Source organism: Vibrio sp. Vb1755 (assembly GCF_033338635.1).
GTDB lineage: Bacteria > Pseudomonadota > Gammaproteobacteria > Enterobacterales > Vibrionaceae > Vibrio > Vibrio alginolyticus.
This window is the reverse complement of record NZ_JAWOTA010000008.1, coordinates 114,301-171,224: the sequence shown is the minus strand read 5'-3', so window position 1 is coordinate 171,224 and position 56,924 is coordinate 114,301. Positions and strand designations below refer to the sequence as shown.

Below are 56,924 nucleotides of genomic sequence, written 5' to 3'. Positions count from 1 at the left end.
CATAACAAGGCGTTCAAGAGGGATTCTCAACGCTTGGCGGTTTTGGTTTAAAGTTTAGCTAAAGTGTTTATGGCACAATGGTTGACGTTGGGTGGTATAGCGTTGTTCACCCCTTAACGCGGCGTTAGAAGTTTTAGGAATAAATATGGGACGCAGGAGAGAACTAGGTAGTATTGCAAGCGGCATTATTGGCTCGTTTCGGAGTAGAAACAATGATATCGATGGTTATTGGGGTATCGGTAAGCTTTACCTTTTCGTAGACCACCTTCAAAGTAAGTGTGTTTCAATAGACCTTTGTTCCCAACAGATTGCTCCATATTACCCGAACTTTGATCTCATGACTGAACGCTATTCAAAGATGTTTAAAAGGTTGCTTGTAAAACGTTCAATTCCGTTTGAATGGGTTAGCTCAGCATACGTTTACGTTGAATTTGAAGTAGATTATGAGGATCGTCATCATAATTGGCGGAGTGCATTGGGAAATCCGTGCAATCTAGTTTGTGTCGTCGTAGATGATAATGGCAAAAGTCATGTCGCTCGTGCGTATACAAACTGTTTCCCACATGACGCGAAAAGGGAAAGTCGGAGCACTAGGTGAGCAAACTTCTAACAAATTGTTCAAGAGTGATTCGCAACGCGTGGCATTTTCACTTTGCGTTGGTTTATGTGTTTAAGGTGGTATGCGGTGGCTTCAGTATTGCGTTGCTCACACCTTAACAAGGCGTTATGGCGCAGGGATAGAATCAGCTAAGGGAAACTATATGAGCGAGAAAGTAAAAGTAGCCTTGAACTGGTTCAAAGGTCTTTTGGAATCGGAGAATATCGAGTATCAAATAGTCGGTGGGTTGGCGGCAACGATTCATGGTAGCAGTCGTGAAGTCGCAGACATCGACCTCTATATCCACAATTCAGATGCAAAAAAAGTATTAGCTCACGTTTCACAGTATGTTTCTAAGCCACTTACTCGTTACTCGGAATATGGCTGGGACTTAGAGTATTTTCAGTTAATCTATCGAAATCAAAAAATTGAAATAGGTTTGGCTCAACATACCAAGATCCAATCTTCACTGGATGGTTCGTGGCACCAACTTGAAATCGACTTCTCAAAGTCAGTTGTCAAAAGCTATCAAGGTATTGAATTACGGGTCATTTCGGTTCATCAGTTGGTAGAATACAAGCGAATATTGGGTAGGGAAGTAGACCTCATAGACGTTCAGCAGTTAGCTTCAAGTTCAGCGCCATAACAAAGCATTTAAGGGTGATTCTCAACGCTTGGCATTTTTCATTCCATCGTTGAGTTCAGTGTTTACGGTGGTATGGTTAGGTTCAGTGGTCGCGTTGTTCACACCTTAATGCGGCGTTATGTTGCTTCCACTACTTATAGTTTTCAGGCAGTAGAGTGTGGCCATCTTTTTCAGCGAGATAGACGAGAGCATCAATCACTCGGACTGGCGTTAAAAGGTTCTCTTCATTACAGCTATCTAATTCAAATGAAAGGTAAATACGGTCGAATTCAACTTTAAGAAATAGGTTGCCCTGGGGAGCTCTGTCTTGGGTTAAAGCGAAGACACCAACCCCGACAAAGTGAGAGCTGTTCAGGTTTCTAGTTGCGTAGATATCACACTTTAACTTGTGGGCGAGCGTTAAAAAATCGAGAAGTAAGTTAATTTGCTCGTCTGAAACGTTATCTAATGTTTTTATATGCGGCTCTTTACAGAAACGTTCTAAATAGCTAATCATTTCGTCGATATCGTTGTTAAATAGCATTGTTGGTCGCTCGTGTTGTAAGGCCGGCGATTGTACTTTAGAACAGCAACATAACAAAGCGTTCAAGAGGGACAGTCAACGCGTGGCGAGTTTGGCTTAAATCTTGGCATTTGTGTTTACGGTGGTAAATTGAAGTTTTGTGGTATCGCGTTGCTGCCCCTTAACGCGGCGTTAGGCGACATGAGACAAACGATAGAGTAGTGGATAGTATCTTGGCGTGAATCTTAGCTTCAGTTAACAGAAAAGGAGTGGATTAATGAATGGTAAAGCATTTGATAATTGGCAAAAATCACGAAAGAAAGGATGTTTAAATTGGCTTTTCAGAACAACTTTCGTCACAGCCATTTTGTACATGATTTTTAATGTTATTTTCCTTTATCCATCTTCTGATGCGGCAAGCATTACGATTTTCTTATCGGATAATGTTCTTAATTACTCAATTTACACGATCGGGATGTTTTTCGCATTTTGGGCTATTTGGCTATACAACGAATCTTCGTATGAGAAAGAAGTTAAACGTAGAAATGTCGCCTAACAAACTGTTCAAGAGGGATTCGCAACGCGTGGCATTTTCACTATGCGTTGATTTTAGTGTTTAAGGTGGTTTGCGGCGGCTTCGGTATTGCGTTGCTCACCCCTTAACAGGGCGTTATGTTCTTGGAGGTTTATGGAAAACTTCAAAATTAGCAGAATCCACACAAAGTTAGGTATTTTCCGACTATCTGGAATCCTCAACAATGAAAGTGGTATTAAAAATATCAGCTATATTTCTGCTGAATATATGGGAACTGATGGCTGGTGCGAACTTAATTTACAGTCGGAGCATACTCAAAATTTACTGAGAGACATTCAAATTGAAGTGTGGCAGTACCTAGCGTGAGCAAGTCTGTTGCATCGACCAGACATAGTTTTGTAAATATCAGTGGCTTCAAATAGCTACGAACATAACAAAGCGTTCAAGAGGGATTCTCAACGCTTGGCAATTTTGGTTCTAAGTTTAGCTTTTGTGTTTATGGCACAGTAATTTAGGTTTGGTGGCTTGCGTTGTTCACCCCTTAACGCGGCGTTATACACTTATGAGGGTTACTGTACATGTGGTGCAAAAGTTCGTTGCTGAATGTAGTTTCAAATAGTGGTTTAGATGTCAAAGATCTAATTGATTCTGTATTCAGAACTCTGGATATTTTTGAGTATCACAAAGAGGAAGCATATTCGATTATTCAGAAAATTGAACCCGCAGATGGTGAACAAGCACTAAGGTTGGTGCTGTCTTCTAATGATGAATTATATTTTGACCAATTGTCGCTTCAAGCTCATATACAAGCTGCTATTCATAATGCTCGTTCTGTATACGATTTGTTAGCTCAACTTATTAATAAGTTGCTATTATCTGATCCCTTAAAAATACATGAGTGTGATATTAATAAGCTAATTAATCGGCTAGGTGATTCTCCGGTTAAAGACGCTATCATTGCGGCTATAAACACTGAGTCCTATGCCTATATCAATTCGTTTGTTAACGTTATCAAACATCGTAATCTAGTAGTTTTAAATCCTGAGGTTAACTTAGAAGAACTAAAAGCCGGAATCCGCTTTAGCTCATTTAAGTATAAGGCTAAAAATTATCCTTCTCTTTGGGCTGTTGATGCATTACAAGAATCCTTAAATGTTAAAAATCAAATTGTTACTATTGGTGAAATTTTAAATAATCATTTGTGTCTCCACCGTGTATAACAAAGCATTTAAGAGTGACTCACAACGCTTGGCGATTTTAGTTTAAACTTGGCTTTATTGTTTAAGGTACAATGGTTTGGATTAGGTGTTTAGCGTTGTTCGCACCTTAATGCGGCGTTATGTCACCGAAATAAGATTTAATGAAAAAGGTAATAAACTTGAGCGAACAGAAAATTAGATATTTGGTAACTCAAAGTTGTTCAAATGATAAACACAATGGAGCATTAGGTGTTGTATCTATAGCATCAAAAGATCCTCGAAGAGATGAACAGCTTTTAATTTCTCAAGTAGAGTCTTGTAATAATTGTAAGTTTCATAGCATGTTTTACCCACCGGAAGAAGTTGCGGAAATCAAAAGATCATCGATGACGCCTACGTGGGTTAAGAGAATCAATAGAATCCTAGCAAAATTGGGCTTTCTAATTAACACTTTATCTTTTTTGCTTATTATCGTTTGGGTATCTTTATCAGACAATCTCACTATTTTTGGCGAAAATTTTGAGAAATACGCAGTGACTTTTTCTATTGCTGGTTTATGTCTAGCAGCAATGTCAGATGAAAATGCAACAACTTCTACTAAATTGACTAATTTATTTGCTTTGGCTATTGCGGTCGTCTATCTCATTGTTTCATTCTCTCGCCCGGTCACATAACAAACTGTTCAAGAGGGATTCGCAACGCGTGGCATTTTTACCATGCGTTGATTTAAGCGATTAAGGTGGTCTGCGGCGGCTTCGGTATTGCGTTGCTCACCCCTTAACAGGGCGTTAGGCGACGGGCAGAAAAGTTCTTTGTTCTCATCTTCTTAGTTCTATTTGAGCATTCGTTTTTCTAAGTCGGCAATTTAGCGTTGTCGGCTCGAATTCTTGAATATCTCCAACCGTAAAACATGCAAGAGTTCGTGGGTTGCCTCATTTATTTTTGGTGCTGGTTGGTTGTGAGTTTCACTGGCTCAAAGTGTGGCAAGGGCAAGTCAATTGTAGCTTTCGAATTTGCTGTGAGTTTGCAGCTTTGGCATTTTCGGGTTCAAAACCTGCTTTGTTGCTGAAGGTCAGCATTTCGTGGTTGTTAAAATCTTGGCTGAAACATAGTGGCTTTTATGGTTCTTGAATCACAAAACGTCAGTGGGTGTTTGGTTGCTTATTGGGTTTAGGGTAATCTGCTTTCAAAACAACTTAAACACTGGTGGAAAACTTCGCCTAACAAGGCGTTTAAGGCGGATTCACAACGCTTGGCGATTTCAGTTCAAGTTGAATTTAGTGGTTAAGGTACAATGGTTTAGGTTTGGTGGTTGGCGTTGTTCACCACTTAACGCGGCGTTAGTTGCAAAGGGCAAAATATGACGATTGAGCAGCTTGATAAAGTAGATGTTATTGCACATGACAATGAAAAAGTAATTTTGGTTATATCCGATCATTTAGAGTGGGATGATCAAAATGAAAAGCTATTACTGCTGCAAGACAAATTAAATCTGTATTTATCATTTATTGAATCTGGAGAAATATTTGAACAATACCCAATAGCAAAGGGCAAGCTTTTTGAAATTAGGATTGTTTCAAAGTATCAGCCAAACCGCGAAGCTGAAAAATTCGTTTCATTGGTTTCAGAAGTAGTAAGTGATGCAGGTTTTAGTCTTACGCACGAGTTGGGGACTTACAACTAACAAGGCGTTCAAGGCGGATTCACAACGCTTGGCGATTTCAATTCAAGTCAGGTTAAGTGTCTAAGATGCAATGGTTTAGGTTTGTCGACTGGCGTTGTTCACCACTTAACGCGGCGTTAGCAGTCAAGGATGAATATGAAACAAAACTACCAAGTTCATGAAGACATGTATGTTGAAGCTCGCGAAGCTGGCTGGGAAGGTTGGGGTGGCAACGAGCGAATGTCTAAAGCAGTTTTAGTTGAGCGTTTTCTCGAGCTATTTAAACGACCGGTGCAAGGTAAACTGCTCGAACTAGGTTGCGGTGAAGGACATCATTGCAGAGCTTTCCAGAGGTTAGGCTTTGAGGTGGCAGTCCATATCGTCATGTTACCTCTGAAAGTGATCTAGTTGTTGAACTAGAGAAAGCAGGGTTCCAAGTGCTTCATGTCAGTGTCTATGAGCGTGAAACTTCAAACCACATAACGGTGTATGCGATAAAAGCATAATTTTGTGTAGAAAAAACTGCTAACAAATTGTTCAAGAGTGATTCGGCACGCGTGGCATTTTTACTATGCGTTGGTTTTAGTGGTTAAGGCGTTATGCGGAGGCTTCGGTATTGCGTGCCTCACACCTTAACAAGGCGTTAGCTGGGAGGAGGTTATATGGAAATTAATACCGACTTTGAGAAGATGAACTTTCATGATGTATCTATCAAAGATGTCTCCAGAACTGACTCCAAGATTATCATCGTTCTCAGTGGTATTTTCATCAGCAAAGAGCACCCAAGTTCAAATGGAAGCGATCTAATTGTTCAAAATGGGGTGATGACTTTATACAACGTATCCAATGAAAAAAGTCTCACCTGGTTAAATAGTGTTGCACCTGTCAGCCACGAAACGCCAGAGTGCCCAATTGATGAAATCATGAATGCGAAGTTTGATGGAAGCACATTCCACTTTGATGGCTTTAAGGAAACGATACCTTGGCATGAGTGGTTTATTCAGGCAACAAGTTTCAATTTGGTCGCTTCCGATGTTGTGGAGACAACCAGCTAACAAATTGTTCAAGAGTGATTCGGCACGCGTGGCATTTTTACTATGCGTTAATTTTAGTGGTTAAGGTGGTATGCAGAAGCTTCTGTATTGCGTGCCTCACACCTTAACAAGGCGTTATGAGCCAAGAGGATATTTAAATTGAGCAAAAAAACAAAGATACGGCTAGTTGTACTTGGTTCTGTGCCTAGAGATCTCGACTTATCATTGCTATCAAGTCGTAGCTCTGGCGTCTATGAAATCTTAAACTCAATCGAGACTTATGAAATTACCAAAGGCTCGGATGGTTACAATTGGGAGTTTTCCGATCAAATTTTAGGTGATTTGATTCCTGAAAAAGAAGGAGAAGAAATAACGATTGCACTAACAAATGTGCCGCTAGAAGAAAACTGGTATAGCAGGCGACTAACAAATAATGTTGTCATTTTTACTTTCCACGAAATTGCGGATTATCTTCGTTTTCATAATATCGGACTGGAAAATGTAGTTTTTCGGTTACTTCATGCTTATACGCTCGTATACCGAGAAAACAAAGGCAGTATTCCCACCTGCTACGAATACAGTAATTTTACTCATGATGAAACCAAAGGTTGCATTTACGATATGAATGGCATCAAGTCAGATATCATATACTCTTGCGATGAACCTACAATTTGTGATTCTTGCTCTCAGCGATTGTTAACAAACGGGGTTTCGAGAGAATTAGTTTCTAAATCAAAGGATGAGCTAAAACTTGTCAGAAAGTCACTATTTTTCAGGCTGTCAGCGTGGGTTTCTGTACATCCAATCAGGTCAATTCTTATTGCCTCTGCTTGGTCTATCGTGATTGGAGTATTTTCTTCAGTTATAGCTAGTAATATATTCGGCAATGGCTCATAACAAAGCATTTAAGAGTGATTCGCAACGCTTGGCAGTTTCGCTTCGCTCAAGTATAGCCAAGCGTCGCTCACACCTTAATGCAGCGTTAGCTTACAAATCGAAATTTTATAGGACCTTTTATGGATTGGACGGTATTTATTACAACTTTGAGTGGTCAACTAGCATGGCCAATAACAACAATTACCTTAGTTGTTTTACTCAAGAAAAACATAGAGCAGATTTTTCCTCGGATTGAATCATTTAAGCACAACAAAACAGAAATTAACTTTGCGAAAATAGTCGATGAAGTCGTCGATAAAGCCAAAAATGTAGAAGATGAAGGAAATCCTTTGCCTGTTGATCTTCAAGCTGAAGAGTCTCGTTTGCTATCAAAGATATACTTAGCTCCTCACGCTATAATGCATCAAGCATATGCGGTTTTAGATAGAGAGTTACTTGAACTATTTGATTTACACCTTCCTGAAGAAAAGCGTACTCGAATCAATGTTAGAGGCGGTAACCAATTACTTTCTTCTCTTGGATTCGATGATGAACTACTTGGAAATATCACTAAGCTCAGAAGAATTAGGCAAAATGTCATGACTAGTAATGAGCAACAGAAAGGTCAGCTTACTGAGGAACAGGTAAAATCATATATAGAGCTTGCATTAGATTGTGCCGCAAAAGCTAGAACGTTCATATCTGGTGGTGTTGCAAGCTAACAAAGCGTTCAAGACGGATTCGCAACGCTTGGCGATCTCATTTCAAATCAGTTTTAGTGTTTAAGGTACAATGGTTTAGTTTTGGTGGTAGGCGTTGCTCACCACTTAACGCGGCGTTATAAATCATGGAGGTTCAGTGGATTCAATTGAAGAATTAGAACAGCATCAAAAATCTCGGGGGTACGATTTTGGAAGCCTCGAAAATTATGAAATTTGGTGCGATGAAGTTCAGCCTCTTTTACATTTTAGTGAAAAGCATGAGCGTAGTTTTGAGCAAGCTAAAGCAGCAGCTTTGGTTACCTATAGAATAGGAAGCAAACAAGATGCAGTTAACAATATTAATAAAACGATAGGTATAGTTAACCAAGCAATCACTTTTGCCAAGACAATGAATAAGGCGGTCGAGTCTGGGACAGGTGAACAGTCGGAACAGATTGATTATCCAGACAAGATAACTCTTTCTTGGTTAGCAAAACATGTTGAAGTAAAGCATTGGTTTGCTGTTTTTATGTTTATTTTTGCTGTTTTCTGCGCCGGTATCAAAGTAGGAAGTTCCACTTTTTATCTGGATTACTTTCAACCAACATTAGGCTCAGTAGAAGCAAATACAAAATGATTTATAACAAAGCGTTTAAGGCAGATTCGCAACGCGTGGCATTTTTGGTTTTAATCGGCTTTAGTGTTTACAGTGCAATGGATTAGGTTCAGTGGCAGCGTTGCTCACTACTTAACGCGGCGTTATGCTTAATCAAATAAAATCAGTGGTTTATGGTTTTTCTTTGTTCCCTCAGCTTTTGGGTTATGTGCTCGTCGGCAAGTTGACTTCAGTGGGCGCTATTTTCCGGACACTTATTCTTTGGCGTTGGAAGTTCAGAGAATTGCCTCAATCAATTCTCAGGTAAGCGCGAGGTTAGGGCGGTTGGCACAATCAGAAATTTGATCTTAGGTTTTTGAGTTTTGATTACCATAGTTCAAAGTCGGATTTCTAAAAATTATGAGTCATTTCAGTTTTCTAGCTTTTGGCTTTTGTTTGTGAATCAAAGTCGAGTTAATCTTGTTTTCAGAAAAACGTAACTTATTGAAGCTTAAGCATAACAAGGCGTTCAAGAGGGATTCATGCCGCGTGGCATTTTTGGTTTGCAGTGAGTTTTGTGGTGAAAGTGGTCTGCTGAAAGTTGGTTTAGGCGGCATTCACCCCTTAACGCAGCGTTATAACTCTTTTGTCATTTCATCATTACTTCTCAGAAGCAAAGAGGGCTAACCTATGAAAACTAGAATATTAGTCGGTACCATTTGGGTTGCTGTTTTTAGTTTGGGACTCAACGCAAGCCCTCTAAGCACTCAAAGTGATGAACGATTGTTCAAAAATTTTGCTCTTTCATCTTGTATCGCAACCAAATACAAGGGCTCTGATGTGGCTAAAGATGCGGTCACAGCAATGCAAGGTTATCGAGAGTTCTCGGATTTGCCTTTGGAGGTATTCTTTGATCTAAGTGAGTTATTGGAAAGCGGAAATACTACAGCTTACAAATCAAAAAATGGTAGCGTGATAGAGTTAGCCTATTGTATCGATTTCTCTAATTCGGACGTCGTGCATAAGCTGTACTCAAAGGCAAAACCAGAGTTATAACAATCTGTTTAAGAGTGATTCGCAACGCGTGGCATTTTCACTATGCGTTGGTTTTAATGTTTAAGGTGGTATGCAGGGGATTCGGTATTGCGTTGCTCACACCTTAACAGGGCGTTATGTGTCCCGAAAAAAGTTAATAGAAGGTATTTTATAATGAGTTCGAATGACGAACCTAAGTTGTCTCAGTTTATTCATGTTGTATTTCCCACTGTGATTGTAATAATTTTAAGTTCAATCTCGTTATATTCTGACATTAGTACTGAAGATGGTTATTTTTGGTTTCAACGTTCGGGTGCTTTGATGGGAGCTGCAGGTATATACATAGGCTTTCACGAAGGTAACTGGAAAATGACGACGAGAAATCAGAATTTATATATCAATACTCAAATTTGGTATCAATGGTTGGCACTAGCTTTAGGTGTATTAGGAACGTTAATCTGGGCGTATGGAGATCTACCTTTTAAGTAAAACACATAACAATCTGTTTAAGAGGGATTCGCAACGCGTGGCATTTTTACAATGCGTTGGTTTAAGTGTTTAAGGTGGTATGCTGCGGCTTTTGTATTGCGTTGCTCACCCCTTAACAGGGCGTTAGCTTTCATGGCTATTACACACGAGTTTTAACTCCATCGTATATTTAATATCGACAATTAGGTCACTTGTTAGTTCGTAATTAATGTTCAGGTTTTGTTGCATCTGGAGTTAATTATGTTTCCGAAAAATTTTTACATCTTACCCGAAGAACTATTTAGGATTGGTAATAAGGAAACTCCCAAGCTATCGCATGTGAGAGCTAGGGATGTGGACACGATGCAGTTAAACGGTATAACGGTAATTATTGCTAATGGAAAGGGGATCAGTGTGTTTGACAAGACTGGGATTAACCAATCTAATATGACGGGTTGGGTTTGGAGGTTTCCACCCAACACGCGCCCTCCTCAGGGGCTAAAGCTTGTAAACGATAAGCCACATCATTACGGTATCGCACCTGTCACAAATATGCCTTTAGATAAGTATAAGGGGTTACTGGAAGAGATGGCTTTGAAAGCAACAAGGGTGTTTAAAAAAGAGGGTAAAGTAGTTTGAGACGGATAACTTTAGATTTAGCATCTTCGGATATGAAATTAGTCCTAGAAGGTTTGGAGTCATTGGAAAAGCAATGGGCACATGTTTGTGAGAACTCTGACGATGAGGATGAAATATCAGACTACGGTAACGATCTGATTGAACTGAGGTTGCTCATTAAATCACTACGAAACGATGCTATAAGTGTATTTGGAGATAATGTGGTCAATTTTTCAAGAGACCTTCTCTAAAATAAAGCTAACAAACTGTTTAAGAGTGATTCGCAACGCGTGGCATTTTTACTATGCGTTGCGTTTATCGTTTAAGGTGGTATGCGGCGGCTTTGGTATTGCGTTGCTCACACCTTAACAGGGCGTTATGTGCTTCGTCCTGATAAAAACCACGGTAGATGGATCTTATGAAGTTTTTCAATGTTAAGGTAACTGATTTATCCTCAGAAAAAGTAAAGACTAATATTACAGTTCCTTTATTTATAGTTGTATTGGCAGGGAAACATACACCTGAAGCCATCATTCGATTTCTGTTGCGAAATGCTGAATCCAATAACTGTGATAGTCGAGAGCTTAAACAAATATACAGGGTAGTTGCTGACGTATTGCAAGAAGCAGCGAAAGATGAACAATTATCGAAGTATTCTGGAATAATTGCTGATATTGAAGATAATGGTGAGCGTGTAGTTTTATCAATTAAATAAACGATGTATTAGCGTAACTGTCTAGCGCGCACATAACAAAGCATTCAAGAGGGATTCACAACGCTTGGCAGTTTTGGTTTGAATTAGCTTAAGTGTTTACGGCACAATGGTTTAGTTCGGGTGGAGTGCGTTGTTCACCCCTTAATGCGGCGTTAGGAGGGATTATTTTGAAGCGATTTTTACTAGCAGCTTTATCCATAGTGTTTTTGACAAGTGATTCAAGTTCTTGCAAAAGCAGAAACGACCCTAGTAGTCCTATAAATATCGCAATTTATCAGATGATTGAGGGAAAAAGCAGCTCGTATGCTCAACGTTTGTTGAAGAAGGGAATGGACGTTAATACAGTCAATTCATGTGGAGCGTCACTATTACTCATGGCGTCATTTCTTGGTGACCATGAACTGGTAAAAACTTTACTATCAAGTGGTGCGCTCCCCAACATACAGAATTATGAAGGGAATAGCCCAGTTTTTGCATCTGCTAACTTCTCCAATAACAAAATATTAAAGCTACTTCTTGATAATGGAGGTGATCCCAATTTACTTCTTACTCAGGAGTATGTTTACAACTCACCATTAATGATTGCTGCAATCAATGAGAATATCGAAGGTGTTAGGTTATTATTAGAGGCGGGAGCCGATTGTAATTACCGCAATCAATTGGGAAATTCAGCAAGAAAAATTGGTGAGGCTTCATTGAATTTAGAGCTGAAAGCATTGCTTATGGCGTGCGACAATCCCACCTAACAAACTGTTCAAGAGGGATTCGCAACGCGTGGCATTTTTACTATGCGTTGGTTTTAGTGTTTAGGGTGGTATGCGGCGGCTTTTGTATTGCGTTGCTCACCCCTTAACAGGGCGTTAGCTGTTTAAGGAAAAAATGAGAAAATACGATAAGCCGCTATTCTGGCTGTATATAAAAACAAGAGACTCGTTGTTGTCATCTTTCAAGGGCTTTCTGGGAATGCTTTTAGTGTTGTTCGGGGCAGCAGTGGTTTTAGGTAATGAATCCCCCGAGAATGTCTGGATTTCGGTGGGAATCATTTTACTAGTATCTAGTCTTCCAGTCTCAATGGGCCTGATGATGTTAAAGCTCAAATTTAAGAGTTCTACTGGATCAATACCTACAGCAGAACTAGCGTATTTTTTACAGCACGATGAAGGTGCAAACTTAGATAAAGCTGTGAGAGGTTTATTTTCGTTATGCCTATCTTTTATGATTTACCTTTGGTTTACGATGGTAGCTATCGCAGTACTCGGTATGCTGGGAGCAAAGCTCGTGTTGTAAAACACAGCTAACAAACTGTTTAAGAGGGATTCGCAACGCGTGGTATTTTCACTATGCGTTGGTTTTAGTGATTAAGGTGGTTTGCTTCTGCTTCGGTAATGCGTTGCTCACCCCTTAACAGAGCGTTAAGTGCTTTCGAGTAATTGTGACATTGGAGGTGAAATGCAAGATGGTAAATTAATTTGGCATGTAGCGTGTGATGAATCAGGCGTAGATGGTCAGAAATATTATGGTTTTGGTTCACTTTGGATGAAGTATCAAAGGCGCGGAGACTTTGTTCGAATTATTCGAGAGCTAAGAGAAGCACATAAATATACCAATGAAATTAAGTGGCAAAAGGCTCATAAAAAGCATTACGCTGGGTTTTATGAAGATCTAATAGAAACATTTTTCAAGCATCAATGGTTAGCTTTTCATTGTATTGTTATCCGAAAGGGCATGGTCGATAAAAAGTATCACGACGGTGACTACGACCTAGCAATGCGCAAGCATTTCACAAAATTAATTCAGACCAAAATTAGCGCAATTCACAAAGCCCATCCTCAACGACAATGTGAGTTTCGTATCGAAGTAGATCCTTTGCCTTCGCGCTACAAGAAAGCAGATGAAGCATTTCATAAAATCGCTAATAGCATGCTTAAAAATCAATTTGGTGGTGAAGTGCCAATTCGCTCGGTTGTAACTAAAGACTCAAAGGAGTCAGAGCAAATTCAAATTGCCGACTTTTTACTAGGAGCGGTAATGAGTGCGTTCCAAGGTAAGGCTAGCTCTCCCGCCAAGCTGAAAGTGGCTGAAAATATTGCAAGTTATCTAGGTTGGGATACTTTATTGTATGATACTAAACCACATGAACGTAAGTTTAATATTTGGTATTTCCATGACCCTACTAAAGGACCTCGTGAAGTTGAAACAAAAGAAGTTAAGTTAAAGTACCCGCTTCCAAAGCGCACTTAACAAACTGTTTAAGAGTGATTCGCAACGCGTGGCATTTTCATCATGCGTTGGTTTTAGTGATTAAGGTGGTATGCGGTGGCATTGGTATTGCGTTGCTCACACCTTAACAGGGCGTTATGTGCTTATAGGAATAATGTATTCATGTCAGCAGAAGATATACTGAACTTAGCGAAGAAAAAGCAGTTCGAGAAAGCCTACTTCGTTGGGAAAAATACCTAGAAAAGAGTCCGAATAACGCCGAAGTAGTTGAGGCGCTGAAAGTTGTCTCTTCAGATCTTAGGTCGAGATGCATGGATTTAGCATATAAAAAGGCAGATAACACTTCAGCCTATTTTAAGGTGGCAAGCTTGTTAGAAAAGGTGAATCAACTTACAAATCAAGATCTTTACGGTAATGTGATAATCCCAGATTAATGTACAAAACTGGGCACTCACTATACGGTGATGCATCGTTCAGAAAAGATATGAGAATCACTTAACCGCGCACATAACAAACTGTTTAAGAGTGATTCGCAACGCGTGGCATTTTTACTATGCGTTGGTTTTAATGTTTAAGGTGGCATGCGGAAGCTTCGGTATTGCGTTGCTCACACCTTAACAGGGCGTTAGGGCACAGGGCGAAAATGGATAGAATCGTAGAATTAATCAAGCAAGATCCAGTTAGAGTTAAAGCCTTAGAGTGCGTATCTAAATTGGGCTTGCCTCAGTGTTACATTGCAGCTGGTTTCGTTCGTAATCTTGTTTGGGATGCACTGCATGGCTTTGATGTAGCAACACCATTGAACGATGCAGATGTTATTTACTTTGCTCCAGACGAGAACGACCCTAATGCATATTTACACCACGAATCTCAGCTCAAGCAGCTAATGCCAGAAGTTAACTGGCAAGTTCGTAACCAAGCACTAATGCATACTCGGAATGGCGATTTACCCTACACATGCTCCCTTGATGCTATGAGCTATTGGCCAGAACAAGAGACAGCTGTTGCCATTCGACAAGTCGCACCTGATAGCTATGAATGTATTGCAGCTTTTGGGTACGAATCCTTATTTGGTTACTGTGTCACACATAACCCTAAAAGGTCACGAGAAACGTTTGAAAATCGTGTAAATTCAAAGGGCTGGCTAGTAAGGTGGCCATCTTTGAGAACAGTGCCCTAACAAAGCATTTAAGAGTGATTCTCAACGCTTGGCGTTTTCGCTTCGCTCAAGTATAGCCAAGCGCTGCTCACACCTTAATGCGGCGTTAGTTCCCCAGAGCGAGTATCAATCCGTAGGGAATTTTTGTTTCTGGTGGAGTACACGCATAACTCGGATGATATCGCCCTCGACCCAGTAAGACACAATCATCGAAATCTCAGGAATAATAAGCAATCGTCCGCGGATGCCATCTCGTTGTACGCCCATTAAAGGTTGTTCAAGCAAGTTTTCTACTTTTGCTTCAATGAGGTTGTCAGTTTTTTCTGCTGCATCAGGGTTAAAGTCATAGAGAAACTCGAAGATCTTTTCACGATCATTAAGTGACTCTTCTTCCCATAAAATCATTGCTTACCTCGATTACGGATTCTGGCCTTGCGCTCTTCCATTCGAGACTTAGCAGTTTGGTGCTCAACGAAAACGGATTTTCCTGAGTCAAACTTCTCAAATGCTAGGTTTACTTGTTCAGTTAGCCATGCATCGTGAGATAATGTTTTTCTTTGTTGTTCAGCGAGTTGCTCAGTAAGTTCACGGCAAGCATCACTTAGAGTTCGACCTTGGCTTTCAGCCATTTGTTGAGCTAGGCGTTTTGTTTCTTCATCAACACGAAATTGAATTCTAGTGTCCATGATGTATTCCTTTGTTGGTGTGTGTACAAATGTTAGCACTAGGCTTTGAGATGGGCAACTAACAATCTGTTTAAGAGTGATTCGCAACGCTTGGCATTTTTGCTATGCGTTGCGTTTAGTGTTTAAGGTGTTATGAAGGGGCTTTTGTATTGCGTTGCTCACACCTTAACAGGGCGTTATACATTTGGAGCAATATGAAACTTAAGCAACTAGAAAATATGCTCTACAAGGCGACCAAATCAATAATAGTAAGGTTGTCGTCTGAGTTTCCGCAGCATCACTTTTATTACGTAGCTTTGGTCACAACTGGAGAGGGGCATCGACCTATATTTTCGGCTTGGTCTGACGAACTATTGCAAACCGAAGCTTCATCCTTTGAAGACCGAGAAGAAATAAAATGGTCATATGCAGACTCACCGTTGTTTGGTTTCTGTGATGAATACTTCTCAGGTGTTGAACTTCTTTTGGACAATGTGACCGCTGAATGTGGTTTTAGTGAAGAAACTACGGCAGCTCTTTTATCTGCGATGGAGTTGACTCTTAAGCGCTTGGATATTGAAGGTTACTTCGATAGCTTAAATTGTCGAAATAAACTTTATATCAACGCAGAAATCATGCCGCCAGACGCGACAAACGTTGAACGAGCATATAGGTTAAATCCGCGTGAGTCCTTAGATAGTTGGCTTCGAGAGGCGGCGGAATAAATGTATAACAAATTGTTCAAGAGTGATTCGGCACGCGTGGCATTTTTGCTATGCGTTAGTTTTAGTGGTTAAGGTGGTATGCGGGAGCTTCGGTATTGCGTGCCTCACACCTTAACAAGGCGTTATGTGCTAGGAGGAAAAATGGAATATTTTCAGTACTATGGAATCGATTGGATTGCAATGGTACTAACATTTCTTGCTATTTGGCAAATTGGAAATAAGAACAAAATTGGGTTCATTTTAATGATGTGCGGCAACACTAGTTGGGTAGCAGTTGGTTACCTTACTGGTAGTGTGGCAATGATAATTGCAAATATCATCTTTTTCTCAATGAATCTTAGAGCGATCATCAAATGGTCGGCACCAGAGAAAGAGCCTAAAGTAAGCGTTGCTGAGCAGTCATCTACAAGTTGAAAGTTCGCACATAACAAGGCGTTTAAGGCAGATTCCCAACGCTCGGCGTTTTGCATTCAAAGTTGGGTTAAGTGTTTACGGTGCAATGGTCTAGGTTAGGTGGTTAGCGTTGCTCACTACTTAACGCGGCGTTAGCATTCTAGGAGGAAGTATTCAGATTGTATCATTGATAGCTCCATTGATTTTTGTATTGTTTATTGTGTTTAAGGCAAGGGTTTCGGTATATCACAATACTCTCGACAATGGTGTTTTGACTTATGTTTCAGCTTTCTTGGCAGTATTTCTAACTGCGATTTTATACATGTATAAAATTAGAAGAGTTAAACGCGCCGAAAACATAATAGTGGAACATGGAAAGTATGGAAAGAGTCCCAACTCTGCAATTCGTTTGTTACCAATTCTGGTTATTCCGCTGTTTATCTTAATAAGAATTGGGATGTCAATTTCAAATGAAAGGTATGTGGATGGCGATGTAGTAAAAAATCAACTACACGGTTACTTGTAAAGGTGAGCGCTCAGTCAAAGGTGGGAGAATAAAGTATCTGTGTATCAACGACGGTGAAAGAGAACTTAAATATGATTCCAATGACATAGCATCTCATTATTTTTCAGTTGGAGAAGAAATTATAGTTACTGCACAAAGAGGTTATTGGGGATACTTAGTTATTCAGGAACTCCACAAAAAGAAAACTCGGAAGGCGCTCGATGCGAAAGCGGTAACTTGTCCTGGGTTATCTGCTTCAGAGTGTGCTCGATACTTTGCTCCATAAAAAGTATCCAAGTTTAAGCTCGAATGCTAACAAGGCGTTTAAGGCAGATTCCCAACGCTTGGGGTTTTGCATTCTATGTTGGGTTAAGTGTTTACGGCGTAATGGTTTAGGTTAGGTGGCAGGCGTTGCTCACTACTTAACGCGGCGTTAGTCGCCAGAAAAGCTAGCAGTCAAAATCATGTTTCTAAGCTCAAAACTTGGCTACTGGTTGTTTGGTGCATAGTTCCATCTTCGACGGTCAAAGCTCAGTTTCATCGTTTCTAAATCAATGCATTGCTATTTTCCAAGCGGTTGTTTCGTTCTTTGGTGGTGATAGAGCGGGGCAACCGAAAATCTGTTTTTGGTTGCAACTCCGCTCGGTGAGTTTGTCGGTACAAAATCCGATTTGCTCGCTGAAATGACGTTTTCTCTGGTGTGGTAAATTCCACGTGGTTTCAGTGACTTCGTTGAAAGTCCGCACTGTGAGATTAGCTTTCCAAAAGCGCTTTTGGTGTTGTCCGTTCGTTTTCTGCGGCGTTGATTGTTCCAAGTGGTTTCATTGAATAGCCGCTTTGAGGCTACGCCTGACTTAAGTACATCAAAGCACATAAAGTTTGTTGTTCGCAAAGTTTAGTTTGGCTTAAAATTGTCGCTCGGTGCCTCGCGACTAACAAACTGCTCAAGAGGGATTCGCAACGCGTGGCATTTTTACTATGCGTTGGTTTTTGTGATTAAGGTGGTGTGCTGTAACACCGGTATTGCGTTGCTCACCCCTTAGCAGGGCGTTATAAAACTAGGCGAGAAATGACGTGAATGAATACATTATTTTAGAAAAGATGATATCTCAATTGCGGTAGATATCGTTGACGATTACGCTGGTGATCAAATCAGAGGATTACAGCAGGATGGTTTCGCTGTTGTCTGTGAAAGCACTAAAGCTTACACAAAAGACAAAGCATTAAAACTCTGGTCCGAAACAAAAAATATAATGCAGAACAATTGCGTTTCAAAAGAGTACGCGGAGAAGCAACTCTAGATTGGGAAACACTGAAAAATGTTGGTGGTGTTCAGAAGTCATATAGAACAAAAGTTCCCGGTGGTTGGTTGGTATCTGTTCAAAATTACAATCCTAACGGTATAGGTTGTGGTGTTACTTTTTTACCTGATCCTGAACATTTGTGGGATGGGAACTCGTTAAAGTAGTGCGCTTAAAAGTTTTATAACAAGCAATTTAAGAGGGATTCTCAACGCTTGGTATTTTTGCTTCTACTTCAAATTTAGTGCTGATGGCACAATGCTTTAGGTTTGGGTGGAGGCGTTGTTCACCCCTTAATTGGGCGTTAGCCCTCTAAGTGCCTATAAGAAATATGATTTAGTACACAGATTATGCTAGTTGTTGCATCTTATACTGCTACTTTCCTACCAGTTAATAGAGATTTTAAAATGTCAGATGGCGTAGTTATTGAAAACAACACAAAAGAAGAAGTTGCATACAAACTAATGAATAAAATCATTGGTACCGGTCGAAGAGATAAAGAAGACGTATTAAATACTTATTATGAGTGCTTAATGGTTGTGAAAGGCAGCCGCCCTAGTGATGTCGTGGAAGATTAATATATTGTTTGACGTTGGTCCAAGGGCTAACAAAGCATTTAAGAGTGATTCCCAACGCTTGGCATTTTTGTCTCTGCGTTGGGTTTTGTGTTTTCGGTGGTATGGTTTAGTTATGTGGCAGCGTTGCTCACACCTTAATGCGGCGTTAGCCTTCTAGGAATATCTCTATGAGTACATGGAAATTATCTATAAAGCCTGATAGTGAATCAGGTTTTAATGCATTCAATTTGTGCAGAGACAAATCTTTACTAGGAGTTGGTTGGTCTGCGGCCTATTTGGATTCTCAACCGAATACTTTGGAGGAAGCAAAGTCTCTGGTTATTAAAAGATTTAGCAAGTGGCCGTATGCTGTGCGCAAATTGCTCGAAGAAGTGAAGTGCGGAGATCATGTTTGGTTACATCAGCAAGGACATTACTATCTGTGTCGAGCTCAAGAAGAAATTGTATTAGGCTGTGAAATCGATGAACAGTTTTCTCGATTTGATCTTGGTCATGCGAGGAAAGCAGAATGGGTTAAAGTTCCTGAGATCTTTGTCTCTGGCGCTGTTCAGCGAGGAACCATTGCACAGCGAATGATTCAACGTATAAAGGTTAATTCAAAAGAAAGAAATTGCAATGACATCATTTTCGACCGGTTATTTGAGGACCCTGATTGGTGTCCAGAAATAGACACAAAAGTGCTGTCTAACAGACTTTATGAAATCGATATGTATTTGCTTTTTTCCATCATGACGCCTGATGAAGTAGAAGATGCGGTTTCAATGTATCTGCAAACGCAAGGTTGGTGTTTAGTTAAATCAACATGTTTTAGAAGTAAGCCTACATTTGAATTCTCAATGGTAAACAAACGTTCTGAAGTTTGTAGTGTCCAAGTAAAATCGGGGAAATACCCAGATCCACTACCACCGAAACAGTATGAAAGGTTTGTCACTGATACAACGCAAGTTGTGCTGTTTTCTACAAACCCGAATGCCTATCCTGGTGAGTCCCAAGCTGGTGTTAGGTGTTTAGACCATTCAGTATTGTATTCTTGGTTGGTTAATAACATTTGGTCAATGACAGAGTCTCTTAAACTAAAGCTATGGATATATCTTTGCGAAGAAGGCTAACAAGCAATTTAAGAGGGATTCACAACGCACGGCATTTTTGCTTCTACTTCAAATTTAGTGTTTATAGCACAATGCTTTAGGTTTGGGTGTAGGCGTTGCTCACCCCTTAATTGGGCGTTAGTTTGCAAGAGGAAAAACGCAGCTATATCGCAAGATCTAGTGGTAAAAGCTGAGAGTCTAAATAGCCATATCAGTGTTCAATTTCAGTGTTAACTAGCGTGGTGAAAATCCAAAATTGGCATCGTTTCAACGGTTGATTTGTTCTTTGGTGCGGCGAGTTATGGGTTAACCAAGCTGTACTTTTTTTGCTGAAACTCTGCTCGTTGAGTTTGTTGGTGCAAAAGCCGATCTACTCGCTGAAATGGCGTTTTCTCTGGTGTGGTAAGTTCATGTGGTTTCAGTGGCTTTGTTGAAAGTCCGTATTGTGAGATTGGTTTTCCAAAAGCGCTTTTTGGTGTTGTGAGTTCGTTTTCTGCGGCGTTGTTTGTTCCACGTGGTTTCATTGAGTAGCTGCTTTGGGACTACGCCTGACTTAAGTGAATCAAAACACATAAGGTTTATTGTTTGCAAAGCTTAAAATAACTTAAAATCAACGCTTTGGGTTTGCAAACTAACAAACTGCTCAAGAGGGATTCGCAACGCGTGGCATTTTTACTATGCGTTGGTTTAAGTGATTAAGGTGGTATGCGGCGGCTTCGGTATTGCGTTGCTCACCCCTTAGCAGGGCGTTAGCTATTTCTAGTATATAAAGGAGTTCCAGTGGTAAAAGTTCTCGTTAGTTCATGTCTGGTTGGAAACAACGTTAGATACAATGCGAGCTGTTTATCAGTCAAAGAGCCTGAGTTGCTATGGCTCAAGTCAAACGCAGAACTAGTGACCTTCTGCCCCGAAGTCTCAGCAGGTTTACCTATTCCTAGAGCACCTGCCGAAATCATTACTGGTAAAGGTGTTGATGTGCTTGATGGTTTGGCAAACGTTGTTGGAAATGATGGTATTGATGTTACTGAACAATTTGTAAGTGGGGCAGAGAACGCTTTGGAGCTTTGCAAAAAACAGCAAATAAAGTACGCGATACTCGCTGAAGGCAGTCCTTCCTGTGGCAGTTCAAAAATTTATGACGGTACATTCAACGGGATCAAAATCGATGGCTCAGGGGTAGCTACTGCATTGTTAGAGCGCAATGGAATTAAAGTCTACAGTCAACATACGATAGCTAAGCTCCGAGAGGCGTTGGAAAAAAATAGCTAACAAACTGTTCAAGAGGGATTCGCAACGCGTGGCATTTTTACTATGCGTTGATTTTAGTGATTAAGGTGGTATGCGGCGGCATTGGTATTGCGTTGCTCACCCCTTAACAGGGCGTTAGCATACTTTGATAGGAGTTCAGATGGCTACGATAGTCGAACAAATTGTGAATCGTGAAATTGACTCGGTCATCGTGTACGAATCTGACCAAGTTATAGCTTTTGCAGATCATGATCCAATCAACTTTGGGCATATTTTAATTTGTCCTAAGACTCAATACCGTACTTTTATTGACCTGCCTGAGTCTGTATTTTTTGAGATCACCGACGTTGCAAGAGATTTATATAAACGTATAGAAGCTAAGTTCAATCCTGATGGTATCGGCTTTATGCAAAACAATGGAGAGGCTCCTCACTTCAACGAGCTCGATCACTACCATTTGCATATTTTCCCTAGGTTTCATGGAGACCAGTACGGTTGGGTTAGTAGTGAACTTGGAATTCAAACTATGGATAAACTAAGAGAATCACTTAAAGATCTATGAGCATTGAAAAAGTATGCTAACAAATTGTTCAAGAGTGATTCGGCACGCGTGGCATTTTTACTATGCGTTAGGTTCAGTGGTTAAGGTGGTATGCGGTGGCTTAGGTATTGCGTGCCTCACACCTTAACAAGGCGTTATGATTTTGGAGGTAATATTGGAAATTAGTGACTTAGCAAAGAGTATAAAAAGAGCAAAAATATTGGCGTTTTCTCTAATAGCTCTGATACCTACGGTTTATTTAGTTTGGTTTTATTTTATAAATAACCTTCCTCTCTCGACTGATAGTTCGATTTGGGGCACCTTTGGAGACTTTATTGGTGGCATCTTAAATCCACTGATAGCCTTATTAGCTTTCTATTGGTTAACTCAATCAGTACTAATTCAAAAGACCGAATTATCTGAAACTCAGAAAGTGCTCAAGGAAACTGAGAAGGCTCAAAAAGAACAGGCGCTAACTCAAGAAAAAAAGCGATTTGAAGACACATTCTTTTCTTTACTAAACCAACTCAATACCGTCTTTGACGGATTAAATGAGCGTTTGATAGTCATGGATCGCCCGACGGCTTCAAAAATCATGAAGCTGCATAATGCTGTTATTAAAAATGGTACTGGTAATACTATTGAGCAGAGAGTCGCTAAAATGCGTGAATCTTCAAGCGATACGAGCCACTACTTCAGGGTTCTTTACCATATACTCAAGTTTATTTTGGAAAATAGTCGGTTCGATGCTGAACCAATGCTGTTTGAAGCCGCGGTCGAAAAAAAAGTTACTAGAACCGAGAAATTTTACTCCAACATTGTTCGCTCTTTCTTGAATAAGGAAGTTATCCAATTATTAGCCATCAATTGTGTAGTTGTAGATCCTCTAGACCCATACTATAAATATCGCCAACTGGTTGAACGCTATTCCTTATTGGAACACCTACATATTGATGCCGAGTGGCAAAAGGAGTTGTTTGGAAAATATGACAAATCGGCTTTTGGTGAACACCCAGAAGTACAATCATAACAAACAATTTAAGAGTGATTCAGCACGCTTGGCATTTTTAGTTTGGGTTAAGTTCAGTGTTTACGGTGATCAAATGGGGTGCAGTGCTAGCGTGCTTCACACCTTAATTGGGCGTTAGTACGGGTTTGACATCAAAGGTCATAAGTTTTGGTTTTTATCTGTTTTGGCGCTCGTCTTTACACCTTTCAGTTTGTACATTTCACGTTCTTTCCGGTGGCACTATATGCGGAGTGTTCGCTTTGATTTCACCGTTTACGGCTTCTAACTTTTTGGCGTTTTTTCATTTTCGTGGTGTTTTTTGAGAGAGCCTTGATTACTTTTGGTGTGGCTGTTGAGTGACGAGGAAAGAATCCTTTTTTAATTTAAAGCCAGTGAAAGTAGGGCAGTTCAGTGCATTTTTCTTCTAGCCAACTTTCGTCTTTCAATCGGGGTAAAGTTTTGTAGCTGCCCGTCTCACTTCAGTGTTCAAAGCCTTTCATATCATGCCACTTTTCAATATCTTGGAGCGCATAAATAGAAGTAGCGCATGTACTAACAAATTGCTTAAGAGTGATTCGTAACGCGTGGCATTTCTACTTTGCGGTGGCTTATGTGATTAAGGCGCTGTGCGGTAGCTTTTGTATTGCGTTACTCACACCTTAGCAAGGCGTTAGGCTTCTTTCTAGAAAATGGAGGTAACTTTGATAAAGGTATTTATTACGGCTAGTGAAATAGTATTGCTAATCGTTGCTCTAATTATTGGCGCTTTCTGGATAAAGCAACCTGACGCAAACTATGAACCTATTCTTGTGTTTCTGAGCTTTCTTTTACCCATGTTAGAGGTAGCAAGACGCAAAGTGAGCAACAAACAAGTTGATATGGTTCCGCAAACTACATCCTATGCTAGGCGCTATCTTGATCAGCCTCATCAATGTCACTTTATCAATAATCTTCCCAACCTAAAGAAAGCTGTAGAGCAAAGCTCACAAGAGTTATGGGACAGTGGAATTACAGCAAACATGCGGCAAGGTAGTTACGATCTAATCCATTCGTTGCAAGATTACTGGGTTTCTCTTGCTGAATTTTTCCCACCGTTACACTTTGACGGTAAAGAGCCACGCGCTTACATTTCTGATTACACACAAAGTCGGTTCTCGTTTCACAGATCAAACCTAGAACCTGATGGGGCTGGTACTGGAGGCTCCATTGTTCACGTGATGGCAGGCGGTGGTGTTATTCAAGATCTGGAGAATATGATCGAAGAAACAGTCTGCACATTATCTTCAAGCACTGATACGATAGATTTTGAGAATTGGAAAAAGCGATGGCGCGGCAAAGCCTAACAAACTGTTTAAGAGTGATTCGCAACGCGTGGCATTTTTACTATGCGTTGGTTTAAGTGATTAAGGTGATATGCGGCGGCATTGGTATTGCGTTGCTCACACCTTAACAGGGCGTTAGCACTGGGTTGGCATCAGAGATCAAAAGTCTTGGTGTTTATTGGTTTCTTTTCCTAGCTTTACACAGGAGCAAATGTGCCTTTCATGTTCGCTCCGGTGGCACTAGATGTGAAGTTTTCGCTTTGAGTTTATCGTTTACGGTTGCTAACTTTCGGGCTATTTCTCTGGTGTGGTTTCTTTAGTGCTGAGAAATTTTCGGCAAAACAAGCGTTGCTTTGTCGCTGTTGTTCAAGTTCGAAGCCCGTATTCTTTGCTAATTTGAAAGCGGTGAAAAAGGGCAGTTAAGCATGTTTTTCTTCTAGTCAACTTACGTCTTGATGTCTGTTTTTAGTTTGGCAGCTGTCCGTTTGGTTTAGTGTTTTAAGCCATAAGTTTCGTGCTATATTTCAATGTCTTGGCGTGTACCAAAAGCTTAAAGGGCAGCGTGCTAACAAACAGTTCAAGAGGGATTCAGCACGCGTGGCATTTTTGGTATGCGGTGGTTTCGGTGTTGAAGTGCCATGCGGAAGCTTAGGTATTGCGTGCTTCACCCCTTAACTGTTGCCAGTCCGTTTTCTGCGGCGTTGGTTGTTCCAAGTGGTTCCATTAAACAGCCGCTTTGAGACTACGCCTGACTTAAGTGCATCAAAGCACATAAAGTTTGTTGTTCGCAAAGTTTAGTTTGGCTTAAAATTGGCGCTCGGTGCCTCGCGACTAACAAACTGCTCAAGAGGGATTCGCAACGCGTGGCATTTTTACTATGCGTTGAATTTAGCGATTAAGGTGGTTTGCGGCGGCTTTTGTATTGCGTTGCTCACCCCTTAGCAGGGCGTTATGTTTCTTTAGGAGTTAAACGTGGAATTTTTGGAAAGTCGTATAAATAAGCTATTGGGCGAAGCTAGAAAGATTGAAATTGATGTCGCGCATCATCAAATTAGTTGGTCTCAATGGGATCTAAAGCAAACCGGAGTTCGGTCGGTTTCCTTAGCTGAGCTAATGCGAATAATTTCAGTTTGATACTTAAGTTTACTGATGTGAAAGGCGGCACAAAGCCTTCTAATAATATAAGGCATTCGTGATTAGTTCGGCGCACTTACATCGCCGAAGTATGGTGTTGTGAGACGCATTTCAAACTAAAGATAAACGGTAATTTTTTGGTTAAATACATATTTGAGTTAGCTTTGTTAATCATTAATTAGCAAAACGAGCTTTGGCGAAAGTGGCTGAAAGATCAGCGAAAACTGAAAGGTGCTCAGTTAACAAACTGTTCAAGAGGGATTCGCAACGCGTGGCATTTTTACTATGCGTTGGTTTAAGTGTTTAGGGTGGTATGCGGCGGCTTCAGTATTGCGTTGCTGCCCCTTAATGCAGCGTTATGTACCTATGAGGTCAATTGAACTATGAGTGATTTTGTTCGTGAGGTTAGTGAAAACTGGAACCAAATAGATGCTGATGCTAGTTTAAATCGGCAATCAGCTGGCGCGACTAATCATGTCTTTCGAATCCAATCCTCAGAGACTTTTTACCTTAGAAAATATCGTGTTCGCAATGTTGCACAAATCAAGCTTGAGCATGAATTATTACAAAAACTCTCCCAAAATTTGAATACTATAATAGCCCCAGTTTTGACGCGCGATGGCTGCTCCTTTGGCAAAATAGGTGATGGCTTTTACGCTTTATTCCCTGAAGCAAAAGGGGGGCTAATTGGAAAAAGCGAGCTGTCGGAGTTACATGCTTTTCAGTTAGGAAAAGCACTGGCTGAATTGCATGTTCAACTAGCTTCTATGGCTGGAAATAGTTTTCCAACAATCGAGCTCTCATGGGATAAAAGTGCTTGGGTCGATAGGTTACAAAAAATAGTTGCCTGTATTGAAATCAACAGTGCGCTTGATGCAAAAGGTTCGGTGCTACGAAGAGTAAAACAACAGCGTGACTATCTAGCGAGCTCACAAGCCGTACACTCATATACTCCTTTAACAAGCAGGCAATTAATTCACGGCGACTTTCATCATTTTAACGTCTTTTTTGATTTAAACGGTGCTGTAAGTGATGTGATTGATTGGGACCTAGTACAAAATATGCCACCTGGTTATGAGGTGGCTAGAGCCTGTATGTACATGTTTGACATGGATGTTAATAAATCATTGGCCTTGTTAAAAGGGTATCTGTCTATTAAACCTATGACACAACCTGAGCTTAACGATGGAGCAAAGGCATGGGCTGTTTATGCTGACCATCATGTATGGGCTTTGGAAGAGGTGTTCTTAAAAAACAATACCGCTGCACAGAAGTTCATCCCCAAAAGTGACTTTATTCCGTTCATGGTTCAATGGTCCAAAATTGAAAGTGCATTATTTTGCGGCGGTACATAACAAGGCGTTTAAGAGGGATTCTCAACGCTTGGCGGTTTCAGTTCAAAGTTTAGCTTTTGTGTATATAGCACAATAGTTTAAGTTGGGTGGTATAGCGTTGCTCACCCCTTAACGCGGCGTTAGTAAGGGTTTGGCATCAAAGGTCATAAGTTTTGGTGTTTATCTGTTTTGGCGCTCGTTTTTACACCTTTCAGTTAGTGCCTTTCACGTTCTTTCCGGTGGCACTATATGCGGAGTGTTCGCTTTGATTTCACCGTTTACGGCTTCTAACTCTTAGCCAATTTCTTTGGCGCTTCTTCATTTTCGTTGTGGCTTTTGAGAGAACCTGGATTACTTCTGGTGTGGCTGTTGAAGTACGAGGAAAGAATCCTTTTCTAATTTGAAGCCAGTGAAAGTAGGCCTGTTCAGTGCGTTTTTCTTCTAGCCAACTTTCGTTTCTTAACCGAGTTTAAGTTTTGTAGCGGCCCGTCTCACTTCAGTGTTCAAAGCCTTTGATATCATGCTAGTTTTCAATATCTTGGAGCGCATAAATAGAAGTAGCGCATGTACTAACAAATTGCTTAAGAGTGATTCGTAACGCGTGGCATTTTCATTATGCGTTGAGTATAGTGATTAAGGCGTAATACTGGATCTTCGGTATTGCGCTACTCACACCTTAACTCGGCGTTAGGCAAAAAGGAAGACATATGGCTATAGAAATAATTGTTGGTGCTGCTGGTGCATCCCTTACACTTCTTGACCTTGTATTAAGGGCTAAAGGGTCATTAATTGCTCCCAAAAAAGATCCTTTCATAAATTACGATACTAGCTATCTGTTAGGTGTTTACTCGGAAGAAACGCCGATTTCTCATTTTATACCTTACAGTGAACTAATAAGCATGTACCCTGAAGGTAAGAAAATAGAAATTAAAATAAACAATCGAAAGTTCATGCTTCGACCACCAAACCAAGAATGGTCTAAAGTCTCAGACCTTGGGTTCAGTCAACTTATAGAGTCCCAAAGGGTTAGAGATAACGAAGGAGCGATCAGGCTTCATGAAGTTTTAGAGTCAGGTGATAATATAAGCTTCTCACTACAGAAGGCATCATACTTTGACCAATGTAAATCCAATTTAATATTAGATTGGTCATCTCAGGATGATGATGGCATTTCACTAAGGTCCTTACAGCGTGGAATCTATGGAGGGCTCTTACCTAATTTAAATGATAAAACTATGGCTAACACAGTTGGAATTGCAGCTCTCATTTATTACAGAGAGGAAGACGAATATGTCCCCTATATGGTTAAACGTGTAAAGAAAGTAGGAGTCTTTCCTGGTGGTATTCACTGCACTTCGTCCGGGGTTGCAAAGTGGCCCTCAGATTCTGCCGATACTAGCTTTGAAAATTTCTTTACAAAGCATATGTACTCTGAATTAGAGGAAGAAGTTGGTCTGACAAAGAATGATATTTCAGAACTTATTCCCATGGCTGTTTGCAGGGAGTTCGCTAGGGGAGGAAAGCCCCAAGTCTTTTATGCTGGTTTTACTGAGTTATCTAAATCTGAACTAATAGAAAAAAGAATTAAAGCGCAAGCAACAATTGCAGAAATGAAGCTATGGCCAGAAATTGAACAGCAAAGATGGTATCACTCTGAAATCGTATTAGGTACTGATGAATTAATGGGATCTATTAGTAAATACAAAGTTACTTTAGAAGGCGTGGCATCTCTGCATTATGGAATAAAGTATTTGCAGCAGCACAGGATATAAAATGCCTAACAATCTGTTTAAGAGTGATTCTCTACGCGTGGCATTTTTGCTGTGCGTTGCGTTTAGTGTTTAAGGGGAAGGGGTATGCGGCGGCATCGGTATTGCGTTGCTCAACTCCAAAAGGTCATTAATACTCAAAGGTCAAATATGGATATTTACCCAGAAATCGAGTTATCTAAAGCACAGCATAATGCAATTGAAGCTCTTAGAAACCAGTCGTTTCCTGAACATCAAGTTACTCGCTCTTACTATAAGCAACTCCCGCATATGAGAGTTCTGAATTACGAAGGTGATCAGTTAGTTGGTTACATGGGATTAGACTACAGAGTTGTTCGCGTTGGTGATGAAATTTATAAAGTATTAGGTGTGAGTGACTTTTGTGTCGAGAGCACAGTTCAAAGACAAGGTATTGGCACAAAAATGTTGTCTCAACTCAGCGAGTATGCGTCCACTAAAGATGTCGACTTCATCATTTTAGTCTCCGATTTGGAGCGTTTTTATGTGGCTAATGGTTATCAGCGCCTTAACTCTCTAAGTTCTTGGTTGCGCGTTCATGAACATAAAAATTACGGTGTCGCTGTAGAGCAACTAGATGATTTATATGTTAAACCTATCAGCGGTAAAACTTGGGCTGTTGGTCATATAGATTGGTTAGGGTATATGTATTAGTCTGTAGTGGGCTAATAAATTGTTCAAAAAGAAACACTACACGTGGCATTTCCAATTAGCGTTTCTTATACCTTACGGGAGCGTTTTCCCACAAGGAGTAATATGTGATTGTAGTAGCAAGGTTTTCTTTTCCTCATGAAGCTCATATTGCGAGAGCAAGCCTAGATAGTGTCGGAATAGAAAGTTACATCGCTGACGAGCACACGGTAAATACTCAGTGGCTTTATTCAAATGCAATTGGTGGCGTCCGTCTGATGGTGGCCGAAAGTGATGCAGAAGATGCGAAAAAAATACTTAGTAGCGATTTCTCAGAATCATTGGGAAATGAAGTTGACGTTGATGAAGAAAAAGACGTTTGCCCTAAATGTGGTAGTAAAGATCTATTTGCATTTACAAAAGGTAAACGCCCAGCTTTCTTAGTTTTTATTTTACTGGGTTTTCCACTGTTTTTTTACAAGCATGGTTATAAGTGTAAGCAGTGTGGGGAGTTTAGTGAAAAACTTTAAATCTTTAGATAACAAGGCATTAAAGAGATAATTTGTACTCGTAGTATTTTTACGATGAGTTATGTCGAGTGCCTATACAAGAAGTCAGAGTTACTGCTTGCTTACAAGCAAAGCATTATACGATAGTGAAGGAATAACATTGAATGAGTGAAATTAAAACAATAGAGCAGTTAAAAGAAATTTACGCAGAGCCAAGTGCGAGAGCTAAAAATAAAGCTCTGCCTGTGCTGGATGTTCATGCGATTACATTAATTAATAACTGCCATTTTGCAGTTCTAAGTACCGCTGATTCACAAGGGTATATCGATCTTTCTCCTAAAGGAGGGGAGCCTGGCTTCGTAAAAGTTTTAGATGAATCAACATTGCTGCTCCCTGATAGCTCGGGGAACAATCGTATCGATAGTCTAAAAAATATCATTAGTAACCCGAAGGTAGGGTTGTTATTGATGGTAAACGGTATTGATGAAGTGCTCCGTATTAAAGGAATCGCAAGTATTCACACCGACGCCAACTTGATATCTGCTTGCCCCGATGGAAGTAAAGATCCTAAGGTTGTTATCAAAATAGTCATAGAGAGTATGTACTTTCATTGTGCGAAAGCGGTGATGAGAGGGAAACTTTGGTCTGATGACTATAAAGTAAATCGCTCAATTCTCCCTTCATTAGCTCAAATCTTTAAAGATCAACAAAAGTTAGAAAGTAAAGCGCTTAATCAAGAAGAGATGTTGAAATATTACCAATCTAGCCTTTAGAACAAGCGTGGTAATATATTGAAAAGATAGAAAAATCAGGTTCGACCTTGCTTTACGGAAGTATGGATTAGGTTTAGTGGGGATGTTACTGTCTCAATAGCGTTAGTTCACAAATAAACAATTGTTAGTCCAAATTTTAAAATGAAAAATGCAGGAAAATTTACTCTAGAAAATTACGTTTTGGCTAGTCCGGGAGTTAGGTGTGTTGGACAAATGATTGATCTTTTTGTCAGTTTTAGCATTTTTACTCTCGTTTTATGGGTCGGCTTAGAAATCGGTATTGAAAAAGAGCTTGTGCGCGCTACAGCAGTAACTGCGACTGTATCGTATTACCTTTTTTCTGATTGTTTACCAAATGGTCAAAGTGTGGGTAAAAAACTTTTGGGCATTGCAGTTATAAGTGCAAGAACGGGTAAAAAGTGCAATATTTTTCAGTCGCTCTTTCGAAATGTTATTACTCCATTCTTCGGTTTTATTGACTCAATTTTCATTCTTGGTAAAAAGAGGCAACGTCTCGGTGATAAGTTAGTGAGAACGGTGGTGGTAGTGCACTAAATTGATAGCGCTGAGGACTAGGGTTCAAGTCGGGCTTTGTTTTCGTGGTGGGACAGCCTCGCTTAGGTGGTAGCGTTACTCACATACTGAATGTAGCGTTGTAAGAAAATTGGTATTGGAGTCCAAGTTTTATGTCAGAAAAAGAGAAAATGTTAGCAGGTGAGCTTTATGACCCAAGTGATGAAGAGTTATTAAAGTTAAGGTTGAGCGCTAGGTTACTAACTGAAAAATTGAATGCCACGTCTGTTGAGCATAAACAAAAGCGAGTTCAAATAACTAAGCGCTTGTTTGGCACAACAGGTGACGATATTCATGTTGAATCTTCTTTCAATTGCGACTACGGATCCAACATTCACGTTGGAGATAATTTTTACGCTAATTTTGGTTGTGTGATTTTGGATGTTGCGGAAGTTAAGTTTGGTGATAACTGTTTACTTGGGCCTCAAGTTGGCATTTATACTGCGACTCATCCCTTAGATCCTATCGAGAGGAACAGTGGTTTAGAGCTAGCAAAGCCCATAAACATTGGTGACAATTGTTGGATAGGTGGCCATGCCGTAATCAACCCTGGCGTAACACTTGGGAACAACGTGGTGGTAGCCTCTGGCGCAGTCGTTACAAAGAGTTTTAGAGACAATGTCGTTGTTGGTGGCAACCCAGCCAGAGTACTGAAGGAAATCGTCACTAAGCGATAATAAAGTATATGGACTATTTTGAGCCTGAGTTTAGGACTTATGATCAACTCACCCCAAGCTTTGATGCGTTCAACGGTTACTTGTTGACGCACTTGAATGTCTAAAATTTGCTTCAATATAGAGTCGTTACACGTGGCGCTTTTACCGTGCGTTGAGCTTGTTTAAAAGTCTCATACGAAATCATTTGTATTACGTGTCTCACACTTTTATTGGATTTTCGTCACCAATAACGAACCAAAAGGCTGACCCCAAAATGTTAGTAACAAAGATTGAAACGGAACGATTAATTCTAAGAGAGCTAGTTGAAGATGATGCAAGCGAATTGTTTGACATCTTCTCAGACCATGAGGTCATGAAATATTGGAACTCTGGCCCTTGGGTTTCAATTGAAGAAGCGCGGACATTTATAGCCAAGAGTACACAGGCCATGAATAGGAATACAGAAGTGACACTAGGCATCTTCCTAAAGAGCAATGGCCAACTTCTGGGTAAGATAATGCTGTTTAATCACGTGAAAGAGTCTAGGCGCGCAGAAATTGGCTTTGGCGTGAGTCGTCATTTCTGGGGTAAAGGCATTGTATTAGAGGCGGGAACTGCATTAATCGAACACGCATTCAAAACACTGAATCTACGTCGAATCGAGGCTGAGATAGATCCAGACAATGCTTCTTCAGGTAAAGTCTTGGAACGGTTAGGTTTTATAAAGGAAGGTTTCCTTAGGCAGCGTTGGGAAGTGAATGGAGTAGTCTCAGATTCAGCAATTTACGGGTTGTTAGCTAAACCCCTGGACAGCGTTTAGTACCCAGCCTTAAAAGCATCTAATAGATCTAGCCTGCTCGTACTCAATACACAGCCTTACACTTGACGGCGAGGTTTCTTGAATTGACTTGGTGGTCAGTGAATGTACTATCACGGATAGGACTTACTGCAAGGATAGCAGCATGAGCGAGAAATTATTTTGGGTTAATCCCTACCAAACAGAACTTAACTCAAGAGTGACCAATGTAGACGGAAATAAGGTTGAATTGGACCAGACTATCTTCTTTGCAGAGTCTGGAGGCCAAGAGAGTGATAAAGGAACGATTAATGGTATTCCGGTTTTGATTGCTCAAAAGTTAGGTGTTCGACTTATTTACACATTGGAATCCTCTCCAAATTTTACTCTTGGTGACATTGTAACTACGAATATTGATTGGAAGCGTAGATATGCCTTAATGAAGCTACACTTTGCGGCTGAAGTGGTGCTCGAGATGTTTTATCAGCGTCGGGAAGGCATTGTTAAGATAGGCGCGCATATTTCTGAATATAAGAGTCGCATAGATTTCGAGTGGTCTGAAAGTATTGGCCCGCTATTGAAAGAAATTGAAACTGATGTGCAAGATTTGATTAACTCTGATTCAGTTATTATTAGTGACTTTTCCGATCAAGAGAGTGAAAGAAGGTATTGGAGAGTGGATGGGTTTGCGCAAGTGCCTTGCGGTGGCACTCACTTAAAGCGCACATCAGAAGTCGGCCAAATTCAATTAAAACGCAAGAACATCGGTAAAGGCAAAGAAAGGGTAGAGATAACCTTATGCTCGTAAGTCGATAGGGCATTAGAAATAGATTCCTAACACGTGGCATTTAATTCATGGTGAGATTCACATTTGCGATATGAAGGTTGAGATTGAGGGCGTGTTGGCTACTTCTGAACGAAAGGTTACAGGGGTGAGAGGATGATATGTCGAAAGTAACATTGAAAGGCTTTATTTTAGTTCCGGAAAAGGATTTAGAATTAGTAAAACATGAGTTAATAATTCACAAAAGGCTCACGTTAGAAGAGTCGGGCTGCCTTACTTTTCTTGTGACTCAAAGCTCGACTAATCCGTTTCGTTTTGATGTCTATGAGGAGTTCGTCGACAAAGCCTCTTTTAAACAACATCAGGAAAGAGTTCAAGCCTCACATTGGGGAAAAGTAACAGCCAATGTTAAACGGCAATACGAAATCTTTGAATGTGTGCATGACTAATCGAATCGGAGTGATTTAGAGCGTTTACACTTTGCTTTTTAGGTTGCTCTACGCTCTACAATGTTGATTTATTCAGCTATTCACCTGGCTTAGTGTTCTTAATGCTTTGCCGTATTAAATCTAGAAATTTTAATGGAAGTGTTATGTTTAGAGTTGTGTATGAATGGCGTGTGCCAAGTGAAAAAATGGATGAGTTTCAAAATATATGGCGTTCGACGACAGATTCAATTCATCAGTCAGTAGATGGGGCGCTTGGTAGTTTTATGCTTCGTTCTTACGATGTACCGGAAAAGGTTTTAACTATTGCCAAGTGGCGAACACGTGAAGACTGGGAGCGGTTTTGGGGAACTAGTAACCCAGAAAAAATGAAGAAGATGAGTGAAATTGCAGAGCGTATTTCAGTTGAACCATTCGATGAAATTGAAGATAGAACTAAGTAGGGCAATAGAAACGTTAAAGTGATGCCTAATGAACAGTTTGGCGGACAATATGAAAGACAACCTTAACTAAGGAATAGGGTTATGCAGATTTTAATCGTTGGAGGTAGTAAGGGTCTAGGAAGGTTCTTGGCTACGAACTTACAGGGTACAGAAATTTATGCGATTTCTAGATCAAAGCTAGTTGAGGATGAAGTAGTTTCTGTTTGTATTGACGTTGATCCCGATAAAAAACCAGATTACACGTGCTTCAAAGGTGTAGAGTTTGACATCATCGTTTATTTGGCGTCCATGTGGGGAGAGTCTTCCGAATTGACAACAAACGAACTGATTGAGTTTATGAATGTTGGTCCGATTGGGTATCTTAATTTAGTCAATGAGCTTAACGCTTTAGGTTCACTTAACGATAAATGCAATATTGTATCTATTGGCTCTACAGCAGAGCTTTCAGAAAGTAGTGAATACCCTGCATTCGCCCTCAGTAAAAGATTACTCAAAGATATTTCTAGCCAGCTGCAAAACGTTTATCGTGATTACCGCTTTACTCACTTTACAATAGGTGGGATCGGGCATGCTGAAGAGGAACGTATTGAGTATTCGAGTGTTTTGGAGATTATAAATATGCTAACCAAGCTTGATCCAAACACATACCTTTCAAATATGCATATAAAGTCCAAGCTAGGAATGTAGCTCTCAAGCTGTATTACGTACCTGCTTCTATGGTTTGGCATCATGTGCATTCTTTTTATTGAGCTATGGTTATAACTCCAATGAAAGGAGTTTACTTATGTCATACATTGATGGGTTTGTCGCTGCAGTGCCGACAGCGAATAAAGAAAAGTATATCGCACACGCAAAAATAGCAGCAGAAATGTTCAGGGAGTTTGGGGCCTTAAAGGTTGTTGAGACGTGGGGGAGTGAAGTACCAGATGGTGAGATCACATCATTTCCCATGGCAGTTAACGCTGAAAGCAACGAAACCGTTGTGTTTTCGTGGGTAGTCTGGCCTTCAAAAGAAGTTCGAGACTCAGGGTGGCTGCGGATCATGGGTGATCCTCGAATGAGTCCAGATAATAACCCAATGCCCTTTGATGGAAAGCGTCTCATTTATGGCGGATTTGATGTTATTTTGGAGCAGTAAAATACCAAAGAATCTCAACTCGATTCGTGACACTTGGTGTTTTAATCAGTATTACGCTTCTGATGTACGTTCAATAGAGTATTCCGCGATAAGTGTTGATAAAACTCCATTTGGAGGCTTAGAGTAAAAATGGAAGAGATAAATTATTCACTGATTGTCGTATCAGCTATCGCTGCCATCGCTAGCCCCGGACCTGCAACTCTTGCGATAGCAGGCACGTCAATGAACCACGGTCGGCGCTTTGGTGGGTATTTGGCTGCAGGTGTTTTAACGGGGTCTTTATTTTGGTCAACCTCAGCCGCTTTTGGTCTCGCAACCATACTCTATAGCAATGTTTGGCTTTTTGAAATTCTTAGATATTGTGGGGCATTTTATCTTTTATATTTGGCTTTAAAGTCCGTACATTCTGCCTGCAACATCGAGCAGCTAAAGTTACCCAAAACATACGTAACGACAAAGAAGGGTAACTACTTAACCGGAGTGTTAATTCACTTAACTAACCCAAAGGCTATTCTGTTTTTCGGTGCGCTTTATTCGATAGGGGTTCCTCCTACGGCCAGTCCGTTGGAATTGTTGTCGGTCATTTTTGTTGTAGGGCTGGTTAGTGCTTTGGTTTTCTTTGGCTATGCTTTTCTTTTCGCGTATAAAAAGGTCAGGCAAACCTATCTCAGATCCAAAGCAGTTTTTGAAGGCGTGTTCGCGTTATTTTTTGGTGTGGCAAGTATTAAGTTGCTGCTTAGTGAGGCAGGAAAATGAAGCAAAAAAGGCTTGAAGAAATAAGAATAGATAATCTATCTGATTTGACGGTCTATTAAGTATACTAAGTAGCCGATTTGTTAACTTCCATAAGAGCTGCTGGCTAGAAAAAGCTTACAACCAAACGATGCTAAATATTATCATTCAAAGGGCTAACAAAGGCCCATAATTTAATTCGTATCACTGTTCATGATTGTGCTCTTCGCGCAGTGCTGTAGTATTAGTAACGTGTTGTTAATACTAAATATAACCAATTGAAACCTGGACGTTGCATTACTTGTAGTTCGATGAAATGTTATCCCGCAAGACGTTAATTTGGAGAAAAGAATGGATTCAAACTCACTATTATTATTTGTTGTCGCTTGTCTCGCTATCAACATGATTCCTGGACCTGATGTAATTTATATTGTTTCCAATACAATGAAAGGTAAATTATCTGCTGGGCTGAAAGCGGCTCTGGGGCTTGGTGTAGGTTACTTTTTTCATACACTAGCGGCATGTTTAGGTTTGTCAGCAATAATTCTGAGTTCATCTTTGGCTTTTAGCGTTGTTAAATGGTTAGGGGCCGCTTACCTAGTTTATTTAGGTGTTCAGTCTTTACTGTCCATGTGGCGTGGAGAAAGTAAAATCGTTGAAAACAAAAATGTTGATAATAATAAAAATGTGTTTGTTCAGGGAGTTATCGTCAGCGTCTTGAATCCAAAAGTAGCGCTATTCTTTCTCTCGTTTCTGCCTCAATTTATTGATACGTCTGCAAGCTCAACATCAATGCAATTATTAGTACTTGGCTTGCTGTTCAGCGTACTTGCGACGACATGTAACGTTTTGTACGCCTCTGTGGGTAATTGGGTATTTAGTCGTCCACACTCTCAGCGTTATTCAAGAACTCTTGAAGGTGTTTCAGGTATTCTACTTATCAGTCTAGCGAGTAAAGTGGCATTTAGTGATCGTTAGATACAGGGCATTTTATTCTCGTGATTATTATATGGCTAATGTTTGCTCAATCTATACGCTAAATGAGTGCTATTGCATAGGTTGAATCACAAATTTCAAAAATACCAATAAGTGAACGTATTTATTTATAGTATGGTTGGCGCGATTTTATCGTAGCTAGGTTAATAACATGAAAAATAAAGTAATTCTGTGTTCCGCATTCCTTTTGGGTTTGTCAGGTTGTGCTTCTGTTCCTACTGTTGATTCGACAGTATCAAATCAAATGAAATCATTTGAAGCACCTCAAAAGGGGAACGCAGGGATTTACATTTACCGAGAAGATGCTTTTGTCGGAGCAGCGCTTAAAAAGTATGTTTACGTCGATGGGGAATGTATTGGTGAAACCGCTCCTGGTGTATTCTTCTACCATGAGGTCGAAGGCAATAAAGAACATCAAGTAAGTACAGAGTCTGAGTTTTCTGAAAATCACTTAACTATCTTAACGGAAGAGGGCCGTAATTATTTCGTTAATCAATACATTAAAATGGGTGTATTTGTTGGTGGTGCGGGCGTAGAACTCGTAGACGAAAGCAAAGGTAAAGCCGAAGTACTAAAAGTCGACATGGCAGAAAAAGGAAACTGTTCTTCGATCTAGTTTTACAAACAGACCGCTTTTTAGATTAAAAAACACATTATCAATGTAACCCAACGCTTGATGAGATCCATTCAGCGTTGGGTTTTGTATTTTTGGCAAACAGTATACCTATTTCAGACCGCATGATTTGCCACCTCCTAGCTTGAGCCCACTTATTGTTCAAAGAATCTACTTGTGAAACGTGAATTTTCGAGAGGATTTCGTAGGGAGCAATCCTACAAACGCGATTAACAGATATGCCATTCCATCATTAACCTTGTCGAGTGTATTGCTAAACTAGGTAGCGGTGTGTCTCCTCTCATTAAACAAATAATAGGTATATCAGTTTTAGCTTCTATGCCTTTACATCATGCACTCGGAGCGCAATTTAAAATCAAAGGGCTAACACCAATATTAGAGAAAAATCTTGAAAGTCACCTTACACCACTAACGAAACTCTCTGTTTCAAACATTACCTCAAATCGACTAACGCAGATGGTTAATAATGCGTTAAACCCTTATGGCTACTATCATTCCGAGCTCAATGTTCAGAGATCAGAGAATGATCTCATCACGCTTGAGGTTGACGCTGGGGAGGTGATGTTGGTCAAAAAATCTAATATTGCTGTGTCGGGAGAGGCCAGTAATGATCAGGATTTCATCGAACTAATTAATCAAGCTCAACTTAAACAAGGGCAGCCGTTGCTTCATTCTGAGTACGATACGCTAAAGCGAAACTTGATTTCATTGGCTCAGCAAAAAGGTTACTTGGATGGACGTTTTATCGAATCGTCTTTGGAAGTCATTCCAAGTGTGAATCAAGCCCATGTGAATCTGCATTTCTCTAGTGGTTCTCGTTACCAATTTGGAGAGCTGTCTGTCCTTACGTCGGGTATCGAAACGGCACGAATAGAAGCGATGAGAACATTTGAAAGGGGCGACGATTTTGACACTTTGAAATTGAGTCAATATCAGGCCGATCTCTCCAGTACTGATTGGTTTCGCAGTGTGATTGTGAAAGCGGATTTCGAGGAGGTATTCGATGGCTATAAGTTGCCGATAGAAGTGCTCGCAGAGCCGAATTCACGCAATATTGTGCAAGTCGGTGGAGGATATTCGACAGACTTGGGATTACGCGCTTCGCTGAACTGGACCAAGCCTTGGTATAACGCACGTGGACACAGTTTTGAGGCACAAGCGTACGCTTCCAAACCGGAACAATCGCTATTACTAGGTTATAAAATTCCCACCCAAAATGTTCTAACGGATTACTACGGGATTCAGTTTGAATCTAAGCATGTCGACTATCGAGACACATCGAGTTTTTCTAATGATTTATCGTTTGAAAAACACTGGCAGTTAGACAGTGATTGGCAAAGCACCATGCACGTTCGTTATTTGCAAGAAAGTTATCAACAAGCGTCGGAGAATAACGAATCACAGTTGTTATTACCGGGGGTGACATTTTCACTGCTTGATCGCAAGAACGATCAATTAGAAGTAAAGCACCGTCACGTTTACTCATTGGAATATTCGGATCCCAATTTTTTCTCCGATTCTCGTTTGCTGCGTATTGAGGGCAATAGTGTTCTGTCTTGGGACATTAGTGAAAAACACAAGTTTCACTTTCGTTCTAATGTTGGCATTAATGTCGCTGACACTTTGAGCGATATTCCATCATCATTACGTTTCTTTGCGGGAGGTGATGGCAATCTTCGGGGTTATGGTTATGAATCCATCTCTCCGAGAGACGAAAATGGCGATTTAACCGGTGCTCGTTACATGTTTACTGCTGGGTTGGAATATCAATATCAGGTCTACCGCCAACTGTGGCTTGGGGCATTTTATGATGTTGGTGATGCCTTCAACGATAGGGTGGATTGGAAAAGCGGTACAGGGTTGAGTTTGATATGGAATTCAAAATACGCGCCCGTCAAAGTGGACTTTGCTTATGGTTTAGATGCTCCTCAAGGAGACCAATTCCGCGTTCACTTTTCGCTAGGCACGCAGTTTTAGCAGGCATTAAAAAGGCTCTCATCCTTGCAGATAGAGAGCCTTTTTAAGTCTTGATTGTTTAGAGTTCGAACTCACCATTCAGTTTCTTGAATATCCAGTTAGGCGCCTTATGCCATCCACCATAGTTTGGATTCTTAGTATGGATCTCATTCATTGATTGCCACTGAGTTTGGCCTTGTCCATCTCGAGATACTCGCCAAAACAGTTCATCTTGTTGTCGAGTTAAGTAGTGCATGACATGTTTTGCAAAGGCTTCGCTTTGGACCAACACACCAAATTCCACATTGAGGAAATCCGATCTTGGGTCGAAGTTTGATGAGCCGATATAAGTCAGCCGCTCATCGAGTATCACCGTCTTGTTGTGATAATAAGTATCCGCGTGGAAGTAATGGTCGTCATTTTTCGCTTGGTTTTTGTACTCAAGTATATGAACGCCCTTATCCAACAGGGTTTGGCGGTGCTCCTCGTAATAAGCCGGAATAAAGCCAGAATCATTAGATGCAGACGAGTTCGTCATTAACGTGATGTCCGCTTTTTGCTCCATCAAGGTATCAATAAAGGTAAATTTACCATCACTTGGTACCACATAAGGCGTTGATATCACGGCTTTAGACGCAGTGGCTATTTGTTGCCAAACTTGGTGTTCTGCATGTTTTCTAAAGTAGGGTTTGTTGTTTTCTAACTTGTCTAATGAGTCGAAAACGGGGGTGACTTGCGCAGCAATGAAGTCGGGACTGGTCAGGTGTTTAACCTGTTTTTCAACTTCCGCCTGAATGGTGCTTTTGTCTTTCTCACCTTTATTAAGCGCTTTAGTAAACGCGGAATAGTTTGGGGTAACGTTAACGATGTTTTCTATTGGCGTGACATGCTCGCTGTCCCAAAGTTGTTGGTAGTTCTGGTCGAACGCTCGAATAATGCTGCCTTTGAACAAGACATCCATATCAAAGAAGTTGGCTTTACGGCTGTAACCAAAATAGTCGTCGCCAATGTTGCGTCCACCTAGAATCATCCATTGATGGTCGACGTTGAAGTACTTCTCGTGCAGACGATTATCCAAACGTTGTTGGTGAGTAGAGAAGTTGACGGCGCGACCAATCCAACCTGACTTACGTGAATCAAACGGATTGAATAAACGGATTTGAATGTTGTCGTGAGCGCTGAGATCAGCAAGCCATTTCTCGTTAAACACTAATAAGTCATCGAGAGTGAGTCGAACTTGCACACCTCGATCTGCTGCTTGTTTGAGTTCATTGAGTAGCATCAAACCAAGCGTGTCACTCTCCCAAGAAAAGTAAGTCATATCGATGCTTTGCTGAGCGTTTCTTACCAGTTCAACACGACGAGCAAAGGCTTCTGGAGCGGTAGGAATTAAGTAAACTTCGGATTGATGCTGAGTAGTTTGCCAATTGGCTTCAAAATCCGGTTCAACTTGAGGGTAGGGCTGGGCACAGCCAACCAACAGCGCGCCGAAGATAAAGAGTAGCAGAGCACGAAGGGCGTTAGGAAACATGAGTAAACCTTCCTAATTATGTTCAAGGAATAAGGATGAAAAAAGCCAGCGAACTGGCTTTTAGGTATTCGGTAACGAGTTTTTAGTGGCTGAGGATGAAGTTACATGTGGCTAAGAATTAACCCAAGTTCCTCGAGACCGTTGAGGCGACCTTGGCGCAGTTTTGGATCGATGCCTGAGTGATGAGCATTGTCCCAGTCTTGTGTGGATTGAATACCGCCATCGTTATCGATCAGCAATACTCGATCAGTCGCACTGTTGTATTGGAAGTCTTCAAATAAACGTTCGCTAAACCACATACGAGAGAGCTTGTTCATCATTGCTTTGTCTTTGCTACCTGGACGAACACTTGAACCATCAAGCTTTAATGTCTTGTTAAACACAAATGGTAATTCTGATGCATTACAAGCGCCCACAATACAACTGATGCTTTTGAGTAAATCACCAACGTCGAGATCGCCATTTTCACCTTTGGTATTGTAAGTCCATACGTTGAATCCAGGTGTGTAGTCAAAGTAGTAGAAGCTTGGCGTTGCTCCTGTTGTTTCTTCAGTTGAAACCTTATGACGGTTTGGACCCGTGAAGAGCAAGTCATGTAACGCGGTCTTGAATTGCTGCATGTTTTTGGACGCGCCATTCAGTTCACTTTCATCGTTAGGGAAGAAGTCAGCCAGAGCAAGTAACTCCATGGTTGAATCGGAGTTCCCCAAACCGAAGAACAACTTAGTCATCGCCTCATAAGCGGTGCTAGGTAGCAGTTCCAATAAGTCAGAAAGATCGAGTTCAATTGAAGCTGAATCGTTGAGTAATGAACGATATTCGGTGCGTAAACGGTTTAAGTTCGTTTCCGATTCTAGCCACTCCACCATGTATTCGACGATTAAGTTTTCGTCACCACTTTCAATGATTTCTGGCGCTTCTTGGCTCAAGATTTCAATAATAGTTGGGATCAAAAATGTCAGGCTCGGCAGCATGCCCAGAGTATTGCTTTCTGCACTGTTTGAGCCAATTACCGTCGGTACGATCCATTCACTCTCAATCGCTTGTTCAGTAAAGTGATAGCCTGGTACTTCTTTCACTAGAAACGCTGGTGGGCGATGCTCGATGTAAGGCGCAAATGGCATCAACGTAGATAATGGGCTGTTGTCGCGTGTTGGACTGATAACCGGAATATTCGCGGCGGTCAGTACCCAGTTCTTAAGACGTTGAATCGGATCAAGCATCTCGCTCTGTACCTTCATGATCTCTTCAAGTGGTAGTAACGCAAGATCTTCAACGCTTTGCTCTAGTCTTTGGCTCTTGGCAACATCGTAACTTTTATATTCAAAGCCGTAAGCGTTGCTTTGCATGATGGCACGTTGAAAGTGCTCACCTGCGATTGCCGCATCGCCTTTTGATTGCTGTAAAATTCCCACCGACATGGCACCCGCACCTTGACCCATGAGTGTCACGTTTTGCGGATTGCCGCCGAATGCCTCTATGTTTTGTTGAACCCATTCAAGCGCGTGTTTTTGATCGCCTAGGCCAAAGTTACCGCCCTCTGGGTTGTCCAAACCATCGACCCAAACACTGCCCAACAAGCCCAAGCGATAGTTAAAAGTAACTGCAATAAACGGGTTACCATCGTCAGCACCTTGTGCAACCACCATATCACCATGAATCAGCGGTTCTGAGCCCGAGCCGTATTCAAAGTCTCCACCGTGAATAAAGACATACACTGGCAAATCTGCGTACGCTTCTGTCCCTGCTGGTCGCCAAATGTTTAGGTTCAAACAATCTTCTGATTGCGTTTGTGCCGTGGTTTTTAACTGCGGGCACGCATCACCGAACTGAGTCGCATCAATATCGCCTTCAAGTGGGACCGCAATGCTGTGCTGAAAGCGGTCTGCTTGCGCAAATTGGATACCTTTGAACGCCTCTACCGCTGCCAGTTTTTCATCCGCATCAAGAGGCGTGATGACAAGGGACTCTTTGGTCGCTTGAATGGTTGCATCGCCAATTTCCAAAGCGATTTGCTCTGGTGGTAAGGGTTGTAGTGGCTTCGGGCCGTTAGGAACGCTAGGTTTACCAGAGTCATCACTGCAAGCTGCTAAGGCAAGAGTGATGGTAATGGCTAAAGTTGAGCGATTGAGTAAAGTCATTGTTATGTCCAAAAAGTCATTTGGTGCGTACACCGAAAATGTTAAACGGCATCTAACAAGCGACGTCCTGACGCTTTGGCATTAATCCGTGAATGGTTGGATGGCTTGTTGTATTGATGGCTCAAATGGTAGGACATCGGCGACAGTTTCAGTAATCGCCTTTGTAGGATGCAGTCCTACCATCGTATAGGGGCGGGCTCTTTCTGAGAGCTAGAAACGGTAACCAAGATTTAAGGTCACTGACTCTCGAGTTTCCCCTTTGTTATAGAGAAAGGTCAGGTTGTAGTTTTTGCCGATTTGCTTATTGAAACCAGTCAAAAACGCCCATTGATTAAGATCTACACCAATGTCGTAATCGAATTCGATATCACCGCTTTTTACATGCCCGTCCATTCGAGCGTCCAGCCCTTGATATTCTGCTCCGACAAAGAACTGCGTGCGATAATCGACAAGTTGATAACCCAACATCGGCTGTACAGTAACAATACCATCGCCCCAATCATCTAAGCCCTTTAAGCGAGTTTGCGAATAGGTACCAGTGACAGAAGCAAAGAATTCTTTATAGCCAACCGAAAGGGTTGTACCTATACCACGAAGGTCATATTCCAAATGCAGCGGCACGTCTAGGCGTCCGCGACTACAAAGTGCAGATAAACCATCGCAAAACTTATCACCTAATCCTGGCAGTTTATCGTTCAGCTTATCTTTTATGTACTGACCACCTTCACCCGTGTAAGCGGCATTAACATTGGCATCGACATTAACTTTCCCGATGTAACCAAATACATTCCAAAATGGCAGGATGTTTACATCGCCACGAAGCGTCATGCTCTCAGCACTGACGATGCCGACACTGTCTTCTGGATCAAACAGTTCATTAAGGCCGATGCCTTCAATCGTGAAATCATTAAATGGAATATTCATATCTTGATTTCGATACGCTAGCGACACACCAAACGGCAGAGGCAAATCGATACCTTGACGACGAACCATATCACCCATTAAAGGAAAAACTCGGTCTAGCTTAACACTGGCTTCTTGCATGCGTGGATCAGAGACCTCATTCAAGCGTTTTTCGTCTAGTACTTGCACGCCAAGCTTATCTTCATAAATCGCTACCGGTTTTACGCTGCTCATCATTTCGAGGGGTTTATTTTTCTTTGAACCAACTATCTTGGTGTTTTTACTGGCAATCGCAATTTTGCCTGATGTTAATTTCTGGAAGAGGATCTCTTGATCGTAAGAATCCACTTGGTAGTTGTGATGTGTGAACGGTTTATCGTTGGTAATGACCATACGTTTCGGTTCACCATTAACCAACTCAATATCAACGCTTAAAAAGCGAAAGTAGGCGATATCTTGAGGAAGACCGTATTTTGAGTAATTAAAACTGATGATCACATTACCATTCTGATCCTCTTTGGCTCTTACTGATGACGGATCAAAACTCTCCGCGTAGTTTCGAAGGCGGTATTCTGTTCGTGTGAAAGCTTCGATCTCATCAAGTACTTTTTCATTTTCATCGAGTTGTTCAGGGTTGTACTTGATACGCAGATCAATGTTGCCTTTGTTATCGGTGTTCTTAACCAAGTAGACGGACGAATCGCGAACGCTATCACCGATTTTAACACTTCGGTGGGCATGCTCGACCAAATGCTCGCCTTGAACTAGAGAGCTGATGGCCAGTTTTGGTAAATCATGACTGATACCGTATTTGTCGAACAGCGCTCGGCCTTGCTCGATTACTTCGTTGTAGGTCGTCGTCTCTTCAGCGGCGAAGCCAAAAGTGGGGGTAGTAAGCATTAGTGCGCTCGCGAGCACAGTAAGAGAAGACGTCTTGCCGGCGCGTAATTCAAAAAAACTCATGACAGTTTCCACTCTGAATAGTCTCAAACCTTCGAGACTCAGACAGTTAATGTGTCACTGAACTTCTTGTTCAGTTAGATAGATGTGTTTGCTGTGATTGACGTTGTGAATGCAGAGTTTTCGATTGCATTTCGTGAATCAATGAGAGGATTTTATGAGGTGAAGAGAAATACCGTTAATCGCTTTTGATGGATACTATCCTCGCTTTATGGGTTACGGAGGAATAATGGCTAGCTCACAAACAAACAGCCCCGCATAGCAGAAGCAATGCAGGGCTTTAGTTTCAAGAACGGAGGTGACGCTTAGACCGTAACGCGAACACGAAACAGATCAGTAAACAACTTGGCAATCATCAAAATGATCATAATGTTTACCAGCATCAGCAAGGGCGTTTCAATTCGATACGCTGGGGTTAAATTGAGCGCTCCTGATGTCAAGACAACCAATAAGTTAATACCTAGAATTCTGTGTACCATCAGTTTTGGTGTGGAAAACACCTTCCAAATTACGATGATGTTGATGAAGTAGAATAGCCCAAGCTGCCAAAGCTCGGTCATCATTGGCATTATGAAAATGTATTGCAATAGAATCACCGTGCCAGTGCCTATCACACCAAAAAATGCATCTTTAATAATGCTTGGTGGCATAGTAGGAACGATTGAAGAGAACACGCCTGCTAGCATCGGAAAAATGAAACCTCCGGGTACGGGCAGATAAATCCAGATCAACAAAGAAGTGACGAACATGGATACACCTTGCAATACCTTTCTGCCGTCTTCATTCAAATGCTGGATAAACGTTCGATGCTCGTGATGCCAAACCGTGTTTTTCTCTCTTTGCATGACATAAGCAACGTGACCAATGAGCGACGTACTTGGATTTTTAATATCAAAGCTTTGAAGTTGCTGCGTTAGCGTTGGCCAATCGATCTCACGACTTTGCGATTTATCTGCTTGTTCTAGCAATCGGTCTTGGATTTGTGCCATCTCATTTAAACGCGCACGCCATAGCTGACGATGTTCTTTCAAGTGGTAGCTGCCAGTAAGTGGTAAACCGACCAGTTGGAACAACTTTTCTATGTTGGCGCTGTTGGTCTCAAGAGCTTCAGTATCTATATCATTGGGCGATTTCATAGCGTTAAGCATCGCCTCTCTGCTGGTCTCAAAACGTTGAATGAAGTTTTGTTCTGTACTGACTGGCCAGACTAATCGGTACACAACAGAAAACGTGATCACACCAAGAATAGTCTCTTGCATGCGAAGAACAGCGAAGTGGAACGTTGCTTGACTATCAAATCCTCCCATACATGCGATGATGGAGCACACAGCAAAACCGATAGAGAACACATAACCATACTTTTCGTCGCTCGACATAAAAATGCACGCACCTAAAAACAAGGTGAAGAAGGTGAGAAACAAAAAGCGATCTTGAGAAAACGTCGTGATGAGGAAAAAGGCATAACCGATGCCAAGGAGGGTTCCTAATAAGCGATTATGACCTTTGTTTATCGAGTGAGCGAAGCTTTCATTTAATGCCATTACCGCGACTGCGATCGCTGCCCAATACGGTTTCTCCCATTGAAACCATAAGGCAAGGCAGATCGCGATAACGATAGACAGCGCAGCTTTGATTGCTTCTTTGGTTGAGGCATTAAACATACATTCCACCGCATTATTGTTTGATGATTTTGATAGAGGCCGTCATACCAACACGTAGTTGAAAATCTTTCGGTAAGTGATCTAATTTAACTTTAATTGGAATACGTTGAGCCAAACGAATCCACTGGAAGTTCGGATTGACGTTTGGCAGGAGATCGTTGCCTGTGCTGCCATCTTGCTTTGCGATACCGTAGCCGATGCTTTTGATTTTTCCTTCCAACACAGCTTCATTGTGCATCATTAAGGTCACGTAGGCTTTATCTTGTGGATCAACGCCAACTAAATCCGTTTCTTTGAAATATCCTTCGATCCAAAAGCTGTCTTCATCAATCAAAGCCACGACTGGGGAGTTAGCGACGACTTGAGAGCCGACACGTAAGTTCAAATTAGTGATATAACCATTCGTTGGCGCATAAACTTTTGTGTAATCAAGGTTTAGCTTGGCTTCTTCAACATTGGCTTTCGCGAGTTCTACGTTGGCAACGGCTGTCTCCACCGCATTGTCTAGGTTATTCAATGTCAGTACAGGTACAGCGCCAGGTGTGCGCTTTTCTAACTTAAGTGCTCGCTGCTCTTCGTTTTTTGCTTTTGCTAACAGAGCGACCGCTTGTTTTTGAGTCGCCAATGCTTTGTGGTATGCCGCTTTATAGATGCTTGGGTCAATCTCAAACAGCAAATCGCCTTGTTTCACTTGCGAATTGTCTTCGACGTAGACTTGGATGATTTGTCCTGTTACGCGGGGGGTTATAGAAACGATGTGCGCGCTAACTTGGCCATCTCTAGTCCAAGGGGTGTCAGAGTATGATTGGTAGTAGCTGAAAATCACGGTGCCAGCTGAACACAGTAGTAGCAGTGTGATGAGATAACGTTTTATCACGGAATTTGCCTCAAAATATGGTAATGAATCGACCAATAACGCCAGTAAAAATCACAATTAGGCTTAGCTCAGCGAGCGCGGGAAATGCAACGTATTTGTGGAGTCCCAGTTTTGTTGCAACGGTTCCAACCAAAATGGTGAGCATGTAAGCCAATGCAATAACCAGCAACAAGGGAGGGAAGTAAACTTCGCCCCACACAAGTTCATGTGGCATTGAGTTCATGGTGTTTTTCTCTATTAACTTGATGAATGTAAAGATAAGGCAAGTGATGGCATCAGTGATAATCGCTTTTGCAGGATCTAATCCATCAAACGAAAGGTGCTATGCGCTATATAGAGGGAATAGCGCAGCAAAGTAGCTTTTTGGACAGTGAAAATAAAAATAAATTTATTTTCCAATTTATTCTATGTTCATTTCAGACCACTAAGTTGTTAAATTTTCGACAATTATTTTTCAATGTTTGCTTTTGAATATGCGAAGTGATGGTTTCGTCCTTCAAATGGGATTACGAGTTGTGAGGTTTTGTTTCTAATATTCGCTTCGAAGCAAACGAGATGCTTTTTAAATTAAATAATCCAACAAATATGAGTGAAAGATTATTCGTTAGATTATTTGAGTTTTATATTTATTAGTAAGAGTAAAATTGTCATGGAAATTATTTCTAACCTTTTTGACATGGCACCATTTGTTGCTCTCTTTATTACGCTCTCTCTCGGTTATATGGTTGGTAAAATTACCATTGGTCGATTTGTTCTTGGCGGTGTTGCCGGAACATTATTAATGGGTGTAATTATTGGGCAATTTGGTGTTCATATTGATCCCGGCGTAAAAAGCATTTTCTTTGCGCTCTTTATTTACGCAGTAGGGTATCAAGGTGGTGCACAGTTCTTCAAAGCACTGAACTTTAGAACCATCAACATTCTACTTTCCGCTGTAGTGATGACGGTTTCTGGCCTGCTTTGTGTACTAGCAGCTGCTTGGATGTTTGATCTAGACAGAGGTACGGCAGCAGGCCTTGCAGCTGGTGGTTTGACTCAATCGGCAATCATCGGTACAGCGGGTGATGCGATCGCACGTCTTGGTGGTGTGACAGAAGAAGCGAAGCACCTAATGCAGACCAACGTCGCAGTAGGCTACGCGGTTACGTACATCTTTGGTTCGCTTGGTCCAATTCTGATGGTGACATGGGTATTCCCAACACTGATGAAGTGGGATATCCGAGCAGAAGCGATTGCTCTAGAAGAGAAAAACTCAAACGGTAAGCGCGATCTTGCGCCGGGTGAATTCAACGCAGTAACCGCGCTGGTTACACGAGCATTTAAAGTGAGCAAAGATGGCGGGCTAGCAGGCAAAACCCTAGCTCAGTTAAACCAACACGCTCTAGCTGCTTGTATTGAATTGATTCAACGTGATGGCAAAGTGCTAGAAGTGGACAAATTCACAGCACTGAAAGAAGGGGATGTCATTGTTGTAACTGGTCGTCGTAATGCGGTACATAAGCTGCAAGATGGTTTGGCTGACAACGAGATTGCACTTCCAGAAGGCTATGAAGTTATCGAAGAAAACCGTCAACTGATCGCAGACAACCGCAAACTGATTGGTAAGTCGCTGCAAGAGATTAAAGAGGCTTCGAACCAAGGCTCTATGCGCGGTATTTATGTGACGGATTACATTCGTGAAGGCAGCTCTATCGAAATGACGCCGGATCTTGTGGTGAAGAAAAACGACGTCATCCAGCTTACAGGTACAGCAAAAGACATCAATCGCGTTGAGAAAAACATTGGTCAGCGAATGGGCTCAGCAAACGTGACTGACTTAGTCGTGCTTGGTATGGGCATGGTGGTGGGTCTATTAATTGGTCTAATCAGTTTTAAGATTGCTGGTATTCCCGTCACTATCGGTTCTGGTGCAGGTTGTTTGATCTCAGGTTTGATCGTCGGTTGGTTGCGTAGCCGCAATCCGCATGTTGCTCAGTTTCCTGTGGGTGCCGCGAACTTTGTTCGAGATTTCGGTTTGGCAGCATTTGTGGGCATTGTTGGCCTTGAGGCTGGCCCTCAAGCGGTCGACACCATCAAAGAACACGGTATGTCTCTGTTGTTCCTTGGCATGGGTGTAACGATTATCCCTCAGATTATTTCGTTCTTCTTCTCATACTTTGTATTGAAGATTAAGAACCCAGTTGAAGCACTTGGCTGTGTTACAGGTGGACGAAGTGCGAACCCAGCATTCGCGGCTTTAATGGAAAAAACAGGTAATGCAACGCCAGTATTCTCATTCACTGTGACTTATGCAGTCGCCAATGTACTGCTTACCCTATGGGGTCCAATTATTGTCGGCATTATTACTTTAAACGCAGGCATGTAATTTAAATAAATTCGAACACTCTTATCGCCTAATTAAATAGGCGGTAGGGGAAGTATTATCCAAATTTTACTAAATAATAGATTCAGGTAAATATTATGACTACGCAAAACACAACAATTGATTTTTCAAAATTTGCAGATTTAAGCCCATTTGAATTAAAAGATAAACTAATTGAAGTGGCACAAACTGTTCCTGACCGCGCGTTATTAGATGCAGGTCGTGGTAATCCTAATTTTCTTGCGACACTACCACGTAAAGCGTTCATTCGTTTGGGTGAGTTCGCAATATTGGAAGCCGAGCGCACTTACTCATACCTAGATGGTGGCTTCGGTGGCATTCCTGATGGTGTGGGCATTGTTGAGCGTTTCGACACGTTTGCAAACGACAATAAGAAAGACCAAGGCGTACAGTTCTTGGAAAAGTCGCTGAGCTACGCAAAAGACCGTTTGGGTCTAGAGAAACAAGCATTCTTGAATGAACTGGTTAACGCATACCTTGCATGTAACTACCCAGTGCCACCACGTATGTTGACGAACATCGAAACCGTTGTGAAGCAATACATTGCAGAAGAGATGTACGGCCCAATGCCAATGACAACAGACTTCGATCTGTTTGCAACGGAAGGCGGTACAGCGTCTATGACGTACACCTTCCAAACTATGTTCAACAACGGTCTATTAAAGAAAGGTGACAAGGTTGCGCTAATCACTCCAATCTTTACGCCGTACCTAGAAATTCCAGAACTGAGTGAATACGAACTGGAAATCGTTGAACTACGTCTGGATGAGACAACATGGCAGCTGCCGATGTCTGAAATCGAAAAGCTTGCAGATACAGACATCAAACTGCTTTGTGTCGTGAACCCAGCAAACCCAGCGTCTGTGAAGTTCTCGGATGAAACTCTGGATAACCTATCAAACTTCGTGAACAACGAACGTAGCGACCTGTTCATTGTGACTGACGATGTATACGGCACATTTGCGGACGACTTTGTCTCACTGTTCGCGAAACTGCCATACAACACGCTTTGTGTTTACTCGTTCTCTAAGTACTTCGGTGCAACAGGCTGGCGTTTAGGCTCGATTGCGATTCAACACAACAACGTGTTTGACGATGCAATGCGCAGCCTTCCTGAAGCGCGTCAACTTGAGTTGGACGATCGTTACAAAACACTGACTCCGGAACCTCGTGAGATTAAGTTTATTGACCGTATCGTAGCAGACAGCCGCAGCGTAGCGCTTAACCACACAGCAGGTTTGTCTCTTCCTCAACAAGTTCAAATGGCGTTGTTCTCATTGAACTGCTTGATGGACTCAGAACAAAACTACAAAGAAGCATGTAAACGCATCATCCGCGAGCGTTACAAAACTCTGTACAAAAACATGGGTGTAGAAATTGAAGAAAACAAAGATCGTGTGGACTACTACACACTGCTTGAGCTCGACACTTTGGGCGGCAAATTGTACGGACCAGCCTTCGTTGAATGGTTCAAAGCGAGCGAGAAAGGCAAAGACTTCCTGTTCCGTCTTGCACATGAAACCGGCGTTATCCTACTTCCAGGCCAAGGCTTCGATGTAGTACACGCATCAGTTCGAGTTTCGTTAGCAAACCTTACTCATCACGAATACGAGCTTATCGGTCGTGCAACGCGCAAAGTGTTGGATGAGTACTTCGCTGAGTTCCAAGGCTAATGAATCCAGCCTGATTAAGAATAAGCCTCGGCGTTGTCGAGGCTATTCCGACCAAATAAGCACAGTGCGCGATATTGTGTTTATTTAGTCGCCAAGCTAACAAACTTCCCTATTAAGAGTGACTTATGAAAAGCATTATTTCTATTCAATCTCATGTGGTTTATGGCCACGCAGGAAACAGCTCTGCCGTCTTCCCGATGCAGAGAATGGGCCTCGAAGTATGGCCAATCCACACGGTTCAGTTTTCAAATCACACTCAGTACCAGCAAGGTTGGACTGGACAGAAGTTTGGGGCAGATGAAATTCATTCTCTAATGAGAGGCTTAGATAACATTGAGAAGTTAGGCGAATGTGGCGCGATACTGTCCGGTTATCAAGGCAGCGCAGAGCAATGTCGAGCGGTGGCCGAAGCGGTAAGTTTAGTCAAATCGCGTAACCATAGTGCACTTTATGTGTGTGACCCAGTTATGGGTGATCCAGACAAAGGTTGCATTGTGGCAGACGGTGTCAAAGAAGCGATAAGCCATAGCTTGTTGCCCATCGCTGATGTGATTGTTCCTAACCAGTTTGAACTGAGCGAGTTAACAGGTGTGAAAATTGACTCTCTTTATGATGCGGTCACTGCATGTAAAAAAGCCTTAGAGTTAGGACCGAAAATGGTATTGGTGAAACATCTGCATGCTCTAACAGATGACGCCTTCAGTATGATTTTAGCGACGCCGAAAGCAAGCTATTTGGCCCAACGCCCCAGTGTTGAATTTGCTATGCAGCCAGTCGGTGTTGGTGATTTAATTTCTGCGATTTTTACCTCTTGTTTGGTGAAGAAGATGTCTCCTGTCGCAGCCTTTCGTCATACACATAACGCCGTTTACGGTGTATTGGAGATCACCAAAGGCTATGGCACATGGGAGCTACAGACGATCAATGCCCAATACGAATTTGTCGAACCGACGCATGAGTTCAACGTCGTGAAAATTGCTTAGCGCAGTACCTAATTAACGGAGAAGCGTAAAGTTAGCATATAGAAACTTGGCATAATTGCTTTGATGGATAGCATCCTACAATCGCGATTATGGGGTTTAGCCGTGCCTAGCTATAGTAACTCCACACAACGAAACGGACTTCATTTTGACCCAATTAACTTCAAACTGAGTCTCTGGTCATACGCCAGAGAACATTAAATGAGACTGATTATGAATCGTTTAATTTCCTCTGGTGTGACGGTTGCACTTTCGCTGCTGATAGTAGCTTGTAGTTCACCTCATACGCTGGATGTTCGTGTTTCTCAAAGCAACTATAAAGATGTCGAGATCGCGAGTTCGACACCAAATGAGCCACTTCGAATGTGGGCCAATGAAGCGCCGGATTTTCTCTACTCAGCGCACAATCAAACCACACCGATCAAAGTAGAGGGTGAACAGCTCAATATTTTGGCCTTATCGGGTGGTGGCGTAAACGGCGCATACGGGGCCGGCGTTTTGATGGGGCTACAGGAAAAGGGGGAGCTAAAAGATTATGCCATCATTACTGGAGTCAGTGCTGGTGCCCTAATCGCTCCTTTTGTTTTCATTGGCGGTGATGCGATGCCAAAGATGAAAGAAGTCATGCTCAACATCAATGATAAGAATATTTTGGGTAAGAAGAACTTCTTAAATACCCTGTTTAAGGACGCGTTTACCGATGGTGAGAACCTCTATGATTTCATCGCAGGCGCTTACCCTGAGCCCATGATCGAGGCGATGGCGCAGCAACACCGCAATGGTAAACGCCTCTTTATTGGCAGTACCCATTTTGATTCAGGCGAACTGGTGATTTGGAATATTGGTGCGATTGCGAACAGTGATTTAGCGGACAAATCTGAACTTATTTACAAGGTGCTTGCTGCGAGCGCATCGATCCCTGGTGTTTTCCCTCCACAATTTATCGATGTTGAACATGATGGAGAAACACTTGAGGAGTTACACGTAGATGGCGGTCTCGCAGCGCAGGTGTTCTTTAATCCGTCTAACTTCAACTATCAACAAATCTCAGATGCTTTGGGGTTAGAAAAAGCGCCTCAGTTGGATGTGATTCGCAATGGTGCGTTAAAAGCGCCGTATCGTCCACTAAAAGACAAAGGTTTGGACTTGGTATCGAAAAGTGTCTCAAGCCTTACGCTAGCGCAAACTCGAGGTGATCTCTATCGAATGAAATACATCAGTGAAATCAACGATATCGAGATGCAGTTTACCTACATTGATCAAGATTTCAGGTACGCCAAAGTAACGAAAGATATGTTCGATCACCGCTACTTGCTGACGATTTACGAATATGGATTCAAAAAAGCCACCCAAGGGCAACTTTGGGTAACTGAACTCCCTTAATACAGGAAAACGATACAATGAAAAAAGCCGTTCTTACACTCATGATGCTTACCGCTTCCGCGACTGCATTCGCCCAAAGTGGAGCCCATCTTGACCAGCAAAAAGTGGATAGTGATATGCAGCAACTGTCTGCAATCAAAGAAGAAGGTGCAGCCTTTATCATGATTGACGAGAACTCGAGTTACGTGGCGGTCGAGTTCGTGGGAAAGTGGGAAGAGATCAACAACTATGTGTCACACAAAGAAGCGAAAAAACGTAAATTGGAAAAAGTGAACAAGCAGTTCGTGTACTCTCAGGTCGGTGAAACGTTGGAGTCACTTGAGCAAAAAGTCGTTGACCACATTTACGCTGATCAACCTAAATATTTCAGTGTCGATGTCTACCGCGATTACCATGGTGACTCAGGAGAATTCAACTATTTAGCTCGTGTCGTTGAGTACAACTAAGTTAGAGAAAACCTACTGAAGCTAGTAGGTTTTTTTGTGTCGTCGAGAAGGAATTCAAACGCAGATTGTTTCCGTTACCAAGTAGCAATTCTACGATCTTGTGGTAATTTAATTAGATAACTCTAAAAAGTAAGCACAACCTATGAATTTTAGTTTTGAACAACTTCTCGCGTTCGTAACCGTTTATGAACAGCTTTCGTTTAGTAAGGCGGCGGTCAAACTCAATAAGCACCGAACCACAATAGGGCAGGTGATTACCAATCTTGAAGACCAACTGGCGGTCAACCTGTTTGAGCGAGTGGGGCGCTCGGTAGAACCGACAGAAGATGGTCATCTTCTTTACCACTATGCTAAGCAAACCATCGAACAAGCACGTACTTTCGATAAAGTCGCATTAAGTCTAGCTTACGGTGGGTTAGAGAATGTTAGTATCGCCTATTCAAGCGCTATACCACACCGTTTTCTTGTATTGCTTCGTATTCAATTAGCAGCAGATTTTCCGATGATGCGAGTTAACTTTCTTGTTCGTAATCGCAACGAAATTAAAGAGGGTTTACAGAATGGTGAGTATCAATTCGGTATTGTCAATGTGCATGATAGTCGAGCAATACATAGTCTGGATGCGACGTTTTTAGGTCATTTTGAATTTGTTCCTTTCGTCCAGAAAGGTGGTGAACTCGCTTCTATGGCACCAGATCGAGTATTGACAGCCTTGAGGAATAGTAAACAATTTGTACTGCGGTCTCTTATTGAAGAGGGAATGGGCGAAAAAGTCATCGTAAGTTCGAACCATGAAGAGGTCGACCAATTGGCCCTTGTAGTGAAAATGGTTGAAGCAGGTTTAGGATGGGCGATTCTCCCCAGAACGTTTGCCCATTCGGAGTTTTCTAATAATCATATAGAGCCAGTGGAAGCTTCTGAATTATTGGAAGGTTTTAAGTTTGGTTTTGGCCTATGGTGCCAACCCTCTAAGCAAGTCGGTGATGTAAAAAATTCAATCATGAAGGTCGTTACAGAATACCGAGAGAAAATAATCCGTGATATGACTTAGCGGCGACATGTATCCTGCTCATCCCTATCAACAACAAGACTCAATGTGAGTCTTGTTTTTTTGTGTCTGAAAAACGTTATCGTTCTAGCGAAGAGCTAATGTCTATTGGAAGGATATAACCCTCTATATGAGAGTATGGAGTCCATAGTTTTTGGCTTAATCTAACCTCGCTCAATGGGTAAGCCCAGAGCAAAAAGTGTTTTTACCATATGTCCGCTGCAAGGACGCAGATTTTCAGCCGGGTTTAGTTACCCGGCTTTTTTTATAGTAATAAAAAATGTCAGCTGTCACCCCAAGCTCTCTGTTACAACTGGCTTGTTACTTCGCTTAGCAATCCAGTACGCAACGCTACCCCAAAGCACGGTGAGTGCCCAAAGCGCCGTCCAATGTGGAGCGACTTGTTGCCAGGTTGCCCCCATTTGGTTTAGCGCTAAGAAAGCTTTTATCGCCCAAGTGCTTGGGCTTAAATCAGCAATCCATAATAAGGGAGTAGGTATGGCTTCAATTGGCCAAATAAAACCAGCCAAGAAAATGAGCGGCATAGAGCTCACTAAGACGACTAAGGTGACAAGTTCACGCCGAGGTAATAAGTAACCTAGCCAGAAGCCTAGTCCGCAACAACCTAAAAAGAACGGGAACAACATAGCCAGCAATTCGCCCGCATTGGCGATATGGTTTACGTTTAAACGTTCGAAGCTAAAACCAAAATAATAGGCGCCGAGTAAATAATAAATTGCCACAAATACTAACGTTCTCACAAGCAGCAGCGATCCCGTTGATACTTGTGACCAATAGCCACGACCATGACGCTGTGTTCCCGTTTGTAATCCAACCGCCATGATCAACGTTTGTTGTAAAATCAGAACAAATACTGCCGGCACTACGTATTCGATGTAACCCATGGTTGGGTTGAACGTTGGTTTCATATTAAGCTTAATAGCAGAGTAATTATGGCTAGCCATACTCATGGGCACACCATCTATCACCATTTTACTGACTTTCACTTGGGCCCCTAATGTGCCTCCAGCTTGGGCCAATCCTTCTACCACGGTTCCGTACACGAGAAAATACGAGGCGTCCGCAGCGTAGGCCAGAGTCGGGCTTTTACCTAGCATTAGGTCTTTGTAAAAGTGTTCTGGTATGACTAAAAAACCGGTGATCTCTCGTTGTAAAAATGCTTGCTTTGCATCGGCAATCGTATGAAGTCGAGTGACTACGTTGACTTGCGGAGTGGCATCAACCATACGTTCTAGCTTTAAACTCGTCTGACTACCATCTAGATTAACAATCGCGATTGGTTGTTCACGAGGCGTTTGTTGTGCATAAGGCAAAGGGTATAAAAACGAGTAAAATACGACACCACCAAACACGGTCAACGTAACGACTGGATTGGTTAGAACGGCCTTAAGTTCCGCTTTAATCAGTTGCCACAATGTCATACCGCCTCCTTCGCTTGGCGTGTTGATGAAGCTGTTCGATGTTTACCCATCAAGGCTGCGGTAATGAGCAGGGGCACAACGTAACCAATCATAGGCCATAGCGAGCTTAAAGATTGTGCGGCCGATGCTCCATAGCTTGCTTGACTCACTTGTACTTCAATGTAATGGGTAATCGGCAATAATGAACGCCATGCATAAGCGAGCGTGTTCATGTCAGAAACTGGGAATGTAATTCC

The 56,924-nt window shown here is 41.6% G+C and carries 64 protein-coding genes (2 of these 64 only partly in view); 52 read left to right on the top strand and 12 right to left on the bottom strand.

Going from position 1 to position 56,924, the window contains the following annotated elements; genetic code table 11:
• The 3 genes from R7E00_RS10215 to R7E00_RS10205 all read left to right on the top strand — a co-directional run.
• A protein-coding gene (locus R7E00_RS10215; RefSeq protein ID WP_025787463.1) for a GNAT family N-acetyltransferase crosses the window boundary here: on the top strand, window positions 1–5 show its end. It extends 541 nt beyond the left edge of the window; 5 of the gene's 546 nt are visible here — the last part of the coding sequence; the start codon falls outside the window, past its left edge; its stop codon occupies window positions 3–5.
• Between the two features lie 140 nt (window positions 6–145).
• The gene (locus R7E00_RS10210; RefSeq protein WP_132937381.1) at window positions 146–598 is read left to right on the top strand and encodes a hypothetical protein; all 453 of its coding nucleotides are present in this window, start codon (window positions 146–148) and stop codon (window positions 596–598) included.
• 163 nt (window positions 599–761) lie between these two features.
• Window positions 762–1,244 (top strand): nucleotidyltransferase domain-containing protein, encoded by a 483-nt coding sequence (locus R7E00_RS10205; protein ID WP_025441704.1) that lies wholly within the window; start codon window positions 762–764, stop codon window positions 1,242–1,244.
• A 130-nt stretch (window positions 1,245–1,374) separates the two neighbouring features.
• On the opposite strand, the gene R7E00_RS10200 is transcribed toward R7E00_RS10205, so the two are convergent.
• Window positions 1,375–1,767: a hypothetical protein gene (locus R7E00_RS10200; protein WP_262606432.1), complete on the bottom strand. Its 393-nt coding sequence runs from the start codon at window positions 1,765–1,767 to the stop codon at window positions 1,375–1,377.
• 256 nt (window positions 1,768–2,023) lie between these two features.
• Here R7E00_RS10200 and R7E00_RS10195 point away from each other — a divergent pair, with 256 nt between their 5' ends.
• The 18 genes from R7E00_RS10195 to R7E00_RS10105 all read left to right on the top strand — a co-directional run bounded on the left by R7E00_RS10195 (window position 2,024) and on the right by R7E00_RS10105 (window position 14,585).
• A complete protein-coding gene (locus tag R7E00_RS10195; protein ID WP_213892047.1) occupies window positions 2,024–2,302 on the top strand; it encodes a hypothetical protein in 279 nt (92 codons plus the stop codon).
• A 132-nt stretch (window positions 2,303–2,434) separates the two neighbouring features.
• Complete coding sequence (locus tag R7E00_RS10190; RefSeq protein WP_005376999.1) at window positions 2,435–2,647, top strand: hypothetical protein; 213 nt, start codon at window positions 2,435–2,437, stop codon at window positions 2,645–2,647.
• A 212-nt stretch (window positions 2,648–2,859) separates the two neighbouring features.
• The gene (locus R7E00_RS10185) at window positions 2,860–3,501 is read left to right on the top strand and encodes a hypothetical protein (RefSeq protein WP_262606431.1); all 642 of its coding nucleotides are present in this window, start codon (window positions 2,860–2,862) and stop codon (window positions 3,499–3,501) included.
• A 158-nt stretch (window positions 3,502–3,659) separates the two neighbouring features.
• Window positions 3,660–4,154 carry a hypothetical protein gene (locus R7E00_RS10180; protein ID WP_262606430.1) on the top strand — a complete coding sequence of 165 codons (495 nt, stop codon included), beginning with the start codon at window positions 3,660–3,662 and terminating at the stop codon, window positions 4,152–4,154.
• Between the two features lie 686 nt (window positions 4,155–4,840).
• A complete protein-coding gene (locus R7E00_RS10175) occupies window positions 4,841–5,164 on the top strand; it encodes a DUF6572 domain-containing protein (protein WP_038217934.1) in 324 nt (107 codons plus the stop codon).
• A 135-nt stretch (window positions 5,165–5,299) separates the two neighbouring features.
• Entirely contained in the window at window positions 5,300–5,551 is a 252-nt protein-coding gene (locus R7E00_RS10170; RefSeq protein WP_230855328.1) for a class I SAM-dependent methyltransferase, read from the top strand.
• 254 nt (window positions 5,552–5,805) lie between these two features.
• Window positions 5,806–6,198, top strand: coding sequence for a hypothetical protein (locus tag R7E00_RS10165; RefSeq protein WP_152163205.1), 393 nt, complete (start codon window positions 5,806–5,808; stop codon window positions 6,196–6,198).
• A gap of 138 nt (window positions 6,199–6,336) precedes the next feature.
• A complete protein-coding gene (locus R7E00_RS10160; protein WP_262606429.1) occupies window positions 6,337–7,074 on the top strand; it encodes a hypothetical protein in 738 nt (245 codons plus the stop codon).
• Between the two features lie 119 nt (window positions 7,075–7,193).
• Window positions 7,194–7,775 (top strand): hypothetical protein, encoded by a 582-nt coding sequence (locus tag R7E00_RS10155; RefSeq protein WP_262606428.1) that lies wholly within the window; start codon window positions 7,194–7,196, stop codon window positions 7,773–7,775.
• 136 nt (window positions 7,776–7,911) lie between these two features.
• A complete protein-coding gene (locus R7E00_RS10150) occupies window positions 7,912–8,391 on the top strand; it encodes a hypothetical protein (protein ID WP_164667173.1) in 480 nt (159 codons plus the stop codon).
• A gap of 648 nt (window positions 8,392–9,039) precedes the next feature.
• Window positions 9,040–9,405: a T6SS amidase immunity protein Tai4 family protein gene (locus R7E00_RS10140; protein ID WP_017635409.1), complete on the top strand. Its 366-nt coding sequence runs from the start codon at window positions 9,040–9,042 to the stop codon at window positions 9,403–9,405.
• Window positions 9,406–9,558: 153 nt separating this feature from the next.
• Window positions 9,559–9,873, top strand: a complete 315-nt coding sequence (locus tag R7E00_RS10135; RefSeq protein ID WP_140153872.1) for a hypothetical protein — start codon at window positions 9,559–9,561, stop codon at window positions 9,871–9,873.
• Between the two features lie 240 nt (window positions 9,874–10,113).
• A complete protein-coding gene (locus R7E00_RS10130; protein ID WP_262606427.1) occupies window positions 10,114–10,491 on the top strand; it encodes a hypothetical protein in 378 nt (125 codons plus the stop codon).
• A 397-nt stretch (window positions 10,492–10,888) separates the two neighbouring features.
• Window positions 10,889–11,185 carry a hypothetical protein gene (locus tag R7E00_RS10125; protein ID WP_262606426.1) on the top strand — a complete coding sequence of 99 codons (297 nt, stop codon included), beginning with the start codon at window positions 10,889–10,891 and terminating at the stop codon, window positions 11,183–11,185.
• Window positions 11,186–11,352: 167 nt separating this feature from the next.
• On the top strand, window positions 11,353–11,931 hold the full coding sequence (locus R7E00_RS10120; RefSeq protein ID WP_017821397.1) for an ankyrin repeat domain-containing protein: 579 nt from the start codon (window positions 11,353–11,355) through the stop codon (window positions 11,929–11,931).
• A 133-nt stretch (window positions 11,932–12,064) separates the two neighbouring features.
• Window positions 12,065–12,472, top strand: coding sequence for a hypothetical protein (locus R7E00_RS10115; RefSeq protein WP_262606425.1), 408 nt, complete (start codon window positions 12,065–12,067; stop codon window positions 12,470–12,472).
• Window positions 12,473–12,634: 162 nt separating this feature from the next.
• The gene (locus R7E00_RS10110; protein WP_086582449.1) at window positions 12,635–13,426 is read left to right on the top strand and encodes a DUF3800 domain-containing protein; all 792 of its coding nucleotides are present in this window, start codon (window positions 12,635–12,637) and stop codon (window positions 13,424–13,426) included.
• Between the two features lie 622 nt (window positions 13,427–14,048).
• Window positions 14,049–14,585, top strand: coding sequence for a nucleotidyltransferase family protein (locus R7E00_RS10105; RefSeq protein ID WP_047104093.1), 537 nt, complete (start codon window positions 14,049–14,051; stop codon window positions 14,583–14,585).
• A 105-nt stretch (window positions 14,586–14,690) separates the two neighbouring features.
• On the opposite strand, the gene R7E00_RS10100 is transcribed toward R7E00_RS10105, so the two are convergent.
• Together R7E00_RS10100 and R7E00_RS10095 are read right to left on the bottom strand one after the other, a co-directional pair.
• Window positions 14,691–14,969: a type II toxin-antitoxin system mRNA interferase toxin, RelE/StbE family gene (locus R7E00_RS10100; protein ID WP_005398411.1), complete on the bottom strand. Its 279-nt coding sequence runs from the start codon at window positions 14,967–14,969 to the stop codon at window positions 14,691–14,693.
• Window positions 14,966–15,250: a type II toxin-antitoxin system RelB/DinJ family antitoxin gene (locus R7E00_RS10095; RefSeq protein WP_005398409.1), complete on the bottom strand. Its 285-nt coding sequence runs from the start codon at window positions 15,248–15,250 to the stop codon at window positions 14,966–14,968. The genes R7E00_RS10100 and R7E00_RS10095 overlap by 4 nt, the downstream gene beginning before the upstream one ends.
• A gap of 194 nt (window positions 15,251–15,444) precedes the next feature.
• On the opposite strand from R7E00_RS10095, the gene R7E00_RS10090 reads away from it, so the two are divergent.
• The 4 genes from R7E00_RS10090 to R7E00_RS10075 all read left to right on the top strand — a co-directional run bounded on the left by R7E00_RS10090 (window position 15,445) and on the right by R7E00_RS10075 (window position 19,840).
• Window positions 15,445–15,954 (top strand): DUF4303 domain-containing protein, encoded by a 510-nt coding sequence (locus R7E00_RS10090; protein ID WP_213908296.1) that lies wholly within the window; start codon window positions 15,445–15,447, stop codon window positions 15,952–15,954.
• A gap of 141 nt (window positions 15,955–16,095) precedes the next feature.
• Window positions 16,096–16,368, top strand: a complete 273-nt coding sequence (locus tag R7E00_RS10085; protein WP_170890320.1) for a nicotinamide mononucleotide transporter — start codon at window positions 16,096–16,098, stop codon at window positions 16,366–16,368.
• 2,192 nt (window positions 16,369–18,560) lie between these two features.
• Window positions 18,561–18,731, top strand: coding sequence for a hypothetical protein (locus R7E00_RS10080; protein ID WP_262655697.1), 171 nt, complete (start codon window positions 18,561–18,563; stop codon window positions 18,729–18,731).
• Between the two features lie 167 nt (window positions 18,732–18,898).
• The gene (locus R7E00_RS10075; RefSeq protein WP_262606442.1) at window positions 18,899–19,840 is read left to right on the top strand and encodes a hypothetical protein; all 942 of its coding nucleotides are present in this window, start codon (window positions 18,899–18,901) and stop codon (window positions 19,838–19,840) included.
• 278 nt (window positions 19,841–20,118) lie between these two features.
• Here R7E00_RS10075 and R7E00_RS10070 read toward each other — a convergent pair whose 3' ends face one another.
• Window positions 20,119–20,343: a hypothetical protein gene (locus R7E00_RS10070; protein WP_164837126.1), complete on the bottom strand. Its 225-nt coding sequence runs from the start codon at window positions 20,341–20,343 to the stop codon at window positions 20,119–20,121.
• A 256-nt stretch (window positions 20,344–20,599) separates the two neighbouring features.
• Between R7E00_RS10070 and R7E00_RS10065 the strand changes: the two genes are divergently transcribed.
• From R7E00_RS10065 to R7E00_RS09960, 21 genes are all read left to right on the top strand, one after another.
• Window positions 20,600–21,088 carry a DUF523 domain-containing protein gene (locus R7E00_RS10065; protein WP_041061900.1) on the top strand — a complete coding sequence of 163 codons (489 nt, stop codon included), beginning with the start codon at window positions 20,600–20,602 and terminating at the stop codon, window positions 21,086–21,088.
• Between the two features lie 139 nt (window positions 21,089–21,227).
• A complete protein-coding gene (locus R7E00_RS10060; protein WP_005537025.1) occupies window positions 21,228–21,629 on the top strand; it encodes an HIT family protein in 402 nt (133 codons plus the stop codon).
• Window positions 21,630–21,783: 154 nt separating this feature from the next.
• Window positions 21,784–22,638: a putative phage abortive infection protein gene (locus tag R7E00_RS10055; RefSeq protein ID WP_227484034.1), complete on the top strand. Its 855-nt coding sequence runs from the start codon at window positions 21,784–21,786 to the stop codon at window positions 22,636–22,638.
• Window positions 22,639–23,318: 680 nt separating this feature from the next.
• Window positions 23,319–23,960: a hypothetical protein gene (locus R7E00_RS10050; protein ID WP_053317233.1), complete on the top strand. Its 642-nt coding sequence runs from the start codon at window positions 23,319–23,321 to the stop codon at window positions 23,958–23,960.
• A 1,496-nt stretch (window positions 23,961–25,456) separates the two neighbouring features.
• Window positions 25,457–26,428: a phosphotransferase gene (locus R7E00_RS10040; protein ID WP_047102731.1), complete on the top strand. Its 972-nt coding sequence runs from the start codon at window positions 25,457–25,459 to the stop codon at window positions 26,426–26,428.
• Between the two features lie 686 nt (window positions 26,429–27,114).
• Complete coding sequence (locus R7E00_RS10035; RefSeq protein WP_054575062.1) at window positions 27,115–28,179, top strand: hypothetical protein; 1,065 nt, start codon at window positions 27,115–27,117, stop codon at window positions 28,177–28,179.
• Between the two features lie 147 nt (window positions 28,180–28,326).
• Entirely contained in the window at window positions 28,327–28,848 is a 522-nt protein-coding gene (locus R7E00_RS10030) for a GNAT family N-acetyltransferase (protein WP_258481829.1), read from the top strand.
• A gap of 104 nt (window positions 28,849–28,952) precedes the next feature.
• Window positions 28,953–29,354 (top strand): DUF2007 domain-containing protein, encoded by a 402-nt coding sequence (locus R7E00_RS10025; RefSeq protein WP_053306978.1) that lies wholly within the window; start codon window positions 28,953–28,955, stop codon window positions 29,352–29,354.
• 143 nt (window positions 29,355–29,497) lie between these two features.
• The gene (locus R7E00_RS10020; protein ID WP_005389306.1) at window positions 29,498–30,106 is read left to right on the top strand and encodes a pyridoxamine 5'-phosphate oxidase family protein; all 609 of its coding nucleotides are present in this window, start codon (window positions 29,498–29,500) and stop codon (window positions 30,104–30,106) included.
• Window positions 30,107–30,247: 141 nt separating this feature from the next.
• Window positions 30,248–30,661, top strand: a complete 414-nt coding sequence (locus tag R7E00_RS10015; RefSeq protein WP_031781318.1) for an RDD family protein — start codon at window positions 30,248–30,250, stop codon at window positions 30,659–30,661.
• Between the two features lie 131 nt (window positions 30,662–30,792).
• Complete coding sequence (locus R7E00_RS10010; protein WP_047102727.1) at window positions 30,793–31,356, top strand: sugar O-acetyltransferase; 564 nt, start codon at window positions 30,793–30,795, stop codon at window positions 31,354–31,356.
• A 253-nt stretch (window positions 31,357–31,609) separates the two neighbouring features.
• A complete protein-coding gene (locus R7E00_RS10005; RefSeq protein WP_053350310.1) occupies window positions 31,610–32,155 on the top strand; it encodes a GNAT family N-acetyltransferase in 546 nt (181 codons plus the stop codon).
• A 142-nt stretch (window positions 32,156–32,297) separates the two neighbouring features.
• Complete coding sequence (locus R7E00_RS10000) at window positions 32,298–32,939, top strand: alanyl-tRNA editing protein (RefSeq protein ID WP_258481828.1); 642 nt, start codon at window positions 32,298–32,300, stop codon at window positions 32,937–32,939.
• A 137-nt stretch (window positions 32,940–33,076) separates the two neighbouring features.
• The gene (locus R7E00_RS09995; RefSeq protein WP_158173947.1) at window positions 33,077–33,364 is read left to right on the top strand and encodes a putative quinol monooxygenase; all 288 of its coding nucleotides are present in this window, start codon (window positions 33,077–33,079) and stop codon (window positions 33,362–33,364) included.
• Window positions 33,365–33,507: 143 nt separating this feature from the next.
• Window positions 33,508–33,804: an antibiotic biosynthesis monooxygenase family protein gene (locus R7E00_RS09990; protein WP_025768092.1), complete on the top strand. Its 297-nt coding sequence runs from the start codon at window positions 33,508–33,510 to the stop codon at window positions 33,802–33,804.
• A gap of 81 nt (window positions 33,805–33,885) precedes the next feature.
• The gene (locus R7E00_RS09985; protein ID WP_262606323.1) at window positions 33,886–34,491 is read left to right on the top strand and encodes a hypothetical protein; all 606 of its coding nucleotides are present in this window, start codon (window positions 33,886–33,888) and stop codon (window positions 34,489–34,491) included.
• A 97-nt stretch (window positions 34,492–34,588) separates the two neighbouring features.
• Window positions 34,589–34,942 (top strand): DUF1428 domain-containing protein, encoded by a 354-nt coding sequence (locus R7E00_RS09980; protein WP_005387184.1) that lies wholly within the window; start codon window positions 34,589–34,591, stop codon window positions 34,940–34,942.
• Window positions 34,943–35,071: 129 nt separating this feature from the next.
• Window positions 35,072–35,698, top strand: coding sequence for a LysE family translocator (locus R7E00_RS09975; protein ID WP_053350313.1), 627 nt, complete (start codon window positions 35,072–35,074; stop codon window positions 35,696–35,698).
• 327 nt (window positions 35,699–36,025) lie between these two features.
• On the top strand, window positions 36,026–36,652 hold the full coding sequence (locus R7E00_RS09970) for a LysE family translocator (RefSeq protein WP_005377098.1): 627 nt from the start codon (window positions 36,026–36,028) through the stop codon (window positions 36,650–36,652).
• Between the two features lie 169 nt (window positions 36,653–36,821).
• Complete coding sequence (locus R7E00_RS09965; protein ID WP_005377099.1) at window positions 36,822–37,286, top strand: DUF2846 domain-containing protein; 465 nt, start codon at window positions 36,822–36,824, stop codon at window positions 37,284–37,286.
• A 336-nt stretch (window positions 37,287–37,622) separates the two neighbouring features.
• Complete coding sequence (locus R7E00_RS09960) at window positions 37,623–39,281, top strand: autotransporter assembly complex protein TamA (RefSeq protein ID WP_242014592.1); 1,659 nt, start codon at window positions 37,623–37,625, stop codon at window positions 39,279–39,281.
• Window positions 39,282–39,339: 58 nt separating this feature from the next.
• Here R7E00_RS09960 and R7E00_RS09955 read toward each other — a convergent pair whose 3' ends face one another.
• From R7E00_RS09955 to R7E00_RS09930, 6 genes are all read right to left on the bottom strand, one after another.
• On the bottom strand, window positions 39,340–40,791 hold the full coding sequence (locus R7E00_RS09955) for a phospholipase D family protein (RefSeq protein WP_262606324.1): 1,452 nt from the start codon (window positions 40,789–40,791) through the stop codon (window positions 39,340–39,342).
• A gap of 101 nt (window positions 40,792–40,892) precedes the next feature.
• Window positions 40,893–42,932 (bottom strand): carboxylesterase family protein, encoded by a 2,040-nt coding sequence (locus R7E00_RS09950; protein WP_318124430.1) that lies wholly within the window; start codon window positions 42,930–42,932, stop codon window positions 40,893–40,895.
• A gap of 210 nt (window positions 42,933–43,142) precedes the next feature.
• Entirely contained in the window at window positions 43,143–44,798 is a 1,656-nt protein-coding gene (locus tag R7E00_RS09945; protein ID WP_064368471.1) for a hypothetical protein, read from the bottom strand.
• Window positions 44,799–45,100: 302 nt separating this feature from the next.
• Window positions 45,101–46,456: an FUSC family protein gene (locus R7E00_RS09940; protein ID WP_104975374.1), complete on the bottom strand. Its 1,356-nt coding sequence runs from the start codon at window positions 46,454–46,456 to the stop codon at window positions 45,101–45,103.
• Between the two features lie 13 nt (window positions 46,457–46,469).
• On the bottom strand, window positions 46,470–47,333 hold the full coding sequence (locus R7E00_RS09935) for an HlyD family secretion protein (protein ID WP_176311010.1): 864 nt from the start codon (window positions 47,331–47,333) through the stop codon (window positions 46,470–46,472).
• A 10-nt stretch (window positions 47,334–47,343) separates the two neighbouring features.
• Window positions 47,344–47,556: a DUF1656 domain-containing protein gene (locus R7E00_RS09930; RefSeq protein ID WP_005377106.1), complete on the bottom strand. Its 213-nt coding sequence runs from the start codon at window positions 47,554–47,556 to the stop codon at window positions 47,344–47,346.
• Between the two features lie 426 nt (window positions 47,557–47,982).
• Between R7E00_RS09930 and aspT the strand changes: the two genes are divergently transcribed.
• From aspT to R7E00_RS09900, 6 genes are all read left to right on the top strand, one after another.
• Window positions 47,983–49,698, top strand: a complete 1,716-nt coding sequence (aspT, locus tag R7E00_RS09925) for an aspartate-alanine antiporter (protein WP_182016498.1) — start codon at window positions 47,983–47,985, stop codon at window positions 49,696–49,698.
• A gap of 95 nt (window positions 49,699–49,793) precedes the next feature.
• Window positions 49,794–51,389, top strand: coding sequence for a bifunctional aspartate transaminase/aspartate 4-decarboxylase (locus tag R7E00_RS09920; protein WP_182016496.1), 1,596 nt, complete (start codon window positions 49,794–49,796; stop codon window positions 51,387–51,389).
• A gap of 125 nt (window positions 51,390–51,514) precedes the next feature.
• Window positions 51,515–52,372 carry a pyridoxal kinase PdxY gene (pdxY, locus tag R7E00_RS09915; RefSeq protein ID WP_005377109.1) on the top strand — a complete coding sequence of 286 codons (858 nt, stop codon included), beginning with the start codon at window positions 51,515–51,517 and terminating at the stop codon, window positions 52,370–52,372.
• Between the two features lie 210 nt (window positions 52,373–52,582).
• Window positions 52,583–53,752, top strand: coding sequence for a patatin-like phospholipase family protein (locus R7E00_RS09910; protein ID WP_222716901.1), 1,170 nt, complete (start codon window positions 52,583–52,585; stop codon window positions 53,750–53,752).
• Between the two features lie 17 nt (window positions 53,753–53,769).
• Complete coding sequence (locus R7E00_RS09905; protein WP_017634570.1) at window positions 53,770–54,198, top strand: hypothetical protein; 429 nt, start codon at window positions 53,770–53,772, stop codon at window positions 54,196–54,198.
• 142 nt (window positions 54,199–54,340) lie between these two features.
• Entirely contained in the window at window positions 54,341–55,249 is a 909-nt protein-coding gene (locus tag R7E00_RS09900) for a LysR family transcriptional regulator (RefSeq protein ID WP_005377119.1), read from the top strand.
• Between the two features lie 287 nt (window positions 55,250–55,536).
• Here the strand turns inward: R7E00_RS09900 and R7E00_RS09895 are convergent, their stop codons facing one another.
• Window positions 55,537–56,688: an ABC transporter permease gene (locus R7E00_RS09895; RefSeq protein ID WP_033906182.1), complete on the bottom strand. Its 1,152-nt coding sequence runs from the start codon at window positions 56,686–56,688 to the stop codon at window positions 55,537–55,539.
• Window positions 56,685–56,924, bottom strand: partial view of an ABC transporter permease gene (locus tag R7E00_RS09890; protein ID WP_222716900.1) — the 3' portion only. 927 nt of this gene lie beyond the right edge of the window; only the last 240 of its 1,167 coding nucleotides appear in the window; its start codon lies off the right edge, out of view; its stop codon occupies window positions 56,685–56,687. The genes R7E00_RS09895 and R7E00_RS09890 overlap by 4 nt, the downstream gene beginning before the upstream one ends.

Bases quoted from the DNA above. Each gene is read 5' to 3' on its own strand.
- R7E00_RS09950 (WP_318124430.1), bottom strand. From the start codon at position 42,932: ATGACTTTACTCAATCGCTCAACTTTAGCCATTACCATCACTCTTGCC.
- R7E00_RS10090 (WP_213908296.1), top strand. From the start codon at position 15,445: ATGAAACTTAAGCAACTAGAAAATATGCTCTACAAGGCGACCAAATCA.
- R7E00_RS10185 (WP_262606431.1), top strand. From the start codon at position 2,860: ATGTGGTGCAAAAGTTCGTTGCTGAATGTAGTTTCAAATAGTGGTTTA.
- R7E00_RS10005 (WP_053350310.1), top strand. From the start codon at position 31,610: ATGTTAGTAACAAAGATTGAAACGGAACGATTAATTCTAAGAGAGCTA.
- R7E00_RS10135 (WP_140153872.1), top strand. From the start codon at position 9,559: ATGAGTTCGAATGACGAACCTAAGTTGTCTCAGTTTATTCATGTTGTA.
- R7E00_RS09995 (WP_158173947.1), top strand. From the start codon at position 33,077: ATGTCGAAAGTAACATTGAAAGGCTTTATTTTAGTTCCGGAAAAGGAT.
- R7E00_RS09900 (WP_005377119.1), top strand. From the start codon at position 54,341: ATGAATTTTAGTTTTGAACAACTTCTCGCGTTCGTAACCGTTTATGAA.
- R7E00_RS09920 (WP_182016496.1), top strand. From the start codon at position 49,794: ATGACTACGCAAAACACAACAATTGATTTTTCAAAATTTGCAGATTTA.
- R7E00_RS10070 (WP_164837126.1), bottom strand. From the start codon at position 20,343: ATGAAACCACGTGGAACAAACAACGCCGCAGAAAACGAACTCACAACA.
- R7E00_RS10110 (WP_086582449.1), top strand. From the start codon at position 12,635: ATGCAAGATGGTAAATTAATTTGGCATGTAGCGTGTGATGAATCAGGC.
- R7E00_RS10075 (WP_262606442.1), top strand. From the start codon at position 18,899: ATGAGTACATGGAAATTATCTATAAAGCCTGATAGTGAATCAGGTTTT.
- R7E00_RS10125 (WP_262606426.1), top strand. From the start codon at position 10,889: ATGAAGTTTTTCAATGTTAAGGTAACTGATTTATCCTCAGAAAAAGTA.
- R7E00_RS10085 (WP_170890320.1), top strand. From the start codon at position 16,096: ATGGAATATTTTCAGTACTATGGAATCGATTGGATTGCAATGGTACTA.
- R7E00_RS10000 (WP_258481828.1), top strand. From the start codon at position 32,298: ATGAGCGAGAAATTATTTTGGGTTAATCCCTACCAAACAGAACTTAAC.
- R7E00_RS10015 (WP_031781318.1), top strand. From the start codon at position 30,248: ATGAAAAATGCAGGAAAATTTACTCTAGAAAATTACGTTTTGGCTAGT.
- R7E00_RS09975 (WP_053350313.1), top strand. From the start codon at position 35,072: ATGGAAGAGATAAATTATTCACTGATTGTCGTATCAGCTATCGCTGCC.
- R7E00_RS10060 (WP_005537025.1), top strand. From the start codon at position 21,228: ATGGCTACGATAGTCGAACAAATTGTGAATCGTGAAATTGACTCGGTC.
- R7E00_RS10140 (WP_017635409.1), top strand. From the start codon at position 9,040: ATGAAAACTAGAATATTAGTCGGTACCATTTGGGTTGCTGTTTTTAGT.
- R7E00_RS09930 (WP_005377106.1), bottom strand. From the start codon at position 47,556: ATGAACTCAATGCCACATGAACTTGTGTGGGGCGAAGTTTACTTCCCT.
- R7E00_RS10105 (WP_047104093.1), top strand. From the start codon at position 14,049: ATGGATAGAATCGTAGAATTAATCAAGCAAGATCCAGTTAGAGTTAAA.
- R7E00_RS10040 (WP_047102731.1), top strand. From the start codon at position 25,457: ATGAGTGATTTTGTTCGTGAGGTTAGTGAAAACTGGAACCAAATAGAT.
- R7E00_RS10130 (WP_262606427.1), top strand. From the start codon at position 10,114: ATGTTTCCGAAAAATTTTTACATCTTACCCGAAGAACTATTTAGGATT.
- R7E00_RS10010 (WP_047102727.1), top strand. From the start codon at position 30,793: ATGTCAGAAAAAGAGAAAATGTTAGCAGGTGAGCTTTATGACCCAAGT.
- pdxY (WP_005377109.1), top strand. From the start codon at position 51,515: ATGAAAAGCATTATTTCTATTCAATCTCATGTGGTTTATGGCCACGCA.
- R7E00_RS10170 (WP_230855328.1), top strand. From the start codon at position 5,300: ATGAAACAAAACTACCAAGTTCATGAAGACATGTATGTTGAAGCTCGC.
- R7E00_RS10115 (WP_262606425.1), top strand. From the start codon at position 12,065: ATGAGAAAATACGATAAGCCGCTATTCTGGCTGTATATAAAAACAAGA.
- R7E00_RS10100 (WP_005398411.1), bottom strand. From the start codon at position 14,969: ATGATTTTATGGGAAGAAGAGTCACTTAATGATCGTGAAAAGATCTTC.
- R7E00_RS09970 (WP_005377098.1), top strand. From the start codon at position 36,026: ATGGATTCAAACTCACTATTATTATTTGTTGTCGCTTGTCTCGCTATC.
- R7E00_RS09955 (WP_262606324.1), bottom strand. From the start codon at position 40,791: ATGTTTCCTAACGCCCTTCGTGCTCTGCTACTCTTTATCTTCGGCGCG.
- R7E00_RS09945 (WP_064368471.1), bottom strand. From the start codon at position 44,798: ATGAGTTTTTTTGAATTACGCGCCGGCAAGACGTCTTCTCTTACTGTG.
- R7E00_RS10190 (WP_005376999.1), top strand. From the start codon at position 2,435: ATGGAAAACTTCAAAATTAGCAGAATCCACACAAAGTTAGGTATTTTC.
- R7E00_RS10030 (WP_258481829.1), top strand. From the start codon at position 28,327: ATGGATATTTACCCAGAAATCGAGTTATCTAAAGCACAGCATAATGCA.
- R7E00_RS10155 (WP_262606428.1), top strand. From the start codon at position 7,194: ATGGATTGGACGGTATTTATTACAACTTTGAGTGGTCAACTAGCATGG.
- R7E00_RS09980 (WP_005387184.1), top strand. From the start codon at position 34,589: ATGTCATACATTGATGGGTTTGTCGCTGCAGTGCCGACAGCGAATAAA.
- R7E00_RS10080 (WP_262655697.1), top strand. From the start codon at position 18,561: ATGTCAGATGGCGTAGTTATTGAAAACAACACAAAAGAAGAAGTTGCA.
- R7E00_RS09940 (WP_104975374.1), bottom strand. From the start codon at position 46,456: ATGTTTAATGCCTCAACCAAAGAAGCAATCAAAGCTGCGCTGTCTATC.
- aspT (WP_182016498.1), top strand. From the start codon at position 47,983: ATGGAAATTATTTCTAACCTTTTTGACATGGCACCATTTGTTGCTCTC.
- R7E00_RS10195 (WP_213892047.1), top strand. From the start codon at position 2,024: ATGAATGGTAAAGCATTTGATAATTGGCAAAAATCACGAAAGAAAGGA.
- R7E00_RS10035 (WP_054575062.1), top strand. From the start codon at position 27,115: ATGGCTATAGAAATAATTGTTGGTGCTGCTGGTGCATCCCTTACACTT.
- R7E00_RS10175 (WP_038217934.1), top strand. From the start codon at position 4,841: ATGACGATTGAGCAGCTTGATAAAGTAGATGTTATTGCACATGACAAT.
- R7E00_RS09960 (WP_242014592.1), top strand. From the start codon at position 37,623: ATGCCTTTACATCATGCACTCGGAGCGCAATTTAAAATCAAAGGGCTA.
- R7E00_RS10020 (WP_005389306.1), top strand. From the start codon at position 29,498: ATGAGTGAAATTAAAACAATAGAGCAGTTAAAAGAAATTTACGCAGAG.
- R7E00_RS09990 (WP_025768092.1), top strand. From the start codon at position 33,508: ATGTTTAGAGTTGTGTATGAATGGCGTGTGCCAAGTGAAAAAATGGAT.
- R7E00_RS10200 (WP_262606432.1), bottom strand. From the start codon at position 1,767: ATGCTATTTAACAACGATATCGACGAAATGATTAGCTATTTAGAACGT.
- R7E00_RS10205 (WP_025441704.1), top strand. From the start codon at position 762: ATGAGCGAGAAAGTAAAAGTAGCCTTGAACTGGTTCAAAGGTCTTTTG.
- R7E00_RS10165 (WP_152163205.1), top strand. From the start codon at position 5,806: ATGGAAATTAATACCGACTTTGAGAAGATGAACTTTCATGATGTATCT.
- R7E00_RS10210 (WP_132937381.1), top strand. From the start codon at position 146: ATGGGACGCAGGAGAGAACTAGGTAGTATTGCAAGCGGCATTATTGGC.
- R7E00_RS09895 (WP_033906182.1), bottom strand. From the start codon at position 56,688: ATGACATTGTGGCAACTGATTAAAGCGGAACTTAAGGCCGTTCTAACC.
- R7E00_RS09910 (WP_222716901.1), top strand. From the start codon at position 52,583: ATGAATCGTTTAATTTCCTCTGGTGTGACGGTTGCACTTTCGCTGCTG.
- R7E00_RS09965 (WP_005377099.1), top strand. From the start codon at position 36,822: ATGAAAAATAAAGTAATTCTGTGTTCCGCATTCCTTTTGGGTTTGTCA.
- R7E00_RS10095 (WP_005398409.1), bottom strand. From the start codon at position 15,250: ATGGACACTAGAATTCAATTTCGTGTTGATGAAGAAACAAAACGCCTA.
- R7E00_RS09985 (WP_262606323.1), top strand. From the start codon at position 33,886: ATGCAGATTTTAATCGTTGGAGGTAGTAAGGGTCTAGGAAGGTTCTTG.
- R7E00_RS09905 (WP_017634570.1), top strand. From the start codon at position 53,770: ATGAAAAAAGCCGTTCTTACACTCATGATGCTTACCGCTTCCGCGACT.